The sequence below is a fragment of the Westiellopsis prolifica IICB1 genome, from assembly GCF_004323185.1.
GTDB lineage: Bacteria > Cyanobacteriota > Cyanobacteriia > Cyanobacteriales > Nostocaceae > Pelatocladus > Pelatocladus prolificus_A.
Genome location: NZ_NAPS01000001.1, coordinates 1,590,101 through 1,647,771 on the forward strand (window position 1 = coordinate 1,590,101; position 57,671 = coordinate 1,647,771).

At 39.5% G+C, this 57,671-nt stretch carries 48 protein-coding genes (1 of these 48 cut by a window edge); 22 read left to right on the forward strand and 26 right to left on the reverse strand.

All coding sequences use genetic code 11. From position 1 onward, the window contains the following. The first annotated feature begins 277 nt into the window (after positions 1-277). The 5 genes from B4U84_RS06815 (at position 278) to psbA (ending at position 4,442) form a co-directional block, all read left to right on the forward strand. Positions 278-658, forward strand: coding sequence for a hypothetical protein (locus tag B4U84_RS06815; protein WP_131116361.1), 381 nt, complete (start codon positions 278-280; stop codon positions 656-658). A gap of 266 nt (positions 659-924) precedes the next feature. Next, positions 925-1,176 carry a hypothetical protein gene (locus tag B4U84_RS06820; protein WP_131116364.1) on the forward strand — a complete coding sequence of 84 codons (252 nt, stop codon included), beginning with the start codon at positions 925-927 and terminating at the stop codon, positions 1,174-1,176. Continuing rightward, a complete protein-coding gene (locus tag B4U84_RS06825) occupies positions 1,166-1,393 on the forward strand; it encodes a hypothetical protein (protein ID WP_131116367.1) in 228 nt (75 codons plus the stop codon). Before B4U84_RS06820 ends, B4U84_RS06825 begins: the two co-directional genes overlap by 11 nt. A gap of 120 nt (positions 1,394-1,513) precedes the next feature. After that, on the forward strand, positions 1,514-2,944 hold the full coding sequence (locus B4U84_RS06830) for a deoxyribodipyrimidine photo-lyase, 8-HDF type (RefSeq protein ID WP_131116370.1): 1,431 nt from the start codon (positions 1,514-1,516) through the stop codon (positions 2,942-2,944). 379 nt (positions 2,945-3,323) lie between these two features. Beyond that, the gene (psbA, locus tag B4U84_RS06835; protein ID WP_131116373.1) at positions 3,324-4,442 is read left to right on the forward strand and encodes a photosystem II reaction center subunit D1; all 1,119 of its coding nucleotides are present in this window, start codon (positions 3,324-3,326) and stop codon (positions 4,440-4,442) included. Here the strand turns inward: psbA and B4U84_RS06840 are convergent. From B4U84_RS06840 to B4U84_RS06850, 3 genes are all read right to left on the reverse strand, one after another. After that, the gene (locus B4U84_RS06840) at positions 4,382-5,317 is read right to left on the reverse strand and encodes a DUF5996 family protein (protein ID WP_131116376.1); all 936 of its coding nucleotides are present in this window, start codon (positions 5,315-5,317) and stop codon (positions 4,382-4,384) included. The genes psbA and B4U84_RS06840 overlap by 61 nt on opposite strands. 91 nt (positions 5,318-5,408) lie before the next feature. Next, the gene (locus B4U84_RS06845) at positions 5,409-6,026 is read right to left on the reverse strand and encodes an NUDIX hydrolase (protein ID WP_131116379.1); all 618 of its coding nucleotides are present in this window, start codon (positions 6,024-6,026) and stop codon (positions 5,409-5,411) included. A 142-nt stretch (positions 6,027-6,168) separates the two neighbouring features. Continuing rightward, positions 6,169-7,371, reverse strand: a complete 1,203-nt coding sequence (locus tag B4U84_RS06850) for a phosphoglycerate kinase (protein WP_131116382.1) — start codon at positions 7,369-7,371, stop codon at positions 6,169-6,171. A gap of 215 nt (positions 7,372-7,586) precedes the next feature. Here B4U84_RS06850 and B4U84_RS06855 point away from each other — a divergent pair, with 215 nt between their 5' ends. After that, positions 7,587-7,997, forward strand: a complete 411-nt coding sequence (locus B4U84_RS06855) for a universal stress protein (protein WP_017309093.1) — start codon at positions 7,587-7,589, stop codon at positions 7,995-7,997. Between the two features lie 142 nt (positions 7,998-8,139). Here B4U84_RS06855 and B4U84_RS06860 read toward each other — a convergent pair whose 3' ends face one another. From B4U84_RS06860 to B4U84_RS06905, 10 genes are all read right to left on the reverse strand, one after another. Further along, a complete protein-coding gene (locus B4U84_RS06860; RefSeq protein ID WP_131116385.1) occupies positions 8,140-10,065 on the reverse strand; it encodes an SdrD B-like domain-containing protein in 1,926 nt (641 codons plus the stop codon). A gap of 118 nt (positions 10,066-10,183) precedes the next feature. Further along, positions 10,184-12,376 carry an OmpA family protein gene (locus tag B4U84_RS06865; RefSeq protein WP_131116388.1) on the reverse strand — a complete coding sequence of 731 codons (2,193 nt, stop codon included), beginning with the start codon at positions 12,374-12,376 and terminating at the stop codon, positions 10,184-10,186. 161 nt (positions 12,377-12,537) lie between these two features. After that, positions 12,538-16,182, reverse strand: a complete 3,645-nt coding sequence (locus B4U84_RS06870; RefSeq protein WP_131116390.1) for a T9SS outer membrane translocon Sov/SprA — start codon at positions 16,180-16,182, stop codon at positions 12,538-12,540. After that, entirely contained in the window at positions 16,179-17,117 is a 939-nt protein-coding gene (locus B4U84_RS06875) for a CLIPPER-2 domain-containing protein (protein ID WP_017308832.1), read from the reverse strand. The genes B4U84_RS06870 and B4U84_RS06875 overlap by 4 nt, the downstream gene beginning before the upstream one ends. A gap of 1,678 nt (positions 17,118-18,795) precedes the next feature. Next, entirely contained in the window at positions 18,796-19,434 is a 639-nt protein-coding gene (locus tag B4U84_RS06880; RefSeq protein WP_131116393.1) for a heterocyst differentiation related protein, read from the reverse strand. Between the two features lie 372 nt (positions 19,435-19,806). Then, positions 19,807-20,607, reverse strand: a complete 801-nt coding sequence (gene trpA / locus B4U84_RS06885; RefSeq protein WP_017308835.1) for a tryptophan synthase subunit alpha — start codon at positions 20,605-20,607, stop codon at positions 19,807-19,809. A 117-nt stretch (positions 20,608-20,724) separates the two neighbouring features. After that, positions 20,725-21,036: a DUF3007 family protein gene (locus tag B4U84_RS06890; RefSeq protein WP_017308836.1), complete on the reverse strand. Its 312-nt coding sequence runs from the start codon at positions 21,034-21,036 to the stop codon at positions 20,725-20,727. 24 nt (positions 21,037-21,060) lie between these two features. Next, positions 21,061-21,273 (reverse strand): NAD(P)H-quinone oxidoreductase subunit L, encoded by a 213-nt coding sequence (ndhL, locus tag B4U84_RS06895; RefSeq protein ID WP_026081724.1) that lies wholly within the window; start codon positions 21,271-21,273, stop codon positions 21,061-21,063. A gap of 387 nt (positions 21,274-21,660) precedes the next feature. Continuing rightward, positions 21,661-23,235 carry a mechanosensitive ion channel family protein gene (locus tag B4U84_RS06900; RefSeq protein ID WP_044450696.1) on the reverse strand — a complete coding sequence of 525 codons (1,575 nt, stop codon included), beginning with the start codon at positions 23,233-23,235 and terminating at the stop codon, positions 21,661-21,663. A 658-nt stretch (positions 23,236-23,893) separates the two neighbouring features. After that, the gene (locus B4U84_RS06905) at positions 23,894-25,240 is read right to left on the reverse strand and encodes an NAD(P)/FAD-dependent oxidoreductase (RefSeq protein WP_131116396.1); all 1,347 of its coding nucleotides are present in this window, start codon (positions 25,238-25,240) and stop codon (positions 23,894-23,896) included. Positions 25,241-25,814: 574 nt separating this feature from the next. Here B4U84_RS06905 and B4U84_RS06910 point away from each other — a divergent pair. From B4U84_RS06910 to B4U84_RS06920, 3 genes are all read left to right on the forward strand, one after another. Continuing rightward, the gene (locus tag B4U84_RS06910) at positions 25,815-26,441 is read left to right on the forward strand and encodes a hypothetical protein (protein ID WP_131116399.1); all 627 of its coding nucleotides are present in this window, start codon (positions 25,815-25,817) and stop codon (positions 26,439-26,441) included. A gap of 166 nt (positions 26,442-26,607) precedes the next feature. Next, complete coding sequence (locus B4U84_RS06915) at positions 26,608-28,344, forward strand: hypothetical protein (RefSeq protein ID WP_131116402.1); 1,737 nt, start codon at positions 26,608-26,610, stop codon at positions 28,342-28,344. A gap of 262 nt (positions 28,345-28,606) precedes the next feature. Beyond that, complete coding sequence (locus B4U84_RS06920; protein WP_131116405.1) at positions 28,607-29,605, forward strand: aldo/keto reductase; 999 nt, start codon at positions 28,607-28,609, stop codon at positions 29,603-29,605. Positions 29,606-29,822: 217 nt separating this feature from the next. Here B4U84_RS06920 and B4U84_RS06925 read toward each other — a convergent pair whose 3' ends face one another. From B4U84_RS06925 to B4U84_RS06960, 8 genes are all read right to left on the reverse strand, one after another. Next, positions 29,823-30,755, reverse strand: a complete 933-nt coding sequence (locus B4U84_RS06925) for an Npun_R2821/Npun_R2822 family protein (protein WP_131116408.1) — start codon at positions 30,753-30,755, stop codon at positions 29,823-29,825. A 4-nt stretch (positions 30,756-30,759) separates the two neighbouring features. Next, positions 30,760-31,770: an Npun_R2821/Npun_R2822 family protein gene (locus B4U84_RS06930; protein WP_131116411.1), complete on the reverse strand. Its 1,011-nt coding sequence runs from the start codon at positions 31,768-31,770 to the stop codon at positions 30,760-30,762. A gap of 10 nt (positions 31,771-31,780) precedes the next feature. Continuing rightward, complete coding sequence (locus B4U84_RS06935) at positions 31,781-32,725, reverse strand: glycosyltransferase family 10 domain-containing protein (RefSeq protein ID WP_131116414.1); 945 nt, start codon at positions 32,723-32,725, stop codon at positions 31,781-31,783. 76 nt (positions 32,726-32,801) lie between these two features. Further along, the gene (locus B4U84_RS06940) at positions 32,802-34,019 is read right to left on the reverse strand and encodes a glycosyltransferase family 4 protein (protein ID WP_131116417.1); all 1,218 of its coding nucleotides are present in this window, start codon (positions 34,017-34,019) and stop codon (positions 32,802-32,804) included. A 2-nt stretch (positions 34,020-34,021) separates the two neighbouring features. Continuing rightward, entirely contained in the window at positions 34,022-36,271 is a 2,250-nt protein-coding gene (locus B4U84_RS06945; RefSeq protein WP_131116419.1) for an ABC transporter ATP-binding protein, read from the reverse strand. Positions 36,272-36,464: 193 nt separating this feature from the next. Further along, a complete protein-coding gene (locus B4U84_RS06950; protein WP_131116423.1) occupies positions 36,465-37,631 on the reverse strand; it encodes a glycosyltransferase family 4 protein in 1,167 nt (388 codons plus the stop codon). A gap of 6 nt (positions 37,632-37,637) precedes the next feature. Continuing rightward, positions 37,638-38,480, reverse strand: a complete 843-nt coding sequence (locus tag B4U84_RS06955; RefSeq protein ID WP_131116426.1) for a glycosyltransferase family protein — start codon at positions 38,478-38,480, stop codon at positions 37,638-37,640. A gap of 222 nt (positions 38,481-38,702) precedes the next feature. Next, on the reverse strand, positions 38,703-38,927 hold the full coding sequence (locus B4U84_RS06960; protein ID WP_131116429.1) for a hypothetical protein: 225 nt from the start codon (positions 38,925-38,927) through the stop codon (positions 38,703-38,705). 393 nt (positions 38,928-39,320) lie between these two features. Between B4U84_RS06960 and gloB the strand changes: the two genes are divergently transcribed. From gloB to dnaB, 3 genes are all read left to right on the forward strand, one after another. Continuing rightward, positions 39,321-40,094 carry a hydroxyacylglutathione hydrolase gene (gene gloB / locus B4U84_RS06965; protein WP_131118763.1) on the forward strand — a complete coding sequence of 258 codons (774 nt, stop codon included), beginning with the start codon at positions 39,321-39,323 and terminating at the stop codon, positions 40,092-40,094. 307 nt (positions 40,095-40,401) lie between these two features. Beyond that, positions 40,402-40,860, forward strand: a complete 459-nt coding sequence (gene rplI, locus B4U84_RS06970; RefSeq protein WP_044450784.1) for a 50S ribosomal protein L9 — start codon at positions 40,402-40,404, stop codon at positions 40,858-40,860. 170 nt (positions 40,861-41,030) lie between these two features. Further along, a complete protein-coding gene (gene dnaB / locus B4U84_RS06975) occupies positions 41,031-42,383 on the forward strand; it encodes a replicative DNA helicase (RefSeq protein WP_017308852.1) in 1,353 nt (450 codons plus the stop codon). A gap of 332 nt (positions 42,384-42,715) precedes the next feature. Here dnaB and B4U84_RS06980 read toward each other — a convergent pair whose 3' ends face one another. Both B4U84_RS06980 and B4U84_RS06985 read right to left on the reverse strand, forming a co-directional pair. After that, a complete protein-coding gene (locus B4U84_RS06980) occupies positions 42,716-43,252 on the reverse strand; it encodes an FKBP-type peptidyl-prolyl cis-trans isomerase (RefSeq protein WP_044450715.1) in 537 nt (178 codons plus the stop codon). 317 nt (positions 43,253-43,569) lie between these two features. Further along, positions 43,570-43,893 (reverse strand): phasin family protein, encoded by a 324-nt coding sequence (locus B4U84_RS06985; protein WP_044450716.1) that lies wholly within the window; start codon positions 43,891-43,893, stop codon positions 43,570-43,572. A gap of 136 nt (positions 43,894-44,029) precedes the next feature. Here B4U84_RS06985 and B4U84_RS06990 point away from each other — a divergent pair, with 136 nt between their 5' ends. From B4U84_RS06990 to B4U84_RS07015, 5 genes are all read left to right on the forward strand, one after another. Continuing rightward, the gene (locus B4U84_RS06990) at positions 44,030-44,338 is read left to right on the forward strand and encodes a TIGR03792 family protein (RefSeq protein ID WP_017308855.1); all 309 of its coding nucleotides are present in this window, start codon (positions 44,030-44,032) and stop codon (positions 44,336-44,338) included. Between the two features lie 223 nt (positions 44,339-44,561). Beyond that, positions 44,562-45,485 carry a class I SAM-dependent methyltransferase gene (locus tag B4U84_RS06995; RefSeq protein ID WP_044450719.1) on the forward strand — a complete coding sequence of 308 codons (924 nt, stop codon included), beginning with the start codon at positions 44,562-44,564 and terminating at the stop codon, positions 45,483-45,485. A 118-nt stretch (positions 45,486-45,603) separates the two neighbouring features. Next, on the forward strand, positions 45,604-45,909 hold the full coding sequence (locus B4U84_RS07005) for a type II toxin-antitoxin system Phd/YefM family antitoxin (RefSeq protein ID WP_044450721.1): 306 nt from the start codon (positions 45,604-45,606) through the stop codon (positions 45,907-45,909). Then, entirely contained in the window at positions 45,881-46,198 is a 318-nt protein-coding gene (locus tag B4U84_RS07010) for a Txe/YoeB family addiction module toxin (protein WP_017308858.1), read from the forward strand. Before B4U84_RS07005 ends, B4U84_RS07010 begins: the two co-directional genes overlap by 29 nt. Before the next feature lie 107 nt (positions 46,199-46,305). Next, on the forward strand, positions 46,306-47,298 hold the full coding sequence (locus B4U84_RS07015) for a PrsW family intramembrane metalloprotease (protein ID WP_131116432.1): 993 nt from the start codon (positions 46,306-46,308) through the stop codon (positions 47,296-47,298). 22 nt (positions 47,299-47,320) lie between these two features. On the opposite strand, the gene B4U84_RS07020 is transcribed toward B4U84_RS07015, so the two are convergent. Next, a complete protein-coding gene (locus B4U84_RS07020) occupies positions 47,321-48,193 on the reverse strand; it encodes a 6-carboxytetrahydropterin synthase (RefSeq protein WP_131116435.1) in 873 nt (290 codons plus the stop codon). Positions 48,194-48,468: 275 nt separating this feature from the next. Between B4U84_RS07020 and B4U84_RS07025 the strand changes: the two genes are divergently transcribed. The 3 genes from B4U84_RS07025 to B4U84_RS07035 all read left to right on the forward strand — a co-directional run bounded on the left by B4U84_RS07025 (position 48,469) and on the right by B4U84_RS07035 (position 54,495). Continuing rightward, positions 48,469-51,240 (forward strand): PAS domain S-box protein, encoded by a 2,772-nt coding sequence (locus tag B4U84_RS07025; RefSeq protein WP_131118765.1) that lies wholly within the window; start codon positions 48,469-48,471, stop codon positions 51,238-51,240. Positions 51,241-51,429: 189 nt separating this feature from the next. Beyond that, complete coding sequence (locus tag B4U84_RS07030) at positions 51,430-52,371, forward strand: SPFH domain-containing protein (protein ID WP_131116438.1); 942 nt, start codon at positions 51,430-51,432, stop codon at positions 52,369-52,371. 291 nt (positions 52,372-52,662) lie between these two features. Further along, positions 52,663-54,495, forward strand: coding sequence for a tetratricopeptide repeat protein (locus B4U84_RS07035; RefSeq protein ID WP_131118767.1), 1,833 nt, complete (start codon positions 52,663-52,665; stop codon positions 54,493-54,495). A gap of 180 nt (positions 54,496-54,675) precedes the next feature. Here the strand turns inward: B4U84_RS07035 and B4U84_RS07040 are convergent, their stop codons facing one another. Continuing rightward, a complete protein-coding gene (locus tag B4U84_RS07040; RefSeq protein WP_017308864.1) occupies positions 54,676-54,891 on the reverse strand; it encodes a CAB/ELIP/HLIP family chlorophyll-binding protein in 216 nt (71 codons plus the stop codon). Between the two features lie 156 nt (positions 54,892-55,047). Beyond that, positions 55,048-56,691: an FAD-dependent thymidylate synthase gene (locus B4U84_RS07045; protein WP_131116441.1), complete on the reverse strand. Its 1,644-nt coding sequence runs from the start codon at positions 56,689-56,691 to the stop codon at positions 55,048-55,050. A 255-nt stretch (positions 56,692-56,946) separates the two neighbouring features. Here B4U84_RS07045 and B4U84_RS07050 point away from each other — a divergent pair, with 255 nt between their 5' ends. Both B4U84_RS07050 and dcd read left to right on the forward strand, forming a co-directional pair. Continuing rightward, on the forward strand, positions 56,947-57,648 hold the full coding sequence (locus B4U84_RS07050) for a dCTP deaminase domain-containing protein (RefSeq protein ID WP_131116444.1): 702 nt from the start codon (positions 56,947-56,949) through the stop codon (positions 57,646-57,648). Next, on the forward strand, positions 57,645-57,671 hold the start of the coding sequence (gene dcd, locus B4U84_RS07055; RefSeq protein ID WP_017308867.1) for a dCTP deaminase. 540 nt of this gene lie beyond the right edge of the window; 27 of the gene's 567 nt are visible here — the first part of the coding sequence; the start codon lies at positions 57,645-57,647; its stop codon lies beyond the right edge, outside the window. The genes B4U84_RS07050 and dcd overlap by 4 nt, the downstream gene beginning before the upstream one ends.

The following is a 57,671-nucleotide window of genomic DNA, read 5'->3' on the forward strand; positions in this document are numbered from 1 at the left end:
CGCAAAAATCATTTCGCCGAACCCAGAAATCATTTCGCCGAGCGCAAAAATCATTTCAGCGCATACAAAAATCATTTCGCCGCACGCAAAAATCATTTCGGTGAGCGCTGTTACTTATTATAGTTATACCCAATATGATAAAATCATACAAATAGTTAAATATAAATACTGTTGAATTCTTAATTATTGCGTTGAATCAAAAATCCACATAAATACTGATATCAGGGACAAGAAGATTACATTATCTTGAAAAAAGAATAATTCAATAAATACTCCCATGTCTGTAAAAACTCGTGGTTCTGCTGCTGTTGATAAAGCTCAACGTCGTCTCGCCCTGCTTAAATCTATTGATGAGCATCTGAATTTAGGAAACGGATTAACCATTGAAGCCTACAATCAACTAATTAATACCACTCGTGCCAAGCTGGAAGCCCATAATAAACTGCTGTCCAATCTTGATGAATCTCGTCAGACATTAGACCAGATGGACAAGGCGCTTTCAGAAATGTCTGAACGGATGCTCAGTGGAGTCGCGAGCATGTACGGCAAAAAAAGTATCGAGTATTCAAAGGCAGGCGGTTCTAATCGAAAGCGGAATAAACAATCTACTTTACAAGTTCCTCCAGTTGCCGAGCTTCTTGCCACTCAACCAACTTAAACTGCAATGGCGAACAAGTTAATTGATGGCAACGGCAGCTTGAGCAATCACTCCGTTAGTCATTTGGATAAAATGTGATGTCTGCTTAATTGATCAATGCTAAATTGCGTTCGCTCATCTTGTCCACAGTGCGATCGCCTTTTTCCCAATATCATATTATGATATCATTCGCGATTAATCTTATTGTCGTTAAAGATTGCGCGAATGTTTAATTTCGTATCTATATTTATAACAGAGTTAAATAATCAAAAATTAGAAGTACAAATATGAAAATTAAACGCGAGAGAGAAGAAATTAAAACTATTAACGAAAATCTTAGAGCTATTGCCTACAGTATGGACTTGCTAATACCAGGATTATATTTTTGGTGTCCATATTTCACGATTAGAATTGGTGGTGCAGTACCTGATGATAACCCTTACAGATATCCCGGTAAAATTCACAGTTTTGTAGGTGTCGGAATAGTCCTACCAGGATACAAAATATTTACGACCTACCAGGGCAGCTATGACGCTTGATAAACACACAATACAAGGTTTAGCCGCATTTACTAGTAAAACATTATTGTCAAACGAGTTTGAAAAACTGATGCTTAATGCTGGATATTTTGAAATAGGAACTGCACCTGCTCAAGGTGGAAGAATAAAAATATGGTGGTCACACGATAGTTATCCAAGAGTCGAATCCATCTACAGTCCCGATAAAAGTACTGTATTGACCGCATATCATGTTTAAAAAAACTATGACTTATATTGCGATCGCCACACCCAGAACCTAATAGAATTTTCCAATAGACTGATGCTAATTAGCACTATTAGGTCTAATCTAGTACAGGCGAACTATTTAAATGAGTGAATGTCTGACTTAATTCTGTTTTGGCATCGTCGTGATTTACGTATTTCTGATAATACCGGACTTGCTGGCGCAAGACAACGCAGTGCAAAAGTAGTCGGTGTATTTTGTCTCGACCCGAATATTCTAGAACGGGATGATGTTGCACCTGCGCGGGTGACTTATATGATTGGTTGTTTAGAAGCTCTACAACAGCGATATGCTCAAGCTGGTAGCCAACTATTGATACTCCACGCTCACCCGACACAAGCAATTCCAGCACTGGCGGCAACATTAGGTGCAAAAGCAGTATTCTGGAATTGGGATGTGGAACCCTACTCTCAAGAACGCGATCGCACTATAATATCTGCACTCAAAGAAAAAGGAATCGAGTTTCTCGATCAAAACTGGGATCAGATTCTGCACGCACCAGATGAGATCCGCACTGGTTCCAATCAACCTTATACTGTTTACACTCCCTTCTGGAAGAATTGGGTTAGCAAACCAAAAGCAAAACCAGTAGAAACCCTGCAAAATGCTGAGGGTTTAACAGAATCAGAAAAAGAAACTGCCAAGAATGCTGGAGTTATTGCATTACCTTCAGCCAAAGATTTAGGATTTGTCTGGGATAATGAATTAATTATTGCCCCAGGGGAAGAAGCAGCTCAAGAAAGATTAGAAGAATTTGGCGATCGCTCTATTAACGAATATCAAGAACAGCGAAATTTCCCAGCCATTGACGGTACATCTCGGTTGAGTGCAGCTTTAAAATTTGGTGCGATCGGTATTCGCACTGTCTGGGAAGCTACACAAAATGCTCTGGAAAATAGCCGTAGCGAAGAAACCCAAACCAATATCCGCACTTGGCAACAAGAATTAGCATGGCGGGAATTCTACCAACATGCCATGTATAATTTTCCTGAATTAGCCGTAGGTGCATACCGCGAAGCCTTCAAAAGTTTTCCCTGGGAAACCAACCAAGAACACTTTCAAGCTTGGTGTGAGGGTAGAACTGGTTATCCGATAGTTGATGCAGCTATGCGTCAGTTGAACGAAATTGGATGGATGCATAACCGTTGTCGGATGATTGTCGCCAGTTTCTTGACTAAAGATTTGCTCATTAATCCCCAGTTAGGAGAAAAATATTTTATGCAGAAACTGATTGATGGGGATTTATCTGCAAATAATGGTGGTTGGCAATGGAGTGCTTCTAGTGGGATGGACCCTAAGCCTTTAAGGATTTTTAACCCCGCTAGCCAAGCGCAAAAATTCGATCCAGATGGTGAATATATTCGTCAATGGGTTCCAGAGTTGCGTTCATTTGATACTCAGTATTTACTTACTGGTAATATTACACCTTTAGAACGCCAAGCTGTTGATTATCCGACTCCAATTGTGGATCACAAACAACAGCAAAAAATGTTTAAAGAACGTTATCAACAGCAAAAAGTTTAGAGATTGGGGGGATGAGGGGGATTGGGGGGACAAGGAGAACAAGGGAAGGGACTGTTTGATTTTATGAAGTCGTCTTCAGACGATTTGCGCTATTAGCGAAGGGTTTAAACCCTTTGCTGCCAAAGCTAAGTAAACATCCACAAAGGATTGCAAAGATATTTAACTCATTCGTAAGTATTACTAACACTTTTTCTAGAATATTATAGAGAATATTTGAGAGATTTAATAACTCTGAATCTCAGCAATTAAAACACTAACCGCTACTAGAATTTGCAACTACGAAATATACAGATTTAACTGCACAAAAAACTGAAATATTGCTTCTTTCACTCATTTTCAACAATTAATGTACATTCTCTTTTCCGAGGAGGCAGAAACGATGACAACTATCATTCAACGTCGAAAAGAATTTGATTTTTTTAATCTATGGGATCGATTTTGTGCGTGGATCACCAGCACTAAGAATCGAATTTATATCGGCTGGTTTGGGGTGCTGATGATTCCGACTTTGCTCGCTGCTACTATTTGTTTCATTCTCGCTTTTATTTTGGCCCCTGGCGTAGATATGGAAGGTATTAGAGAGCCAATAAAAGGTTCTTTAATGGATGGTAACAATTTGATTACCGCTGCTGTTGTGCCAACTTCTGCTGCGATTGGCTTGCATTTTTATCCTATTTGGGAAGCTGCTTCCTTAGATGAATGGCTTTACAACGGCGGTCCCTATCAGTTGATTGTGCTGCACTTTTTAATTGGTATTTGGTGCTATTTGGGAAGACTTTGGGAACTTAGCTATCGCCTTGGTATGCGTCCTTGGATTGCCGTTGCTTTTTCTGCACCAGCCGCCGCCGCAACAGCTGTCTTGCTAGTTTACCCCATTGGTCAAGGTAGCTTTGCTGACGGTTTACCTTTGGGAATTGCAGGGACATTCCACTTTATGATGGCCGTGCAAGCAAATCATAATATCCTGATGCATCCATTCCATATGTTGGGGGTTGCTGGAGTCTTTGGTGGCGCATTTTTAAGTGCCTTGCATGGTTCGTTAGTCACCTCAACGCTGATTCGCAATACCGACGAAAATGAATCTATCAACGCTGGGTATCGACTTGGTCAACAGGAAAGGACTTACAGCTACTTGGCAGGACATTATGGTTTTTTCGGTCGCCTGCTGATTCCCCCTGTTGCTAGTCGAAATCACCGCACTTTCTATTTCCTGCTTGCTTGTATGCCAACAATAGGTATCTGGTTTGCTGCATTAGGTGTTTGTTCTGTTGCCTTCAACCTGAATGGATTTAACTTCAATCACTCTATCTTAGATAGTCGGGGAGCAGTGATTCCCACAGATGCTGACATCCTCAATCGAGCTAATCTTGGTATACAAGCAATGCACGCTCCTAATACCCATCATTTCCCACTGATTTTGTCTAGCGGTATACTAAATCATGAGGTAGATTCCAACGCTGCTCGATCCCAATTTCCTAAATTTGCAGCTGCATCATAGGTACTCTGCAAAAAGGCAAGGAGTACTGCATCCGGATCATCAGCTTGCCGTAATGCTTCATATGGCAAAATGAACTCTTGCATCTGGGGACTGTAAAATGCTTCCTTTGGTTGGATGGGGTAGTCTTTAAATCCCTCTGGTTCGGGATAAGCATAGGAGTAAAAAACAGGTTCGGCCACTGCTCCACCACCAGGCCAAAACCCAAAGCTACTCACTTCATGGGAATAAGCCTCTTTTGTTACCCAATCTGCCATGTTGGGAACCCCACCTGGATGTTCTGGAGCGCGACGCCCAGAGAAACGGGTAAAAGCCAAGTCAAAGCTACCCCAGAAAAAGTGTACAGGGCTACATTTACCAATAAAACGTGAGCGAAATACTTTCAACACCCTATCTGCTTGTACCAGAATACGCCAAAACCTTTGGGCGTACTCCGGATCATAAGCTGCATGTACGTGATCTTGATCAAAGGGAATTGGCTGGTTTACTTCTTGTGGACTTGTCCAAATCCGAACGGAAATGCCAATTGCGCTCAGTGTACCCATAACATCTTGGTAGAAGTCAGCTACCGAGCGAGGAGCAAGGGCGATTATTCTGGTGATCCCGTCGCTAGTCTCGATTTTTAACTGATGCTCAAGAAAGTCAAAGCTAATCTCTAAGGTGCGTGTTTCGTAAGGAATTGAAGAGGTCGTTAGTCCACGTGGGGTTACATACAGGGTAGAGTGCCACCAGTGGTTAATTTTGGGAGCCAGCGCCAGCCGAATTTTACCAATGATTTGAGTCCACAAATGCAGCGTTGCATATGTATCTTGCCATGCTGCAACAGGCAGACTGGGCCAGGTGGTATCAGTGAGTGTACTATCAACAGGTTCTACCATAACGGAAACCTCCATGTAGGGATATTGGTAAATTACTATACTGAGTAGATTAGACGAGCTTGTGGACGCGATCGCAGTTTACTTAATTACACTAATCAAAGTCTGCTGGTAAATCTGGGTTGCGGTAATGTTGAAAAAGTCGAGTGATTTGTGCTGGTGTGACACGCCCAATAGATAATTCGGGAATTTCATTTTCCGGGAAAAATCCTACTGCTTCTGTCTCAATGCTGGGTGTGGGGGAACCACCAATAAGTTCGCACAGAAAAAACAATTTATATATGTAATGGGGATGGGGTGAGTGTCCTTGTCTGTTTCTGTCGTATGCTGCTAAGAGTTTGACAGCGCGAGTCAGATATCCTGATTCTTCAAATATTTCTTTAACGACGACTTCACTGGGTGAAAAACCAATATCAGCCCAGCCACCAGGTAATGTCCAACCACCATCCACTCGTTCTTTTACCATTAATATACAATCATCGCGAAATACTGCACCACGCACATCAACTTTGGGAGTCGCATATCCGACATCACGATCAAACAGATCCAAGATATAACTCAGTTCAGCGTTGGTGTGAGTTGCGAAAATTTCCGCAGCGATCGCTTGTATTGCTTGAAATCGTTCTAGATCATACGGGTTTTCGGAAAAAGTTAGTCCAGTTTGAGCGATCGCTTGTAATTTTTGCGCCCATTCTAACCATTTTGATTCCATATTTTTTGGGATAGGGGATAGGGGATTAGGGATAGGGGATTAGGGATCAGGAATAGACAAGGTGGAGGCGGAAAAAAAATTGCTTTTTACTCCTCCCTTGTCCTCCTTGTCCTCCTTGTCTCCCTTGTCCCCTAGTCACTAATTACGCTTCGTCTAAAGCAGCAATTCCAGGTAATACCTTACCTTCTAGCAACTCTAAGCTAGCACCACCACCAGTGGAAATATGGCTCATTTGATCGGCTAAACCAACTTTTTCGACTGCGGCTACAGAGTCACCACCACCGATAATGGTGGTTGCACCGTTTTTGCCGATGTCAGCCAAAGTATGTGCGATCGCTTCTGTACCAACAGCGAATTTATCAAATTCAAATACGCCCATCGGCCCGTTCCAAACTACTGACTTACAATCAGCCAAAGCGTCTTGGAATAATTTCACAGAATCAGGGCCAATATCCAAGCCCATCCAACCATCGGGGATGTTCTCAATACTAACGGTTTGAGAATTAGCATCAGCAGCAAACTTATCAGCTACTACTACATCTGTAGGTAACAATAAGGTAACGCCTTTTTCTTTGGCTTTCGCTTCTAAAGATTTTGCTAACTCTAGCTTGTCTTCTTCCACCAAAGACTTACCAACACTCAAACCACGAGCTTTGTAGAAAGTAAAAATCATCCCACCGCCGATGATTAACTTGTCGCATTTTTCTAGCAGTGTTTCAATGACACCAATTTTGCTAGAAACCTTGGAACCACCGATGATTGCTGCTAAAGGACGTTGTGGACTTTCAATGGCGCTTTGCAAATATTGCAATTCTTTTTCCACCAAATATCCAGCCACAGAAGGACTCAAAAATTGTGTTACACCCTCAGTAGAAGCATGGGCGCGGTGTGCTGTACCAAAAGCGTCGTTGACATACAAATCAGCATTAGCTGCTAATTTCTTTGCAAATTCGGGATCGTTTTTTTCTTCTTCTTTGTAAAAACGAACATTTTCTAATAACAGTACTTGTCCATTTTGTAAAGACCCGACTTTAGCTGCAACATCATCACCGATGCAGTCATCAGCTTTAACAACTTCTTGTCCCAACAACTCAGAAAGACGTTTAGCAACCGGAGTCAGACGCAATTTTTCATCTACACCCTTGGGACGCCCGAAATGGCTTGCTAGAATCACCTTAGCTCCCTTCTGCACCAAATCTTGGATAGTTGGTAGAGCTGCGCGGATGCGAGTATCATCTGTAATATTACCTGCATCATCTACAGGTACATTAAAATCAACCCGTACAAACGCACGTTTTCCAGATAAGTCAGTTGCAGATAAATTTGCTAAAGTTTTCTTTGACACGTCACAAACCTCCTGATTGCCTTTTTGTTATGTTTTACATTTATTAGATCCTTTCTGTGATTGTACAGGAGTACGTGGTGCAAAGAATTGTTAAGTGATTAGTTTCTTGTTAATTGTCTGCGGTGACAATACCAAAACATGTGGAGAAATAGCCACTCTCATGCTCTACCAACAGGAAGCAGACAGTAAATTCTATCAACTAACAGGTGAATGTAATGTTCAAAAAAGTTCTGTTTCCAATTGACCAAAGTCGGGAAACTCAGGAAGCAATCAATGTCGTGATAGATGTTGTACAAAAATACAGCAGTCGTTTGGTGCTTTTGAGTGTGGTGGAAGAACCAGATACAGATGCACCAAAAGAGGATGTTGTCATGTCCTCACCTGAAAATGTTGCCAAACTGCTAGAGACTGCTAAAATTGCCTTTTCCCAACAAGGAATTCAAACAGAAACAATTGAAAGACAGGGGAAACCCGCATTTGTAATTTGTGATGTAGCTGATGAGATAGAAGCAAATCTAATTGTCATGGGCTGTCGCGGACTTGGTTTAACTGACGAAGGCGCCCATGAGAGTGTTACAAACCGTGTGATTAATTTGTCTCCTTGTCCGGTGTTGATTGTAACGTGAGCGGGGAGCGGGGATCGGGCATGAATCAGTTAACAGTTAACAGTTAACAGTGAGCAGTTTAATTTGATAACTGATAACTGATAACTGATAACTGATAAGTCTCCCTTGTCCCCGATCCCCGATCCCCGATCCCTTTTCCCCTCTAATCAACCGTCACCCGGAAGCGGATGAAACCAGTCTGTCCGCCGGGAATGTTGGCGGGTCCAACAACTACTGCACCTTGATTGTTGCTACTACCACAAATATTGGCAAACTCTTGTAGTGGTGCTAGAGGTGATAAGACTTGTCCTTGGTTGCTAATTCCAATCACGGAAAGACTGTTAGAAACATAGCTGGTACCTGCTGGAATCAGATCGCAGAACCTTGCATTTTGTAGCTGCTGAGTACCATCAGCAAGAAAATAAACTGTATACTCAACTTGATCACCACTGCTTAAGGGTGGTTGGAGATTAATTTGACCAACAGGCGATCGCCCAGCTTGCTGTAATCTGTCATCATCATTATTATTGGGGTCATTGATAAAAGTGTTGAAGCTGACACCACTGATGGGCTGATTGTTTCTCAAAGCATTGGTGATGCGCTTGACTATCCGCAGATTCGTTTCTCCAGATGCTCCCGCCTGACCTGGACGGAAACCAAAGTCTATGTTGAGATTTTCGGAGTTTGCGTCAGTGATACTAGCTGTTAAAGTCGTGTTGGTTGTGGCTGTGAAATCGCTTGGTTGTGTTACCTCTACAGTGTAATTACCTGGCTGCAAACCAGTAAACAAATAATTACCGTTGTTATCAGTACGAGTTGTACTCACGACTTGACCAGTACTATTCCGTAGGGTTACAGTAACATTTGCTATTCCTGTATCACCATTATCAACACTGCCATTGCCATTTCGATCTGTGAAAACAAAGTCCCCAATCGCACCACCAGGCGGTCGGCGCAAGCCAAAATCAACAGTATCTAAAGACTGACCAGGATTCAGTGTCACGTCAACTTGCCTACCACCACCAGTTGTGACATCTGGTAAATTAAAAGGAGGAGTGACACTTACTCTGTAAGGGCCTGCTGGCAAATTGGTGAAAGAATAATTACCGCTAGCATTAGTATTTGTTGTCTGGGTAGTGTCGTCAGGAGTACCTAGTTGTCCGTCGGGACCTGGTAAAGTTAGGGTAAGGGGAATATTACCAACTCCTGGTTCACCTGGGTCTTGTTGACCGTTACCGTTAGTATCATTAAAGACAGTATCACCAATGGAACCTGGTGCTGAAGGCGCACAGATAGTTAGATCAGCAAGACCAATAGTTTCATCTTGTCCAGGTCGTTGATTTTCGACGTATGATAATGGTCCACTCTGGTAAACGATGCGAATTTGGGTGACAGGTTGGGCAAATGTCGCAAAAACATTACCTAAACTCTGATCATTAGGTGAATTTCCTGGTCCCACACGCGGATCGGCTCCCCGTGCCACATTAGCGCTAACTATTTGAGCAACCGCACCAGCTCCAATATTAGTCAGGGTAACTGGTACACTTTGACCTTGATTGAATGCAGTAACTGTAACTTGATCCTGATAGGGAAGTTCGTCTTGGCGATCGCGATCCACGTCCAATAATGTCAGGGGAACAGGGAAAGTTACTGGTTGGGCAAAAGTGATAGTAAGTGTTGCAGTACCTTCCCGATAGTTTACGGTTGAACTTTGTTGTGAAGCATCTATTCCCCAGCGCAAATATGGACTATTAATGCCACCATAAGGGCCAGGGACAACCCCGTAGGGAACCGGGCCAATAACTTGAGGTGGTTGATCTCGGATAAATCCCGCTGGACTTTCCGTCATCTGAAAATTAGTGCTGACGCCCCCAATGTTGAAAGTTTGATTAAAGTTTGCCGTTTGGAAGTTACTCGTTCCCCAGCTGAGAGTTTCTTGTGTAGTACCCGCTGGACAACTTGTCTGTTGTGCAACAGCTTTTTGATTGAAAATACTTCCTTGTAGAGGAATTTGGGGAATAGCCAATAGTGCTGCTAGCAGCGTACCCCCACAAGGATGAAAATTTAAATGTTTAAATAGAGCTTTCATTTTCTAGTTCCTAAATATTTCATTTGAAAATAGGGATCGGGGAAAGGGGATCGGGAATTAAGGATTGGTTATTCTCCCCACACTCCCCACACTCCCCACACTCTCTTATCCCCGATCCCTACCTCGGAGCTTCTATTTGCAAGTCTTGTTCTTGTGGTTCTACGATGAGTTCGATACCTCGCACGTCTTTGTAGATGATTTCTGTACGGCGATCGCGTGCGTAATCAACACGTGTACTACCTTGGGTTTTCCGTTGGGTTTCACCGAAGGAACGAATGGTCATCCGTTCGGGACTAATACCTTTACGCAGCAGGTAATTTCTTACAGATAAGGCCCGACGTCTACCCAGTGCCAAGTTATACGCATTGCTGGCACGAGGATCGGTGTGACCTTCTAACTCGACCACAATGAAAGGATATTTTTGCAATACTGCTACTACCCGATCCAAAACAGCAGCACTTTCAGCACTAATAAAGGATTTATCTAAGGCAAAGTGGACATTATTTGGTGCTTGGATGCGGATGATTTCTGGGGGTTCTGGTGGTGGCGGTGGTGCTGGTGGTTCTGGTGGTGGTGGCGGTACTGGTCGAGAAGTACACTGTGGAGGCTGGGTTGGTTGAGAACTAGGCTTTAAATTCGGTTTTGTGCCATCAGTGCCAATAATTGCTGCCAGAGCTGGTTCCGATGTCCCATATTCCGGATCAGTGGCGATCGCACTGACTACATCTCCGGTTTGCAAGTTCTCGACTGTGGTGCTAAACTTACCACTCTGATCTACAGGTACGGTTGCTAATACTTCACTTAATGCGCCGTAACCCCGTTGATAATCACCTAAGCGGTAAATTGTCACTTGCGAACCGCGATCGGCTTTACCTTGTAAAGTGACGCTGTTACTTGTCGGCAAAAATGCCCTTTGTTTAAACTCTGGAGCATTAATCGCTCCATTCCCAGTTTCCAGGCGACGATTAGGGGAATCCCGGCGCGGATTGGGGCCATCTCCGATTTGAAAGTCGCTGACATCCAAATTTTGCTGAGTATTCAGGTCAATGCTCAAACCTTCTAACGTCGCAAATTTATTATTTTGAATAATATTCTTCACGCCTGGTTTTCTTTGACTAACATCATTCCTGGGAAAAGCCGACACCACGACCCCCGGCCCGGTTTGATAGTCAATTTCATTACCAACTACCTGGTGATTACTACCCATGAGGTAAACTGCTGCTCGGCGCAAGCGTCTACCGTTGTAAGTGATTTTGTTATTCTGGATTGCTACACTACCTTGAGGTTTGAATAAATACACACCAGCCCCATCATTACCACAAATCAAATTGCCTAAAATTTGCGACTGGTTGACCAAACCTTCAAATCTCAAAGCATCGGGCATCCCTGCAATACCGTTAGCAACGAGAATATTTTCTTGTACTACCGTATTTTCACCACGTACAGATGTAATTACAGCACTGCCATCATGATAATAAATCCGGTTACGCCGGATTGTTGCTCCTTGGGAGTTAAAAACATAAACCCCAAATGCTGAGGTTTGTTCTGGCATTTGTTCATTAGTTGTTAATCCCAGCCAGTTGTTTTCAATCACAACATTTTTGGGTGGCACATCGGAGGCGCGGAAGGGAAAACTACTGTTGGGTGGTTTTTGACGACTGATATCTGGAGGTGGGAAAGGGTGAGCTATGACAATATCCCCCGGTGGTGTAGTGAGAGTTACTGGCTTGGGATCAGTGTCAAAAGCGATATTTCCCAAAATCTGTTTTATCGGTTTACCCGTAAAACCGTAAATACTCAAGCCACGAATTGTTACACCATCAGCAACCACAGTCAATCCGCGCAAAATCTCTTTATTAGCTGCGGGGGTGATTGCTACTACTGGTACAGGAATGGCAATTTCCGCGGTTGCTGAACCTTTTGGATCGTATCCTGGTTGAGTTGAGCCATCGATAACTAATCCGGGAGTAGCTAAATCTGGTAGTTGGGTTTGTAACTCAATGGTAGTTGTACCAGCAGGTAAATTAAACTCAATTCGAGAAGCACCAGTTGTGGTTGGTGTCACCTGTGCTTTCTCAGCTGCACTGAGTTGTGCTGTTGGTAGCGTACCATTAACGATCGCGATCGCTTCTCGCAAAGTTACGGCATTATCAGGGGTAGGACTCCCGTCTTGATTGCTATTTACCACCACTCGCACACCGGGAGTGGGGGTTTGAGCGAAAGCAATTTCTGGAGGTAAAAGGTACACAGTTAAAGGTAAAAGGTAAATTATTCCTTTTGCCTTCTTTTTTTTTAATTTCAATTTGGACATTACTCACTCCTATGGCACCACGTTTGAAAACAATGAAGTATGAATTATGAACAGGATTTACGCAAAAATTGCCACAAAGTTTAATTTATTGAACCGCCAAGACGCCAAGACGCCAAGGATTTTTTGAGTGTGCGTAAGTCCTAATGAAGAATGCCAAAATATCATCCTTCTTTCTGGCCTCTAATTTCTGCTTTCAGCTTTTGTTTAAGGGCCTGTGTCTGTTTCAAACGCTGAATCAATTTACTTTGGGATGTCTGTTTTCCTGGTTCTGTTTGCGCCGTTGGGATTTCTGACTCTTGTTCTTGCTTGGGTACTGGTTTTTGTAAACCAAAGCCGCCTAAAAGTTCGTTTAATTTCAGGCTGATATTCACATAGAAACCACCTTCGGAACGATAACCGGTAAAGTCGCGGTCATCCACACTACCAAAGCTGTAACCGAGGCCCAAACGCAAATCAGGAGTGACGTAATATCCAGTTTCCACTGCAAAACCGAATTCGTCGTAGTCAGTGCCGCTATTAGAGTTTTGTCCAATCCATCGTCCTTCAACAGCTAAGTCGTTGCGATAACCCAGTCGAAAAGCTGCTCGCAACTGTGCCAAGTTTGTACTACCGTCATATCTTTCGTCGTCGAAGTAGGTGACGCCATTACGCAAAGCATATTTACCGTAGAATTCCCAGCGCCAATTGGGGGCATAAATACCCTCTGCGGAAAAGATATGACCTGTGGCTGTACTACCTGTAAGTTGAGTTTCGGGAATCGAATCAAAGTTTTGCCGCCATTCGTATTTCAGTAGCCCGTTGAATTTGTCGTTGGTGGGGTCGCGGTATGCCAAACCGATTTTGAGATTTGCTGTGTCTCCCAGTTCTTGGAATCTGATCCCGTTTGTATCGATACTGTTGACGGTGCTAGGAAGGTAGACGTTAGCTTCTCCTGCTTGTTGGAAGCGGACTAAGGCTGTTAAAGCTGGAGAGATTTTTCCGGCGGCGGCGGCAGAAATTACTAGGTTATTACTTTGATCACCATCACGATATTCAAAATCGGCGCGGGCTTTAAAATCAGGATTATCGGTGTATTCAAATCCCAAGCTGTAGACGGAACCAGAAAACAGTCCTAAAGTCGAAGCAGTTTGACCAACTGCGTAGTATTGCGGATATCTATCTCCGGCTGCTGTACCATTAAAGATATTTTTGAACACGTATTGATAACCCAGGTTGACTTTTAATCCGGGTGCAACTTTCAAACCCTGAGCCACGCCGAGAGCGCCTTGTCCCTGCAAGCCACCAAAGCCAGAGAGTACAGAATAACGACCCAGTAGGGAAGTATCATCTGATAATTTTTGATCGACAATTGTGTCTAAGGTGGTGAGGGAATTCCCTGGCAGTAATTCGCTGTCATCATAAAATTGGTGTGCTAGTCGGAATGTCACTCCCTCAGCAGCTTTCCAGTCTAAACCTAAAGTAGTCCGGTTGGGATACAAGGGGTCAGAGTCACCCAAATTTAGTTCGTTTTGGGCTTGGAAAGTCAAGGTATCTGTCAATGGGAACTTCAAACGGGAGACAATTTGACTCGCATCACCATCTAAGTCATCACCAATACGATCATCACGGGAACGGTTGACGTATTCCAAGCTGAGATCACTATTACCGAGCTTTTGCAAAATTCCTGCCCGGAAGGTTCTCAGTTCGTTACTGACTCGTTCACCAGGACGGTTTTGTGGCTGTGGGTCGAATAAATCAAAGAAGTTAGTAATGGAGGTGGGTGTAGTACCATAGTTTTCTTCGACGTCGTAGGCAACTCTAAAGCTAGTCAGGTCACTCAGTTTGGTGAGTAAAGATGCTCCGTAGCGGGTTTGTCCGGGTGCAAAGCTAAAGGTTGCGTTGTTGGAGAAGTTCGGCTCGACGGCACGATAGTAAGCTTGACCGAAAAGATTTTGTGTGATATTTCCAAAAGCTTCTAAGCGGTAAGCGTTTCCACTGGCTTCTTCCCCTGTAATCAGATTGTTATTGGAGTGGGCAAATTCCCCGACTATCTTGCCTGCATTTCCTAAAGAGATTAAGAAATCTCCACCGAATAGTTCAAAATCTTGGTCGCCTTGGTCTTCCCGCAGATAACTAACAGCGCCGAAGGTTTTATTGGTGAAATCGTTGGAGAAGTTATATTGCAAGCGTCCCCCCAGGAGGTTGGAGTCTTCGCCGCCTTCATTCTGGTAAGTAACGACAATACGTCTAACTAAAGTTGAACCAAAGGGGTTGAGTTCTGTGGCAAAAACCGGACGATTAAACCGCACTGTGCCGCGATCATAATCAATCTCGTAGTCGGCACCACGCACCATTTGTTTGCGTTCTACCACCGTACCAGGGCGGTTAATTTCCTCTGCTTCGAGATAAACAATTTCACTGCCAGGAACTAATAGACGTTTGGAAAGGAAGTAGTAACCACCAGTACCATCAGGAACGATGGTATCCCGTTGGAAACCTTCTATATTGTTGGCGTATAAGCCTGTGATTTGCAGGTTGCCCAGGTTGTAGTTGGCTTTGAAACCGTGGAGTTGGCGGGAGGTAGCTGTATACAGTTGGGAGGCGCGAGCAAATTCATTGGTGGTGTAGTCGCCCCACATGAAGTAATCTGGTTCTGCTCCCACAATCGACGGAGTACGTTCTAAGCGAGCGTAGAAACTATCAATCGAAGGGGTGGTGGGGGTAGCGGTGGAACTATCGCCGTAAACTGGATAGGGTTGTTCGCAGAACTGGACACCACCAAACAGGCGATTGTTACCCTCACAGTCTTGATTGATGGCGCGATCGCTATTGAATGCTCCTGTAAATAACCAATCTCCGATTTTTCCTGTAGCAAAGGCAGCTCCATAAAAATCTACGGTTGTGCCTTTGTCTATCTCGTCAGGATTGAGAAATTCTTGGAAGCTTCCCCAATAATTAGTTCCTCCTGGTCCAATCCGCAAATTCAGTACCCCTGTTACTAGGGAAGGTCGCAGATAGGTACTGAATTCTATTTGGGTGTAGGCTTCTATGGGTACTTGGGCAAATTCCTCTAGCCAGGAATTATCTGTCTGTTGGGGAAAGGTGGGATTTTTGATATCACCCAATTCTCTGGGAACATTGAGCGATGGTTTTTTGATTTTATCGATCGCGGCTCGAATCCGGACTTGTTGGGGTTTGATGTCTGATTGTAAGGTGGCGATGAATTCTCCATCAATCACACGCACCTGAAACCCGCCCTGGTCTTTGTCTTGGTCGGCGCCAACGAATTTACCGGCACTGGTGGTGAGGGTTGCGATCGCATCTTTGCGAATAATCTCACCTTTTTCATCAATAATTCTTCCTTGCAGTTTAATTGTGGAACGTCCATCGGCTTGCACACGCGGATCGCCGATAGGTGTGATTTCCAGCGTGATTTTTGATTTACCTGGAATCGTAGCAGGGGTAGTTATTGGTGAATTCTCTATTGATGGTGTTGTCTCTGGTGTTGGCGAAGTGGGTTGTTGTTGGATTGGCGAGTTAGGGTTTTGTTGAAATTCAATTGTCGGATCTTGTTGAAATACCGAGTTAGGATCACCGGAAGATGGGGAATTCTGGGCAATCAGGACAGGGGAAGACGCGGAGATTTGTTTCACCTTGTTTCCTTGTCCCCTTGTCCCCGTGTCACCGTGTCCCCGTGTCACCGTGTCCCCCTGTTTTCCAGAGACCACACTGGCAAAAACTGCGTTGGGAGAAACAAATAGTAAGGAAAGACCAAAAAGGTAAAAGAAAGAATTTTGATTTTGGTAAAGCTTTTTGATTTTTTTCATCGTTTCCCCCCTGAGAACGCAGGCGTAACCCCAAAATTGACTCTTGCCATGCCACTGGGTGCTAATTTGACCAAGCGAGATTGGCTGTTGCTTTCGATAAAGTATTTATTCGGTGCCAGTGCATAGCCAGGTAAGCTTGTCAAATCTAGGGCTGCTGTCCGATAACCTGCAACGACATTGGCTAAGGAGAATAAACCATTCGCATCGGTAATGATCCGGTTGCCATCATCTAGATAAATCACAGCATTCGGTATACCTGGCTCGTTCGGCTGCTGTTCACCGTCAAAGTTTTTATCAACAAATACACGTCCAATTAAGGTGCCACAATCAGACAAAATACCTGGTCGAATTCGTAAGACATAGCTGGCTTGGTTACTGGTAAGATTACCTGCTCTAGCTTGGGCTGTGTTTCTACCATCGCCCCGAATTGCATCTGGTGTCACCTCAGCAGCATAGTTGACTATCAAGCTTTGATTGGGTTGGAGTCCTTCATTGGAGGTGATGGTTACTGTCCGACTCGAACCGGTGGTTGCACTCAAGTTTACAGGTCTATTTCCTATCGAACCTTTGAGCGACTTGGAAATAAAGCGCATTCCCAAGGGTAATCTATCTGTAATTGATATCTGGTTGGTTGGGGAGTTACCAGTATTGCGAATCGTCAGAGTATAGATGACTGTATCACCCGGTTCGGCAGCTGCTCTGTCTGCTGTTTTGATGATTTGTAGTGCTGCTTGACTAGCACTCAAAGTCACCTCATTGGAGTTAACTACCCTTCCTGTCGGACTGTCAGGAAGATTATCTGCACTCCCACGAGCAGTATTTGTGATCACGCTTGTTTGAGAAAAAGCTGATGAAATCCCGAAAGTAAAAATACTAAAAATGTAAAAAGGACAAAAGAGGCTCCAATGCCTCAACCATGAAATTTTAGAAGTCATTGGAAGGCATTAATTAATAACAGCAGTTTTTCCAATATTTAGGGTTTTTAACCAAAAAACCAGTAATTATTGTGATTTTCAAACAATTTCAACTACATTTGTTAAATAACAGATGTATGACAGCGTTGGAGAATTATTCAGTTAAATCACAAATTATTTTGAAGTCACAGAAGCTTGCTAGTGGCTTGGACTTTCTTCTGTTGTTGGTTTGCAAAATCAATCTTGCGAGTAAGATGGAAAGACAACAGACTGAATTGTTTACTTGATGATAAAATCGCAATTTCACCGCCCTTGAGTAAGATTATTTTTTTGTGATGGGAGTCTAATTATCTCAGATTTGTGACTGTAAATAATGCAGATGTTTAAATAACATGACAAATACTGTCTGTAATCTTGTATTGTCATGAGGTAAGACCACTGATAACCCTACTCTGATTAAATAACATAGCTATTACAGCACTATCGTTGCAGCGAAGATATGCCAGCAACGAAAGAATAAAACAATAATTAGCTCTATTGAATAAAGCACAAACTTATTTAAGTTTTGTCTTTAGAGCATTGAACTCTTACGGAGTCACTACTAGGGAGAACTTTAATTAAAGTATTGCCAAACAGAGAGTCATGAATTAGATGATAGGGGAATTCCGTTATCAACCTAATTGATGGTCACATAGTAACGACAGTTATTTAACCTGGCTCTTAAGTTAATACGTTTCTGATGCAAAACCTCAAAAACGCTGTTCTCAATCAGCTAGGTTAAATTTTATTTTTAAAATCGCACTTCAGTAATATTACCCACAAATGAATTATAAGCAATCAGGGTTATAAAAATTTATTCAGTATTTTTTATTATCTTTACAAAAGGGAACCTATGCGTATCAGAATATTTCCTGAGAAATATAAAATTAGGTTAAATAAAATACTATTGTTTCCAATAATTTAATATTAAACACAGATGATGACTAACTTGCCAAATACTTGTTATGCCTTAATTTAAAAAAAAATAATCTAATTTGAGAAAAATCAGAGTATCAATTATTTTAAAATGTGAGTGCTTTAATTTACAATTATTTGATTTTTGATAAATTTCTATCTTCGTTTTTTTCTTTGGAGAGAATGTAAAAAAATATAATAATAATAATGTTCGGTACTGAATTATCCCTAACTAAGTTAGAGCAGACAATTATGAAACTGTCCACTTATATATACAAAGATTTTTGTGTATTTCTCTGAATAAAGAAATACATCTGCAAAAATTTATGCTTTTTGGTAATCAAAAATAACTAATAAATATTTACAAAAAAATATCTATAAGAATTATTTTGTGAGTAAAAACAAACTCATCCTCGACAGGCTTGGGTTTTCGATTTCAAAGCCTATTCATAAAATAACTATTAAGTTAGAGTGTGATTATACCAAAAAATATTGTCATTCACAAAAACAATACTTATATCATGTTGGCTTGAACAGTTGTATTATTCGTAGATGTCGGTAATCGGTAATGACAAAAACCTATTAAATAAACTTAATGACTAAGCTTTTGATCATAAGCAATTAGCCGAGCTTTATATAACTTAGAAGCGCAAGCGGATTTTTGCAATGTACACCGATGCACACCGATGAGATTGTAGTTTATATAAACTACAAGAACTGTAATTTATTCTTTTAGACGACTAATTTAATAGGTGTCGTCATATTCTGGTGCATCAACTCGTCTTGCTTCAGTCCGGGGTGGTAGGAATTCCGCTCGACGTACAGGAGCTAAGGGTGGTGTAGGGCCATTGTAGGGATGAATCACCTGAACAGTACGACTAGAACGTTGTTTAGGAGAAAATAAAGATAATACTCCAGCTACGACAATACCCCCACCAATGGTGAGAGACATACCTCCCACAGCCCAAACTATAGGTGAAGACCACCAGCGATTTTGAGATTGTTCTTGTTGCTGCAACTGTGCTGTACTATTTTGGCTTTGTAATTGCTGTTGATAATAAGCAGCAGCGTTTTGAGCATTTGCGGCTTGAACTTGAAGCTGCTGAAGCTGGATTTTGAGTTGGTCATTTTCCCGCTTGAGCATGTCGCTTTCCATCTTTGCTCGTTCAACGGCGACACTCTGATCAGGATTGGGGCTTACGGGTGGGCTTTGGGGGGGTGCTTGGTAGGGGGGGGGGTAGTAAGGTTGTTGCGGCACTAAATTTGGTATTTGAGGAATTGCAATGTTTGGTTGTTGCAGAGATGTTCCTGTCCCTTTCAGCAAAAGGATAGCTGCTAGCCCAGCAACAGCAACGCCGCCGATAAATGCCATACTTTCACTCATCGCCTTTACCCCTATATAGCGACGTCACTACGGTTTCTTGGAATCTAGACACTCTCACACTCATATAAATCTACATTACAGAACTATACATTACACCCGATACTAAACTATTGCATAATAGTCTATATTTTAATGCCGCGTATCTGCTTTATATATTCAAGACTATATTTGTTAAATTGTCTACCAAGGTTAGGGGAAAAACTTGATAAATAGAGACAGAAGAAAAAAGTAAACAGAAGAACGCAGAAAAGAAAAGTAGTTCTGGGTGAGAGTTTTACTGGTTGATGGCTGAAGTTTCAGTATCTACCTATACTTATTACTTTTTTTTAACTAACTTCTCAGTAATACTTCTGTATCTGTCCCTAAATTAATTTATTCACTAGCGATCGCCTGCTTCAAACTTTGACAAAACAAGGCGATTTCATTTAATCCTTCTTGGGGTGTACCTTGGCTGAGTCGTTTGACAAACGCACTACCAACAATAACTGCATCTGCACCCCAGTCTTTAACTTGTCTTGCTTGTTCTGTTTGGGAAATACCAAAACCAACACCGATGGGTTTATCTGTCACACTACGAATTTGCTTGAGTAAATCTGACGCTCGCGATTCTATTTGCGATCGCATTCCTGTGACACCTGTGACACTAACTAAATATATAAATCCTTGGGAGGCGCGAGCAATTGCTGCAATACGTTCAGCAGAACTGGTGGGAGCAACAAGTAAAATTACATCAATACCAATTTTTGCTGCTGGTTCGAGTAAATTAGCGGCTTCTTCTAAGGGTAAATCTGGAACGACTAAACCAGCTACACCAGCAGTGGCGATTTGTTGGAGAAAATTTTCTATACCCCGATTGAGAATCGGATTGTAGTAGGTGAAAAGAATAATTGGCGATCGCAAACTCGCACTAGTTGCTTTCACCATTTCTAGCACTTTATCTAAAGTTATTCCTCGTTCTAAAGCACGGGTAGCTGCGGCTTGAATTACTGGTCCATCCGCCAGAGGATCAGAGTAGGGAACACCCAACTCTATTATGTCCGCGCCACTGCTATCTAGAGTTCGCAAAGCTGCTGCGGTTGTTTCTAAATCTGGATCGCCAGCAGTAATAAAAGGAATTAAGGCGCACTTGCGATTTTGTCTGAGGGTTTCAAAGCAGTCAGAAATTAGTGTCATTGGTCATTAGAGACTCGAGGAATATCGCGTCTGTAAAATGGTCATTGGTCATGAGTCATTGGTCATGAGTCATTAACTTGAGGACAAATGACAAACAACAAATGACAAATGACAATTTTACACCTGAGAATCCTTTTCTTGTTCGATCTCGGCTTGAATTTTTGCGAGTTCTTCGGGTGAGAGTTCGTCTAAGCGCTTTTGGAAATAAGCTTGTTCGTATCGATCGCGCTGTTGATGGTAGGTCATTTTGTGGTTAACAGCGCGGAAAATATAAGTCATCAACCAGCCTATTAACCCACCGACTAGGAAGACTTGACTCCAGATACCTGCTTCTAAATTATCCAGACCAGCCAATTGCAGCACTAGATAAGCCAAACCACCTGTAATAAAAACGCCAAAAACAATTCCTAAAGCGTCAAGACGTCGCATAAGTATATGACCTACCAACTTAAATTACGCTTCAATTTGTCGCCGTTTTGGTCGTATATTTACAAACGGTGACAGAACTAATAAACCTGGAAAGAAGAAGAACACCAGAAAATACATGAATGCGCGTTCTATAGAACTGGCTACGTACCAACGCTGATTCAGATAGAACAGTACAGCTACGGGTATGACTAACAAATAAGCTCCAGCCAAAACCAAATAGAGCAATGGTACTATAATTCCTTCTTCAATCATTAGTTTTCCTCTTTCCGCAAAAATGGCCTAATGGTGCATCTGCTTTCCATCATAGTACTTCTTTGCAGCAACTACTTTACAATAGACCTCTTGCAAAAATATTTTTACCCCACCCTAACCCTAAGCGTAAACGCTTAGGGAACTAAATCTTCCCCTCGTTCACGGGGGGATTGAGGGGGGTTAATTCGACTTTTGCAAGAGGTCTAATATTGATTTTGATGATCTGCGAAATCCCTCATCCGCTCATGTAAAGGTAGGGGTTCTCACCCTCCCAGATTATTTTTGATAGAACAGACCACTAGTCAATACTGCAAGGAATAGAATTTTCCGTCATAATTTTGAATATGTACCAGACGCGATATATCGCGTCTATCAATTCTTGGAAAAACCGCAAATTTCAATTTCTTCTTGACTAAAATTATCCTTCAATATCTTGCGGAGAACACGCTGAATATGCAGGTGTTTTCCCGGTTTGACTTTTGTCAGTGTTAGCAGTAATAGGTTATTCTCTCCAAAATGTTCTATGCCAGCTACACGGGTGGGTTCTAGAACATCCTGTTCATCCGCCTTTAATTGTTGTCCTACTTTCTCAACCACTCTATATACATGATCTAAATTGGAGTCATAGGAAACGCTAAGTTCCACTCTTGCATATATATACTGTTTGGAGAAATTGATAATTGATCCAATGTCTCCATTACGAATAATCTGCAATTGACCATCAGGATGACGGACGTGAGTAGTTCGCAATTCAATCGCTTCTACAATTCCCTCAATATTTCTTTCTTCTACTTTCCCGACTTCAACATAATCACCCACCAAGTAATAGTTTTCAAACAAAATCAAAAATCCACAAACAACATCATTAATCAGGTTTTGCGCCCCAAGACCAACTGCAATACCCACAATTCCTGCACCTGCTAAGATGGGCGCCGGATCAATTCCAATTAGCTTGAGTATAGTAACTCCGGCAGTGAAGTAGATAAAATATTTGGCAAAACTCCGCATTAAAGGAATCAGCGTCAACCGTTTCTGTCGCTGTGAATCGTTTGCCTCTGTGGCTTTGAGGTAGAATTCATCAAGGATAAAGTAAGCGATTTCAATCAAAACATTGCTAATAAAATAAACCCCAATAATCTGCACAATTTTAGGGGTATAAGCACTTACCCAAGCTATTGGTTCTATTTCTGGAACAACAAGGTTTACTATGCCAACATAGAGGATGTATTCTAAACATTTTTTGAACAGGGGAATTAAGTGGCGTAAACGCTCGTATAAACGCAGTAAATTGTTAGAACTGGAGTATTTAAGACTTAGCGCGTCGAGAGTGTCAACTATAGTAGCAACAGCTTTGACAATGAGTAAGCCAACTGTGACAATAATGTATATTTTTAAGGCAATGTAAAGATATTTGGGAACTACTTCTGGAAGGTAGCAAAATTTAGCACTCAGGATAGCTGATGATATCCAAAGAGTATGATTGATAATTCTTTTTAAGACCTGAAAAAAAGCTTGAGTACTCTCATCATTAGCCTTTATTTGGTCGGCTTTCTTGGCGTAATTACAAACCCAGTCTATACCTTTGTTTAAAGGTGGTATGCTAAGTTTAACTAGCATTAGCAAACTCACAGTTTTAAAAATCGCTGTGAAGAGATTGATCCAAAATTGAGTAGGAAGACTGCGAATCAGATTAAGTTGAAATTCTTGAATGTTTCCACCTCGATAAATCACCATCCCATTCACACCAATCAGCACAAGACACAAAATCACAGAAATGAAAATTAAAAGTCTGCTGATATTCCGGCGTAAGAAGGTGATATTTGCAATTCTTCCTTGCAGCCAAGAAACTTTAGCAACCTGCTGGAAGATTATGCCAATCAGCCAGTTCAACAGAGAGAAAATGAGTATTAAAAATACTACTTCAATCAGGATTATTAGTATATTCATCTTTTGATGAGAAATTAAGCTGTCACGTCTTTATTTTTATAAAGTATTTTTGATATATCAAGGATCATCAGATTTTTGATTTTGGATTAAAAATCTTTACCAGAATAATTTCACTTTTAATATCTCTGATTTTTCAGAAAAATGCAAGGATAGTTAAGACAGTTAAGACAGTTAAGACAGTTAAGACAGTGAACTGACATCTCGCGACAGTTGCAATCAGCCGTAAAAAAGTTTTTCGGATCAAAGCTTAAACCCATTAAAATAAGTTAAAATCTGAGCCAGTCGGTTTTGAACCGATTTAAGCTTTCAGCGCAAATTTTAATTTATGGCTAGGTGTAAGATATAGGTTAACTCATATCTTGCATCAGGTTTTCATCCCGCCAATAAATAAATTTATTGGCTAATAGCTAAAGTCAGATTTATCTGACTAGGACGATGTTTGAGTCCGTTTTAACGGACTTATGCTATTAGCCTCAAAATTAATTCTGAGGCGGGATACGGAGTTGGTGCAAGATATAAGTTAAGACTGTTAATCATCAATATAAATTTGACTTACTGAATACTAAATGATTTGTGACAGACTCGAATATAACTTTTGTTATTTATTTAAAATTAATTTTAGGAGCGTAGACGTCAAAGTGCATCTACGCCCCTAAAATTACACGTTCACTATCTCTCTTGTATCTGTTGTTTTTTCGGTTGTGTAATTATTTATTTGTTGTTTTCCTGTAATTAATCTGGCGCCACGATGACGAGTGAAGTAATTCCATCCCCACTGAATCATGACTATGAGTTTGTTATCAAATTCAATTAAGAAGTAAATATGAACTAATAACCAAAATAGCCAAGCTACGAAACCTGTAAATTTGATAAAACCTAAATCTACAACGGCTGAGTTTTGCCCAATGACTGCTAAACTACCTTTGTCGATATAATAAAATCTTGGTAATGATGTTTGAAAGTGAAGTTTTTGTTTAATGAGTGAAGCAACGTACTCTCCTTGTTGCATTGCGACGGGTGCGACACCAGGTAAGGGTTTACCGTTTTGATGAGCAAAATGAGCTAAGTCACCAATTACAAAGATATTCGGATAGTTGTTAAGACTCAAATCTGGTTCAACTATAACTCGTCCGGCGCGATCGCATTCTACTCCTGTTCTTTGTGCCAATACTTTTCCTAGTGGCGAAGCTTTGACACCTGCTGCCCATAATACTGTTTTGGCATGAATTTGTGATACTTCTTCACCTTGTTTAATGGTAACGAGATCATTGTCGATATTTGTCACTAAGGTTTTTGTCTGTACTTTCACACCCAAGCGCTGAAGAGATGTTTCTGCTTGTGCTGATAATTCTGGGGCGAATGGTGGCAAAATTCGATCTAAACCTTCAAGTAAAATAACTTGGGCTTCGGTGGTGTCGATGTTGCGGAAGTCTTCTTTCATTGTGTGGTACGCTAATTCTGCGATCGCACCAGCTAATTCCACACCTGTAGGTCCACCACCAACAATTACAAATGTTAACCAAGCACGGCGCAGTTGCGGATCAGTTTCTTTTTCCGCAGCTTCAAACGCCATAAATATCCGATGACGCATTTCTATTGCATCTTCCACTGTTTTTAAACCAGGAGCAAATGATTCCCATTCATCTTTCCCAAAATAGGAATGTTTAGCACCTGTAGCCACAATTAATGTATCGTAGGGTATGACTTCATCACCCATGACAACTTTTTGCGCTTCGGGATCAATATCATTCACTTCTCCCAACAGCACTTTTGTATTCTTACTTTTGCTGAGAACTGAACGCAGGGGTGAAGAAATATCAGCAGGCGATATTGCACCTGTCGCAACTTGATACAAAAGCGGTTGAAAAAGGTGAAAATTGCGTCTGTCTATGAGTGTAACATCTACATTCGCATGATTAAGTGATTTTGCGGCATAAAGTCCGCCAAAACCGCCACCAATAATTACTACCTGATGGGGTGGTTGAGTCTCTGTCGTGTTCGTCATAAGTTTTGCTTCCTTTTGTTGATAATCATGCCACTATTCTTAACAAATTTTTACAAATTTGTTCACCTGATTCTGTTTATTTTTTACATTTTAATTTTTGTAAATGTAGTTAATAATACAAACAAAAAGTAATCCAAACTACATTTTAACTTTGTCTTGGGCTTAGGATAAGTGTGAAATTAATCATAAAAAAAGGCTTTAGTAATAACTAAATTTTATTTGTTGAGTTCAGGACTTACGCAAGATGTGACCGAAAACCTTATTCTTGCGTAGCGGTAATTCATGAATTACCGCTACCTTCGTTATGTTTTGCGTAAGTCCTGGAGTTGTTTCATAAAGTTATGGAACTTACGTAAAAACTCAGTCTTTAAGTGATTTTGTGGACAATTTTTCTAATTTACTTTTTCGTCAAAAATGCATAAGTTAGTTTTATGCTACCCAAATAAATAAATAGAAGAGAAGCTAAGTTTTAAGAACTTAGCTTTCATTTAGTTTATGAAATAGGACTTCACGCACTTGAGTCAATGCGTAATTCCTAACTCATAAAGATATATCATTTACCATGAGTTTTTTTATGCAGATTCATCGTGATAAATTTCAAGATTTTCATCACAGTCCAGATTGTCAAGTTTATGGGAAAAAAGTTGATACAAAGAATGGAAGAGAAGAATATTTGTTGATTGCTCCTCTTGAGCTTGTGAAGATAAAACAGTCTGATAATAGTGCTATATTTCTTCCAAATTTCAAAATTCCTCAGAACCAAGTCTCCGTTTTAACTACTGGTGGTGGGAATGTCGGTGTGATTCATAAATTTGACTGGTCATTGATCAATTCTAATGGCAAACCAGTTGTATATATTCAACCCCATAAGAATTTTCCTCTTCATAAAATATCTGATGTTACTAAAGACCAAGATTCTCAGCCAAATGTTAGTGTAGACGAATCTGTCATATTAGAATTTGATGGTTCACAGATTAAAGGAACTGTTAAAACAGCCCAGCCACAGAAACAAGCTTTTGGTGATTTTTCTTCTATGGTTGAAGTTTTTCAAGTAAAATTCGAGCAGAATTTATATACTTCGCATCATGGTTCACGAGTAATTATTAGTAGTAGCAAAAAATCACTTGGGATGCTGATTGCTACTCAAATTCAAGGTGATGGAACATCTCTTGCTTATGTGTTTCCTGCTCATCTTATTTAAAATAGTTAAAAACATAGTTTAGTTTGTATTTCCTAATTTTTTAATTTGGGGTCTTCCGAAAATGAATATACAAGTAATCTGAATTTAGGATTTTTGGTAAAAATTGAAAATACCCAAATTCAATAAATATCAATTGCATAAATTTTAAGGTATGAGTCGATATTTTATGATGCGTCGTATTGTTTTTGTATTTATCTCTTTTTTACTAAACGTTGTAGAAACTCCATTTGTACAAGCACAGACACAAACTAATCAACAAACGCAAACACAAAATTCACAAACACAAAATTCACAAACTCCAAATAAAAAACCTGGACTAGAGTCTGAACCAGACTTACTTCCAAGAGCTATCAGATTATCAATCGTAAATGGCGTAATTGAATATCTGCAAAATAGTAAACAAGTTACTATCGGATTGGAATGGTCTTTATTACCGATTGATGAAAATTTACTAGAATCAGCAAGAGAATTCTATGAAAAAGATGAACCAGTAACTTGTTCAATTCGTAATGAGAATCTTGGTAAGTCAAATAAGTGGATTGAGGATTTATCTGAAAAATGTCAACAACGTTTGCGTGAAGCATTCATGGTATCAGACCTAAAAACTTTAAATTCTGATCCAAATTCTCAGATAAAATTTCAAAAATATTGGAATCCTGAAGAAAATGGAGATGGAGTCCAGCTTGTTAAACAAGGATCTGTCACAGCATCGGAGTATTTTGGTCTTCTGCGAGATAATATCCAAATTACAAATTTATTGAAGAGTAAGGGTATTTCCTATTCTTTTGATGTTAGTGGAGCAACACCCCAAGGACAATTTCCCCGCATTAGTGATCAAGATATTACTTGGGATATGAAAATTTATAGGTTTGCTGTTGCGCGTCCACAGAATCAACCTATATATATTTATCGCTTTGTTGTCAAAGCTGTTATAGAACCATTTAATCTCACTTTTGCGAAAGCGGACAATACAAAAGCTGATTTGAACGTTGCTATCAGCTTTAAGAGAGGGGAAGAAACAGTAGGATTAAGTAATCTAAAGCTTATTGCTTCACCCATTCCAATAGAAATACAAATGAAAAAAGGTCAGCAGACGAATTTAAAAAAATTAGAAGACGCCAAAGCTTTTACACAATTAAATACTGCTTTAAGTTTTTTCGGTAGTCCTGATTTAAGTCAAATAGTCAGTAATAACTTTTTGGGAGGGACTAGTAATACTAGCATTATTACAGGTGGCTTGATTAACGATAAAGTAGCACAACCAATTATTGGACTTAATCTGGATCTACTAGATTTAGGTAGTTCTAAAGTTGGTGGTTTACTCGGAATTGGATTAACTGATAATAATTCTCTTTATATTGGACCTAGTTTTCAGTATTCTATTCTTACCTTGTCCGCTGGTGGGAGAATTTTTGAAAAAAAAGACTTTACGAGAATAGAACCAGCAGGTGTTATATCTTTTGATTTATCTCAAGTAATTGGTGGTAAACAACAAAATCGCAAGATTGAGCTTGATGAAAGTAAAGTTGGTGGAGACTGGGGAAAAGCCAGTGAAGAAATTGTTAAGGATTTGACACTTGTAGATTGGGGAGTCACTCAAAATCCTAATATTCAGCAATCTTTGACACTCGTTAGAGAAAAAGATTGTACAGGAAATCAAATTCAACCCACTGAATATGCTGAACTTCCAATTAATATTAGTACAGGTGAAAAATCAAGCTTGAAGTTTATACCTCAAGGTATATACAAATATCAAGGACTAGATAAATTACCAATCATATATGCATTACATGATGATGGTGTCCCTGTAGAAAAAAATTTCGATATTAATTTCTGTCCGACTGGAGAAAAACAAACAGTAAAAAGGATTCGTTTGAGTGTAGAAATGGTTAATCCAAGTTAAAAGTTAAAAGACAAAAGAAAGAAAAATAAAATATATATTTAGGTTTAGTGTCCCTAAGTTGATTTATGGGGATTATCTTTTGACTGACCATTCCGAGCAGGGTACAAGAAAGCGGACTCGTCCGTGGAATAAATCGAAAATCGAAAATCCAAAATCGGATGACTTTTATCTTTTTACTTTTTAACTGATTTGCTGTAAGCTAAACTTGATTTTTGCCATTTTCTTACCGCCTTAATCTCATGACAGCAGTGGAGAAATAACCATGTTAACGCGTCAGTTGGGAAAGAACGGGCCGACTATATCAGCAATCGGCCTTGGATGTATGGGTATGTCGGATTTCTATGGACCAGCAGACCGAGAGGAGAGCATCGCAACTATTCATGCTGCTCTCGATGCAGGTATAACATTACTAGATACTGGTGATTTTTATGGAATGGGTCACAACGAACTGTTATTGCATGAAGCACTGACAGGACGACGACGGGAAGATGTGTTTATTGCAGTCAAATTTGGAGCGTTGCGATCGCCTGATGGTAATTTTATCGGTTTTGATGCTCGTCCTCAAGCTGTGAAAACTGCACTTGCCTATACATTACAACGATTAGGAACCGATTATATAGACCTGTATCAACCAGCTCGGCTCGATCCAGCAGTGCCAATTGAAGATACAATCGGAGCGATCGCCGAAATGATCCAAGCTGGATATATTAGATATGTCGGATTGTCTGAAGCAAGTGCAGACACGCTGCGACGCGCACATGCGATTCATCCGCTTACCTGGTTGCAAATCGAATACTCACTTCTCAGTCGTGGAATTGAAAATGAAATTCTCCCGACTGTGCGGGAATTGGGTATTGGGGTCACCGCTTACGGTGTACTTTCGCGGGGTTTGTTGAGTGGTCATTGGTCAAAAGACCGTTCCCAAACAGCGCAGGATTTCCGCAGTCATTTACCCCGCTTTTCTGGAGAAAATCTGGAGCGGAATTTGTCGCTAGTCGAAGCACTCCGCAGTATTGCAGAAGAACAGAATGCGACTGTTGCACAAGTGGCGATCGCTTGGGTTTTGTCACGAGGTAATGATATCATTCCGTTGATTGGAGCGCGACGTCGCAATCGGTTAGAAGAAGCACTCGCTGCTATCAATCTACACCTTACAGATAATCAACTAGCTCAAATTGAAACAGCAATTCCACCTGACGCTGTCGCTGGCGATCGTTATGATTCAGATCAGATGGCGATTTTGGATAGCGAAAAGAGTTGAAAAGGGATTAGAGATTGGGGAATGGGGAAGAGATTTTCTGGCGTTGCTGAATCAAGATATGAAAGCCAATACGCTTGGTGTTAAGAATTTTTCGTCATAATTTTAAGCATGTAGAAACATTGCACTGCAACGTCTCTAGACATCGAAAAACCACGCCAATAATCTTAACCGAACTGTATTGAGATATAAGGTAACTTACCTAACTTCCAATTTCTTGCTATAAATTAGCCTTAAGTTGTCGCAATTGCTTTTTCAAATTCTCCAATCTACTTTCCCACTGATTTTTATTAACAGGTACGGGGATATCTACTGCTGGTAAAGCTGAATTGAGATTGCGGTAGTATTCCCAAATTTCCCAGTAGGGACAACCTGGTTGAATGCGAATACCTGCCCAATGTAAATATTGTAGGGGTTGATTGACTGCGGGATCAAATAGTACATGATCCTGAGTTTGAAAATTTGGAGTTCCCGCCCAATTTCCTGGTGCTTTCCCCTCACGACGGACTATATTAAAACGACGAGGAATGCGCTTGAGAAGCATATAGTTGATAATTGGTTGGTCAGATGTTTTTTGAGAAAAATCAAAATATTCAGGATGAGCAGCACATTCAGCGAAAGTTTCATACAAATCCTGTTCCGAAATTAGGTTTTTCTTAGAACCCCAAAAACCACCATTAAAAATATCTGAAATTTGATTTTCACTAAATATTTTGTTTTCTAAAATTCTGGATGTAAAAACATTATCAATACCACCCAAATGTTGATAGTCGCAACAGATAAAATCTACTGTTTTGAGATAATTGAGATTATCGATAATTCTTTCAAAAACAACAATATCTGTGTCAATGTAAAGAAATTCATCAAAAGGGCCAAACCAACAAGCTTGTTTGCGGAATTGATTTGGTCGTGCGAAAAATTTACCGCCGAAACTGTCATGTAATTTATGAGATAGTCGGTTGATGAACTCTAAATCTTCATAAATTCCGACTTGATAATGTTTGCTGAGGATGTTGGCAATGTTGTGATAATTGTCATCATAAGGAATCATGACAATTGGCGTTTCTTGGTCATACAATCTGATACTATTGAGGAGTGCGATCGCATGATCAGTTACCTTGTCATTAGCAATAATATAAATTCCCCGATTCATGAGATTATACCTCAACTTTTATGCCTAATTTTCTAAAAATCCGTGTCGTTAAACTTGGTGGCGCGTTGTAAGCTTTGGCTTTAGTGTTAAACTTCGGTTGTTGTTCTGGCTGATGCAAATAGCGATAGTGTAAGAATAGATTACGATAGGGAAAATCAATATTTTCACCATCACAAACTCGATTAAAAAGCTTGGAAGATAAACCAATATAATGCAAATAAGTTAATCTATTACCCTGATCATAGAGAACATGATTTCGGTTTTCAAAATGCGGAGAAGTCACACAACAGCCAGTAGCTTTGTTTGCAGGTAAATTCAGGGCAAAATTATAGAATGAAACGTTTGCTCTCATTCTCATATAGTTGAGAACAGATTGATTGGGAGCAGACATATATAAAACATCTGATTCTCCTGCATTTAATTTAGACAGTAACCAATCTCTTTGTTCTAGAGGAAATATACCTCGTTTAGAAGCATAAAAACCAGAACAGAAAATTTCTGAATTAATTTGTTGTTGATTAAATATTTCTAAAAGCTGAGGAGATTGCAAGTTATAGATATGAGCAGGATCTTTATACTGAAAGTCATAGACAACAAAATCATGATCTTCTAACTGCTCAAAAATAAAATCTAAAGGCTGCATCACTAAGGTATCAGCATCTAAATAAATAAAATTTTCAAAGAGACTATCAGAATCAAATGCACAGTAACGGCGATTTTCACCTACTCTGTAAAACTTTTTAATTCCTCTTTCTTCCCAAGTTTGAATAGCATTTGGATGAGATTGCCATACTTTCAAAGAAAACTCTTCCCAACGAGTAAAAATATCATTATTTTCTAGTAGAGTGACATTATTTCGCGATGCAACTTCGGCACGAACTTTTTCTATTTGGTCATTATAGGCAATCACACATACAGGTAAATTATTGCCAGCATTAACTTCTATACTATTCAGTAACGCTACTAATTGATTATAAACTAAATCATTGGCTAAAGTATAGATTCCATTTTTCATATTTTTATCCTTACTTGTTCACAAAATTTGATAACCAGTTGAGCAAATTTAATTCATGTAAAATAATTTGACGAGCTTCAGCTATAGCATCTTTAGCTTCATACCAAGCATCAGGAGTTTTAGTCATTTCTCGAATGTAATTAATACCTTTTTCATCCAAACTAGGTAAGCGTAAAAAACTACCGGGTGGTAATAACTTATCAGCTGCTGAACCTCCATAGTAAATTGGTAAACACCATGCTAAAAGTGCATCCCATAATTTTTCACTAACATACCAATTATTGCCGCTATAATTTTCAATTGCTAGATTGTAATAGTACGGAGCCATGCCATACCATTTGTTACTTAATTCACCTGAAGATTGTACCCAGTTTGGTAAATCTCGTCCGTAAAAATCAACTATAATTCTACTAGTTTGTAAAGCCTGCAAAAAATCTAAACGCTGGCGATGGTTAGCAGTACGACTAATTCCAGAAGTAATCCAACTACAATTGGAAATCTTTGCTGGCGGTGACATTTCATCCAAATCTCGAAAGGAATTAGCATGATACCAGATTGCAGGCATATAATCAGGATTTGGAGCAAAATCATCAGGACCCGAAACATAACCGCAATATTTTTGAGCTTCTTGATAAGCTAGTTTATGTTTTTCAACAACTTCATCTAGAGGTGGTTCACGTAGTAAATAAATAATTTTTTCTTGGGGAACATTACGTAGAAAATTTTTAATCTTAATTTCAGAATTTTGTGGTTTCAGGAAGTTATCTAACCAAGATGTTTTTTGATTAGGTTTAGGGAAATTAAACTGATACATTAATAGAAAATCTGGCTTGGATGCTAGTGATTGCATTTGTATATTTCCCCAAATACCAAACGGTTGGGGTGTTTGTTGCCATAGCCAATCAGCTTGTTTTTCTAATGCGTGATAGCTGCTAATCATGCCAATTTTTGTCATAATAATTAGTGGTTATTTTTTAATAATTCAACTTTGTGTCTTAGTGTCTTGGTGGTTCAATAAATATTTATAATCATCAGCCTGATATAATTAATTCAGGATGGAGATATTCATCAACGTAACTAAGGATTTTGGCAGCACGATTTTCCCAGGAAAATTGTTTGACAAATTCGATGATCTCTGGGTATCCTTCTTCTCTACGAGGATATGTTTCTAGTACCTGCTTTAATGCTGCGGCAAATTTCCTGGGATTATCTGGTTCACACCAAGCAGCGATCGCGTTAGTTTTTTTAAACTCCATTAATGAGGGAATTTCTGTTGCGACAATTGGATTACCAGAGGCTAAGTAATCAAATAATTTCATTGGTGATGTAAATGTTGCAGCTGCACCGGAACAGTGAGGATGAGCTAAAACATCAGCTGCTTGTAATAAAGATGCTAAATCTTCATGCAATATATAACCTAAAAAACTGATGTTATTCGCCTGTTGTTGTTGCGCTAATTGTTGATAGTAAGCAATTTCTTTTGCATCGCCACCTGCACAAACAAATTCGATATTTGCTAATTGTTTGGCAACCTCAATTAAAATATCAATTCCTTTAAATTGTCTTAAGGCTCCTGAATAAATTACTAGTTGTTTACGTCCATTCTTAAGTAGTTTTTGCCGCCATTTTCTTGCTTTCTCTGGTTGTCTTTCTATAAAAAAGCGATTATAGCCATTATGCAATTTTATTACTTTTTCGGCTGGCATTCCTTTAGCAATCATCCCATCTCGGACGGTATCAGCAACTGTAACAGCTACTTGAAATAAGGGATGATTAACGATTTCTGGCTCGAATTTTTTGTCTTCATGGTGATGATGTTCGTAAATAGCGGGAACGCCATGTTTGATAGCAGCTTTGATAAAATTCCAGTTCCAAGCATGAACAAGTTTGGTTTGAGAAAGAATATGAAATGGTAAATAATACTTTGTGGCGATGGTATTAGAATTAGTGAATTTTCTTTTGATATGATCAATAGGCCAGGGCATTGGTAAGGGTGCGATTTTTAATTTATCTTGCAGATTGTAGTATTTCACAAGTTCTGCTGATACTTTTATTGGTTGAAAAGGACGCGCTAAATTTAAAGGATTGAGTGCAGATAATCCTTTCGAGGGATAAGCTAAAACAGTTGAATAACCTAAATTAGCTGCTCCATTAGCTGCGTTGGTAGATTGAACTAAACTCGCTCCCGGTTTTGGGATTTCGTCTATCAAAAAAAATACGTAATGTTTGTGAGCAAAAGAATTTTTCATATTCAATTTAGTTTAATACTATCTTCAAAAGTTTCTAAATAATTAAGTAAGCGGATGGCAGATTGTAGCGCTTTTTGAAGAAATTCATTTTCTTGCTGAGGATTCTTTATTGATTGATTTAAAAGTAAACGCAAATAGTTAATGATTTCGTTAATATCTGTGTAAAATTTCTTTACGGTATTTTTGAGGTTTAAGTGTCGGAAGTTTATGTTGTTTTTTTCTGGGTTAGGAGATAGATTTTGCCATGTCATTTCTATGTTGATGATATCTTCCACAACATCAACAATATTGAGAATTTTCAAAGCAGATTTGTAAGCGTCTGCGATTAAATTCTGTCTTTCTTGAGGATTGTCTGCTAAGTTATCAACTAATAACAGTAGCAAACCAATCATTGAGTTTAACCGTATGCGAAATTCATGATAAATCCGCATTAAACCTTCTTGATATTTGCTGGTAGATGTTTTCTGTTCGTCAAATTGCATTGAGTACAAACGGGAATAATGACCATTTTTTTGTAAGAGTTCTTGATGAGTTCCTACTTCTACTACACGGCCTTGATCTAAGACGGCGATTTGATCAGCTTTCTGCACGGTAGATAAGCGGTGTGCAATTACCAAGGTGGTACGATCGCGACTGAGATCATCTATGGCTTGTTGTACTAAGCGTTCAGAAACTGTATCTAAGGCGCTGGTAGCTTCATCTAATATGAGGATGTCTGGATTTTGTAACAAAGCCCGTGCGATCGCCAGACGCTGTTTTTGTCCACCTGATAACATGACACCGCGATCGCCAATCAATGTATCAAATCCTTGGGGTAATTTACTGATAAATTCGTAAGCATTAGCCTGCTGAGTTGCAGTAATAATTTCATCATCGCTAGCATCAGTACGTCCGTAAGCAATGTTGTTTCGCACTGAATCATTAAACAAAAACGTGTCTTGACTAACTATTCCCATCCCTTTACGTAGAGATGTAATTTCAAACTCCCGTATGTCAATTCCATCAATGGTAATAGAACCGGAAACCGGGTCATAAAATCTTGGTAAAAGGTCTGCAATAGTTGATTTTCCCGCGCCAGAAGTACCTACCAAAGCTAAAGTTGTACCATGTGGTAGAGATAAATCCACATCTTTGAGTACCATTTTTTCATGACCGGGGTAAGCAAAAGATATATGATTAAAATTAATACTATTTTTTATTCTAATGTAAGTAATACTACCGTTTTTCATTAAAGGCTTGTCATCCCGGCGCAGAAAGTCAGCAGTTACTTCTACACTGGTGGTTGCATTTGCAAAGCTATTGCGGAGAGTATTTAACTGAGCAATTAACGGTAATAATCTCAGTAAAATTAATAAATACGTGAGTAAGACTGTTGAAAGTGAAGTAATTTCTTTTTGAAAAAACGTGCGGCTTAAGATGACTATTAATAATAGAGAAATAACTCCCATCACCTCACTGATTGGTGCGATCGCTTCCGAATTCATTTGAGAGCGAAAATCGGCTTTTTCACGTTCTCGAATAAATTTTTGAATACGTTGATATTCTCTTGCTTCGTTACCTGTTGCTTTAACTAACCGAATACCACTGAGAATTTCTAAAATCGCGACTGAATATGCTTTTGACATTTCACTCAGCAGTTTTCCAAAAGTGCGAGAGCGAGCAATTATATACTGATTAATTAGTGTCACGAAAGATAGCAAAATAGTAGCAGCAATTGTTAACTGCCAAGAAATCGATATTAGTAGACCGACAAAAACTAAGATCGTAATTCCTAGAATTACTAATTTTACGCTATTGCTAATCGTAGTTGCAGCCCTACCAATTTCCCCACCCAAGCGATTGATTAAATCCCCAACTTTCATCTTGGCATAATAGTCTATATCTATTTCTAGTAATAGCTGTACACCTACTTCTCGCATGTCAGAAGTCAAGCGACGTGATAAATAGCTAGATGTTAAAGCACTAGCATAATTCGCTATATTTTTTAAAAAAATTATTAATATAATTGCTCCAGACATTAGCCATAAACGGTTATTATCCGACATTTTATCAAACGGAGATATAATCGCTTTCAGAATAGGAGGAGCGTTACTTAAGTCTACTTCTTGTCCCACAATTTTTAAAATTATAGGCACAATTAAAGTTGTACCTACTCCGTTAAATAAAGCTCCAGAAAATCCTAATACTATTGTGAGAAAAATTAGACCTGGATAGGGTTTAGCAAATCTGAGTAGTAGTTTCTGAGTAGACATTGGGAAGTGAAATCAAAATATACTCATTCTTAACATGATTATTGACTAAATGTTTGAAATAGCTCAAAAGTGATGTTGAGAAAGTTAAATAATTAGAATATTGGTATTCAGTGTTTTTACGGTTGCATCTTGATTTATGTAAAGGTTAGTCAATCCAAATATAATCAGATTTTAGAATGCATATTATCAAAACTTACAACCGAGTAATTACTGATTTTAAACTAGATGCCATCGCCTCTAGACTATATTTTTCTATGCACCTTTCCCTAGCTCTTTTTCCACGTTCATTTGCTGCATCCAAATCTTTAAATATCAATTGAATTTGCTCGGCGATTTCTTCAGGAGAATCTGGTTTTGCTAAATATCCTGTATCCCCTAAAATATCAGGAATATCTCCTACCTTTGTTGATAATACAGGTTTAGCCATCGCCATTCCATCTGTTAGTTTCAGAGGGAATTGAGCGCGAGTTTCTGGGGTGTCTCGTTGGGGAACAACAACAATATGAGCAGCAGCTACTACATCCGCTATTAAATCAGCTGAAAAGTTGGGTAATTTAATTATCCAATGTCCCCATTTTTCTTGAAGTTGACGATCATAATCATCGTAAGGACTACCACCAACAATAACTAGTCTGAAATTTGGCTGATTAATTTTTTCTAGTGCGATGAAAATATCTTCTAAACCTTTATAAGGTCTTGGCGCACCGGGAAACATCAAGATTTTATATTCCGATAAACCATAACGCATTCTACTAGCATTACTGTCATATCGAGATGGATCAAATAAATAGGTATCTTTGCCATTGGGAACAAATATACCTCCAAAGCGTTGCTGTAAAAATTGATTATGTACAGTCACAGCATCAGCCTGATGAATCAAACTTTCCATCCATTTCAAATACAAAGGATGATATGGTGATCTTAAAGCACCATTTGATTGAATTACATCTCTAGCTAATTGTTTGAAGCTGGGACGATAACGCCAATCATCGCCACCGTACCAACTCATTTCCCAATCATCAATATCTACAATTACAGGACGATGAGTATATAGTTTTTTTATTAGCGCAACTCCAAAACTCGCTGGTTGAGGTTTAATTGCATAAATAATATCTCCATCAATACGTTTTAATATTTGACCTATTGATTTAAAAAAATCTGGATAATTTTTACCTTCTACAGTATAGACTTTGGTATCAGCAGGAATAGCTGCATATAACTCTTTGCCAAATAGAAAACCTAAAATTTCTACTTCAAATCCTAATTGAAGTAATGATTTTTGTAGTAATGATGCTCGAATATAACCATCATTGGTTGATAAATTCCAAACTAGTATTGATATTTTTGATTTTTTTTTCATAAATATTCATTTTCCACGCCAAGGATTAGTAACTTGATTAGGAATAACAAATTGAGCAAATTTATCAAATACTTTTGTATATACTGAACTAGTAAGATTTTTAGCGTACTGAGGTCTATAGGCGTATGTACAGTGAAGTACTTTAATATCTTCTTCAATTTGATAGCAGTCTTTCCACTTACTTAAATAGTTGTACGTAGGTGGTAATACCTTAATTTTAGGACGCACAGTTTCAATAGCAGCTGCAAAAGCTCCCTGATCTCTTAATAAAAGCTGATCTTGATGATTTTGAATAATTTCAAAATACTTTCTAAATTCCGCAAAAAAGTTTTGGACTATTTCATTTTTACGAAAAGCGATCAAACCACTATTGTACTGAACACTATTTTCTTGCAGTGGTAGACCTATAGATTGTAATATTTGCAAAACCTTGGGTAAATTTTCTTGCTGATTACCTCTGAGTAAATTTGTAGCTTTGGCAATAGCAGGTTGAACATCTTCTGTTAACAACAAATCAAATTGTTCCAAATATTCAAATACATCATTAATATTAGTCAGCAAACAAATATCTGAATCTAAGAAAATAGTTTGATCAAATTCAGATAATGAATATAAAGAAATTTTTGCTAGTCGCGATGCTAAAACGGGATTTTTATTGCTTGGAGCTGCCTTTAAAATTACATTTTTAAAAGCTGTGAGTAAAGGATAGAAAATTTGCGGGACGCGGTCAACAAGAATAATTATTGGTTCTTGATGAAATTTTCTAATAGCAGCTAAAAAATGAATGCAGTCTTGTAATGAGTATAGACCTGTTAAAATCGTAATAAATCCTCTTGTTTTATTTACCATTATTTTATTAATACAGTATCTTGATTCAGGGTTAATTATGCCCAAGGTTATTCAATACTTCTTGGGTAAGACAAATCTATTGATATTGAAACCCTGTAGAGACGCGATATATCGCGTCTCTACATGCCCAAAATTATGACGAAAAATCCTTAAACAATCACAATTGCATGGTTATTTAATTCTTGTCTAGTCAGCAAAGAATGAAATAATCTTACGTATTAGCTACCAATGAACTAATTTCAAACGCCCTGTTTGTATATAGTCAAAAATACGATTTATTTGGCGGCGTCCTCTTTCATCGATTTTACCGTTTGTAAATACATGAGATGTGAGTAATGCATGATCTTGAGGACTCATCTCTCCTGTTGTAATAATCCGATTGACAATTGCTTCCACTGTTAATTCAGATTTATTTTGAAGAGTTTGGTAGATGGAATTGTGATTCATTTTTTTGTGGCAGATGCAAAATTATTTAAATTTTTGCTCTATTTTTAATCAATTGAAGACAGTCATTAATCTCATAGCAAACTATGAATATTAATAGATAAAAGCAAATATTGATTCTGCTTGAGCAAAAATATTTTTATGTTTTGACTACGCAAAACAACCAAGATAAATTTAACTTTTTCTTTGGTTTTCTACCCTGAGAAATTCTACTGATAAATTGATCTATTGTTTCTATTGAAAAAACTAAATACCGTAAAATTACGGTTGTTGATTTCCGTTTTTTAAAGATTATTCGGGCTATAATGACAGAAATCTTAATACTTTATATAGCTTGTGCTGTTCGCCTCAAGCTTTTGTTAGGTATAGGATCGAAGCGTGAAGGAAGCAAAGTTAATGGAAGTAATCCGGGTAGAAGCACTTTCAGATAATTACATCTTTCTGTTGTGCGATCGCCAACAAAATATCGCCGCTGTTGTCGATCCCGCCGAAGCAAAACCAGTTTTAACAAAACTTCATGAACTACAAGTAGAACTCGTAGCAATTTTTAATACACACCATCATTTAGATCACATCGGTGGTAATCAAGAATTGCTACAAAAATTTCCACAAATAAAAATATATGGTGGAATAGAGGACCGGGGTAGAATTCCTGGTCAACAAATATTTTTGCACCCAGGCGATCGCGTCCAGTTTGCAGACAGAATCGGCGAAGTGATCTTTGTACCCGGACATACCCGCGCTCACATCGCCTATTATTTTCCTCCCCAGAATGCAGACGAAATCGGAGAATTATTTTGTGGCGATACTCTATTTGCGGGTGGATGTGGTCGCTTATTTGAAGGTACACCCACACAGATGGTAGACTCGCTGAGTCAATTACGTTCTTTACCTAATTCTACGCGGGTGTGGTGCGCCCACGAATACACCTTAAAAAATTTACAATTTGCTCTGACTGTAGACAGTAATAACCCTGATTTACAAACTCGTTACGAACAAGTGAAAACCTACCGCAGCAGAGGAGAACCAACAGTTCCTTCACTCTTAGGAGTTGAAAAGCTGACAAATCCCTTTTTGCGTTGGGAACAGCCAGCATTACAATCAGCAGTTAACAGCCATGATCCGATACAAACCTTTGCACGTCTACGGGGAATGAAAGATAGATTTTAGTACAGATGCGATAAATCGCGTCTGTACAATGGTCATTAGTCAGGGAAGAGGTCAAACGAGAACTTGTCAAACTCGCGTTTAATTAATACTGAATGACAAACGACAAATGACAAACGACCAATGACAAATGACAAATGACTTTTTCACAGTTATGGGTTGCGATCGCACCCTGCATTTCGCTAGGATCTGTAGGCTTATTGGCTATAAGCAAAAGCTTATTGGGGATCAAGCTACACATTTGTGAACTATCTTGCTCAAACCCCAAGAGATTGAGATTTTAAAGGCAACAACAGAAAAAAGAAAAACAATGGCGAAACGCGTACAGTTAGTTTTAACTCAAGATGTCAGCAAGTTGGGTAAATCCGGCGATTTAGTAGAGGTAGCTCCCGGCTATGCTCGTAATTATTTACTTCCTAAAAGTATGGCAACTTTTGCCACTCCTGGTATTCTCAAACAAGTAGAACGCCGTCGGGAAGTGGAACGCCAACGACAATTAGAACTGAAGCAACAAGCACAAGAGCAAAAAGCAACATTAGAAAACGCTGGTAGCTTCAGTATCGCCAAACAAGCTGGTGAAAAAGAAGCTATTTTTGGTACTGTCACCAGCCAAGATGTAGCTGATGTTATCCAACAAACCACCGGCTTAGAAGTGGATCGCCGTGGTATTTCTATACCTGATATTAGCAGGTTGGGTACTTACGAAGCAGAAATTAAGCTACACACTGAAGTCACAGCAAAAGTTAACATTCAAGTTGTAGCTAACTAACATCAGTGGACAATTATCAGTTATCAGTTATCAGTTATCGCTGGTAACTGCGAAATATATTTTTTGCTGTGAAGACGTTGCATTGCAACGTCTTTGTGCATTCAACAGGTCAAAAATTTTTGGACTATAAGAGAATATAGTCACATTAATCTAATATCTAAAAATTTTATATGTCTGAAGAACTAAATTTTCAAGCAATAGGTAGCGATCGCTTACCTCCGCAAAATATTGAGGTAGAAGAAGCGATATTGGGAGGAATTTTGCTCGACCCGGAAGCAATTAGTCGGGTGAGCGATCGCTTAGTTGCAGATTCTTTTTATATTAACGCCCATAAAGATATCTATAAAGCTGCTGTCGTTCTGCATAGTCAAGGTAAACCAACAGATTTATTGTCAGTAACCAGTTGGTTAGCTGATAATGACTTATTGCATCGTGTGGGTGGTAGAAATAAATTAGCTTCCTTAGTTGATCGTACAGTTTCAGCTATTAATATTGACGCCTTAGCCTCATTGGTGATGGAAAAATATATGCGGCGTCAATTAATCAAAGCTGGTAATGAAATTGTGCAATTAGGTTATCAAACAGAAAGCGAATTACCAGTAATTCTCGATCAAGCAGAACAAAAAATATTCGCCGTTACTCAAGAACGTCCCCAGTCTGGTTTAGTTCACATTTCTGATAGTTTGGTTAATGCTTTTGAAGAAATAGAAACTCGTCATCAAGGTGTTTCATTACCAGGTATTCCCTGTGGATTTTATGATTTAGACGCCATGACTAGCGGCTTTCAGCGTTCTGATTTAATCATTGTTGCTGGGAGACCGTCAATGGGAAAAACGGCCTTCTGCTTGAACCTTGGTTATAATGTCGCTGCTTTATATAAACTACCAGTTGCGATTTTTAGTTTAGAAATGTCTAAAGAACAATTGGTACAGCGATTAATCGCGAGTGAAGCAGAAATAGAATCTGGTTATTTGCGGAGTGGACGCATCAGTCAAGCTCAATGGGAACCTTTAAGTCGTGCAATTGGCCTGCTTTCAGAAATGCCAATTTTTATTGATGATACGCCGAATATTACAGTTACAGAAATGCGTTCTCAAGCGCGACGTTTGCAAGCCGAAGTTGGTTCAGATTTAGGATTAATTATTATAGATTACTTGCAATTAATGGAAGGAGGAGGTGACAATCGTGTGCAAGAATTATCGAGAATTACTCGTAGTATTAAAGGTTTAGCTCGTGAGTTATCAGTTCCAGTCATCGCTTTATCTCAGTTGAGTCGAGGAGTAGAAGCGCGGACAAATAAACGCCCCATGATGTCTGATTTGAGAGAAAGCGGATCGATTGAACAAGACGCAGATTTAGTAATCATGTTGTACAGAGATGAATATTATAACCCCGACACTCCTGATCGAGGTATTGCAGAAGTTAATATTACCAAACATCGAAATGGCCCAACTGGAACGATCAAACTTTTATTTGATCCACAATTTACGAAGTTCAAAAATTTAGCTAAACCAAATTATTAATTGTTAGTGGTTAATTTAATAAAGATCGAATACGTATAGTTCTTTGAGTGCTTTGATTAAGTTCAAGCGTAGACCATGTTATGAAATCACTAAGTACAAACTGTAAAGCTTCACAAACTCTAGTTTCTATAAAGGCTGGTAGTTCTTGACAATCAGAAATTACATAGAAAATCAAAGCAGTACTACAGTATGTAATGTACTCTGTACTGAGGAAATAGTGCTACTTTGATAGAAATAGCGGGCAAGGTAAATAGCGTTGATATTTCTCAAATCTTATTGGTGGTTAGTGGTTAGTTGTTCGGTACTTAAAACCAACAACCAACCACCAACAATTAACTAACTTTCAATAATTCCACATCAAAAATCAGGGTAGCGTTAGGAGGAATGACACCGCCAGCACCACGAGCGCCATAACCTAATTCAGGGGGAATGATTAACTGACGACGACCACCGACTTTCATAGTACTGAGTCCTTCATCCCAACCTTTGATCACTTGTCCTTGACCAATTTTAAATTTGAAAGGTTGGTTGCGATCGCGTGAACTATCAAATTTTTTACCGTTTTCCAGGGTACCAGTGTAGTGAACTGTAACTGTTTGTCCTGGTTGAGGAGTCGCTCCACTCCCCTCTTCTAACTCAATGTACTTCAACCCAGAAGGGGTAGTAACGACGTTAGCATCAGAGTTAGCATCAGCCATAAAATCGCTCGCAATCAAAGTATTGTTCTCAATCATTGTAGTGGGTGCTGGTGTGTCGTCTTTGAGTTGGACAGCGATCGCAGACTCTTGTTTCCCACCGCCAATTTGCGCTAGTACCAAAACCACGACACAGACCAGCATGAAACCCACGCTGAGTAAAATTGCTTTCAAAATCAGCCCTCCCTACTTAGCCTGTTTGAAAATTTAGCATAATCAGTAGGATAAAACTCAATTTAAACCAGAAAGCATACCGAGAGGAAATTTTAGATTTTAGATTTTGAAATTTAGATAAGTAGAACGATTTGAAAAAAACAAACTATGTGAATTAATGTAAAATTACTGGAATCTAGTTCGTAGTAAGGACTTTAGTCCTTATTTGAGGACTAAAGTCCTCACTACAAACCTTTAATTATTTACGCTGTTCTACTTAGCCTATTTGCTAAATTCTTAATTTTTAATTGCACCATTAACCATTAGCAATTCAGCCTTTAGCGCCAGAGTTTATTTTCTAAATCTCGTATCTGACGCTCCAATCGGTCAATTCTACCTCGTAATTCATCCACTTCTGATTGACGCGCAACGCCCAAATCTTGCATCATATTTCGCATTTGCCGTTGCATGTTAACTTCCCAGTTACCTTGTTCAGATTTTAACTGGTCTACCATATCATCCATTACTGCTTTAGCTTGATCAGGATCGAGTTTACCATCCTTGACTAACTGATCGCTGACTTGTTTCATTTTCTCTGCGACCAAGGATGTTGTACCAATACCAAGCATTAATAACTGCTGCATCCAGTTGTTGCTGTCCATACCTCATTCCTATTAATCTTTAATCTCACTAGAAACAAGAACCTTACTTTTGCATCTAGCCATTAACCAATGCTGCAAGGATAATTACTCTAGACTATAGCTCTATTCTGACAAACGTACATAGGGATTCAAAGGAGTGATTATCGAACTACTGCGGGTGAAAGTACCACCTGAACACCGAGAACAATACATCCAAAAGGACGCCGAAATTTGGACAGCAGCACTTGCTGGTTATCCTGGTTTCCTGGGGAAAGAAGTTTGGATTAATCCCCATGACACAAGTGAGGTTATTTTAATAGTGCAATGGGCAACAAGGGAACAATGGAAAGCAATCTCTCAAGCTGAAATAGATGCTATTGATCAAAAATTTAATCAAGAATTAGGATTTCAGTCTCAAATAGTAGAGTTATCTGAGTATCAAGTGCGAAAATTCCCGCAGAATTAAAGTTTTTTGCAATTGAGAGTTTGCAACGCTTTGGGGTTTATGATCCACAAATAAACTTATATCTTGCACCTAGCCCGAAATTAAAATTTGGGCTGAAAGCTAAAGTCGGTTTTTAACCGACTGGCTGAGGTTTTAACCCAGTTTAATGGGTTTAAGCTTTGAACTGGAAATTTATTTTTCGGCTGATTGCAACACAAAGCAGACTATTTGAGCAACTTTACTGATGAACACGGCTGTAAATAATACTCCAAACTTTGCTTCGCACTTGGTAAATGGAATACTGGCAATTAAACCAGTGTACAACCTTGCCAAACACCAAGCCCGTCAAATGATGATTAAACGGGCAGAGAAAATTGGAGTACCTTGGAGAAAACAAGTACAGGTACTGCGATCGCACAATTGGGAAAGCGAACTAGCAAAAGTACAAAATCCCCAACTCAAATACCCAGAATACTACGTCACTTCATTTCACGCCTACGACAAAGGTAATCTCAGCTGGGATGCAGCTCTAGAAGTTGAAGTTGCTGCTTACGCAGTTCACGCTACCATCTGGGCTGGTGCAGGAGTACAAGGTGATAGCCAGCTACGTCAAAGTTACCATGATATCCTCAAGCAGCAAATTCTCACCCCACCACAAGATATTCTCGACTTGGGGTGCAGTGTGGGTATGAGTACTTTTGCCTTACAAGACATGTACCCCCAAGCTCAAATCACTGGTGTAGACTTATCTCCTTACTTCTTAGCAGTTGCCAACTATCGATCGCAACAGCAGCAACGCCAAATCAATTGGGTTCACGCAGCTGCTGAATCAACAGGTTTTCCAGACTCTTGTTTTGATTTAATCTCCATTTTTTTGATGTGTCACGAATTACCCCAGTCACCAACTCGGCAAATTTTTGCTGAAGCAAGACGTTTGCTGCGCCCTGGTGGACATTTGACAATCATGGATATGAATCCCAAAGCTGAAGCTTATCAAAAAATGCCTCCCTATATTTTGACGCTGCTCAAAAGTACCGAGCCATATTTAGATGAATACTTCAGTTTGGATATTGAGCAAGCAATAGTAGAGGCGGGTTTCCAAACTCCTACGATTACTCGCAACAGTCCCCGTCATCGCACTATTATTGCTCAGTTCCTTGGGGAGTAGGGGTATACCACTACACGAGTCAAGATTGTTTTACTTGTGGGACACGAGTTAAAAAGTCGTTGTCTACTCGTACCCACAAAGTTTTATAATAAATGTACAGAAACACGTACATAAACTAATGTTTTCTTACGAAATCACATCCCCAACTGATGCGAGAAATGACTTTTTCAAGTTGTTAGACCTAGTTGTACAAAATCATCAGGTGTATATCATCAATCGTCGTGATAGTGAGAATGTAGCCTTGATTGCTGAGTCAGATTTGGTAAGTTTGGTGGAAACAGTTTATCTTTTGCGCTCTCCTGCGAATGCACGTCGGTTATTAGATGCTATGGAAGAATCGAAAACGGGAAAGATTCAACCTCAAACTATCGCAGAACTTCAGCAGGAATTGGGAATTGAGCAAGAAGAAGAAAAAGAAAGCTGAAAGCGAGGAAATTAAGCCAGTTGTAGTTAATCGCAGTCCTGGTTTTAGTTCTAGGTTTAAAGAAGATTTGGCTTGGTGGTTCAAGCAAGATTTTCAGAAAGCATCAAAAATTTTGGATTTGGTGACGACTGTGATGCAAAATCCCTTTGAGGGGATCGGTAAACCAGAACCATTAAAGTATTTGGATGCAGATATCTGGTCACGGCGAATCGACTTAGAACATCGGCTTATATATCGGGTGGGAAATACTCAAATTGATTTTCTCGCTTGCCGTTATCATTACGAATAAGGGCTTTAATTTGTTTTATAATTCATCTTTATCGAGAACATTCATTGCCAAGATAAATTTTCCGGCTCGTCGAACTTCAACATTGGCACCAGCCACGATACCAGTAAATGGCTGATCTATCTTTATTTCTCTGGGCAGTCGCACCCCCTTTGTTGCTTCTGGTTTTCTATTATTGGCGCTTTTCTAATAGCCCATCTTTACTGCGACTGTTGTTATTTTTTGTCTTTGGGGGAATATCTGGTTTCATAGCATTGAGTTTAGAGTGGCTTGTGGAAACACAACTCAACTCCTTTGCAGCTTGGCGACAAATTAGTCATACTCTTACAGGTGTCGCCCTACGACAATTACTAGAAGTAGGGCCGATAGAAGAAGGTTGTAAGTTAGCAATAGTTGTGGCTCTAGGTTGGTATTTTCAGCGTCGTCAATATCGCTTACGCCCCAGTACAATCTTTATCTCTACCATAACTGTTGCTCTGGGATTTACCGCCGAAGAAAACTGGATTTATTTTGTTAACGATACAGCATCGACTTTAGAACGAGCGATCGCAACACCAGTTCACGCTATGTTCTCTGCACCCTGGGGTTATGCCATAGCATTATCTTTAAAAAATAAGACTAGCTTACGCCAATTTCACCCAAATATTACCCAAGCTTGGCTCAATTCTGTAATTTGTCATGCCATAGTCAATGTTCTATCTACTGCTTGGCGTTATCCCCAACCGTTGTCTTTCCTCAGCTATGGTTTGTTTCCCTTTTTGTTGTGGATGTTTTGGCGACTCGAATATTTACTGCGAAAAGTACAAGGAATACCAACCATGACTTTAATTAGTGGTTACACACCACAGCAGCGTTTTTGGCAGAGGGGTTTGGTATTATTTGCTCTAATGTTGGGTGGTAATGCACTTTTTGGGTTATTTCTGTTGATCAGAATTCTCAATTCTTTGAGTTACACACAGTTTTTTGAACTTCATATCCTGTGGTTTATACTTAGTCGCCTCTGGTTTAATCTCGTTTTCGGACTAATCGCCTGGAAAATTTATCACTATTTGCGTACTCAAGTTCGTAGTAAGCACTTTAGTGCTTATATATTCAAGGACTAAAGTCCTTACTACGAACTTTTAATTAAATACGTGCTAAAACTGGCTGAGTTTCGGCAATATTTACAGAATTGGATTCTGTATCAGTGCAGTAAATTTCACAAGAATTATTTGGACTTTCAATTAATTTGACTTTATAAAGTTTGGCTCCCAATTTCTCAATAGGCGATCGCAACAAATTACTGATGTGAAGTGCAATATTTTCAGCAGTAGGTACAACTTCTGAAAAATAGGGAATATCTTTGTTCAAGAAAGTGTGATCAAATGGCTCAACCACATAGTCTTCTATGACTTGATTTAATGCACCTAAATCCACAATCATGCCAGTACGTGGATCTATTTCGCCTTTCACTGTTACTTCTAAATGATAGTTGTGTCCGTGACCGTTGGGACGCGCACACTTACCATAAATCTCGAAGTTATCTTGATCGCTAAGATCTGGATGCGCTAGCCTGTGAGCAGCGCTAAAGTGAGTACTGACACTGAGATAAGCTTCCATTCCGTTTCCCATATAGTCTGCCCAAAGTTCAGGATTTTCAAATAGCTGCACACGGACTAGAGGTAAATGGGGTGCTAGCTTTTGCCAAATCACCCTTGCAATATTTTCTGTCGTAGGCAAAATTTGTTGAAATTCTGCCCACACATCGTTGAGATAGGAAAAGTCTAGTTGGCTAGTTACTTCTTGCTTAATCACATGTTTGACATCAGACAAGTTCAGCACCATGCCATATTTATCTAATTCCCCAATTAGGGAGACAAATAAGACATAATTGTGTCCATGTCCTGGAAAGCGAGAGCAAACACCAAATTTCTCTAAATTCTCAGCTTCACTCAATTCTGGCAACCAATAGCGATGGCTGGCCGAAAACTGAGCGCGGCGATTCACAACGCATTGCATGAGTATAGTGGGAGCATTATTTAATATTTCTTAATATTTTAACGCTTCTAGGGTCAATTATTTTGTGGTTAAAAGCGATTATTGACCAATCTCTTTGTCAGAAATTAGATTTATAACCTGCCATGACTGCTTGAAGCTAAATAAACTTATGTAAATCATCTTAAAGTATGTAAACTCTAAGTGCAGTTTTCCAGGTAATTTATAAAAGGCAAAAAATTATCTCAAAGCGAAGTCAACGACTACCGAGTATTTTTGTGAATATATTGTTGAAGTCTGTGACTGAATTGACAAGAAAAATTTTGCTTGTTGACGACTGTCTAGAAGACCGAGCAATCTACCGTCGCTACCTATTGCAAGACAAGCAACACACATACAATATTTTAGAAGCGGATACTGGGGAAGAGGGACTTCAATTATGTCAGCAGCAACTTCCTGATGTGATTTTACTGGATTATTTGCTGCCAGACATGGATGGACTGGAATTTTTAACACACCTGAACACTCAGTTAGGTGAAAAAAATCTTCCAGTTATTATGTTAACGGGTCAGGGAAATGAACAAATAGCAGTACAAGCGATGAAAAAAGGTGCTGCTGATTATTTAGTTAAAAGCCATACAACAACAGTCGGTCTCAGTATCACTATTCAAAATGTCTTAGAAAAAACTAGCCTAGCGGGACAACTAGAGGAGAGTGAAGGATTATTCCGGGCTACATTCAACCAAGCAGCAGTTGGTATCGCTCACGTTGGACTAGATGGACAGTGGTTACTAGTAAACCAGAAGCTTTGTAAGATTGTGGGTTATAGCCATGAAGAACTAAATCGGCTAACTTTTCAAGACTTAACACACCCCGATGATCTCAATATTGATTTGGAGTATATTTGTCTTTTGTTGACTGGGGAAATTCCAACCTACTCAATCGAAAAGCGTTATGTCCGTAAAGATAAAACCCTGATTTGGATTAATTTGACTGTTTCCCTTGTTCGCAAAGCCTCTGGTGAGCCAAAATATTTTATTTGCGTTGTTCAAGATATCAGCGATCGCAAACAAATAGAACAGCGATTGCAAGCTGCTCATGATCAATTAGAAAGACGAGTATCGGAACGAACTGCTGAACTTGAGCAAGCACAAGCCAAACTAAGCGATATCATTAACAGTGCGATCGCTGCCATTATCAGTTTTCGAGTTTTTGCCAATCGAGATTGGGAGTATGAATATTTTTCTACAGGCTGTGAAACCATCTACGGCTACACTCCTCAAGAATTCATGGCAGATAAACATCTCTGGCTGTCGCGAGTACTACCAGAAGACCGAAAAACAGTAATATTACCACTTTTTGAGTATTTCTTTGCTGAAGGAGCAACGAAGATAGAGTATCGATTTTGTCATCGGGATGGTTCTATACGCTGGATTGCTAGCACTTATACCTCTCGTCGTGATCAAGTAAGAGATTGCTGGATCATTACAGCTGTGAACACTGATATTAGCGATCGCAAACAAGCAGAACAGAAAATCTGTGAACAAGCTGCATTACTTGATATTGCATCGGACGCCATTTTTGTTCGCGATTTACAACACAACATTTTCTTCTGGAACCAAGGTGCTGAACGCCTTTACGGTTGGCAAAGTTCAGAAGTACTGGGCAAAAAAGCGAATGAAATTTTTTTTGAGGAGACTTTACCTCAAATTGAATCAGCCATGAAGACTTTGGTGGATCAGGGTAAATGGCAAGGTGAACTGGAACATACTACAAAAGATGGTAAAAAAGTCATTGTCCAAAGCCGTTGGACACTAGTACGAGATTACACAGGACAACCAAAATTTATTCTCACTGTTAACTCTGACATTACTGAGAAAAAGCAACTCGAAGTCCAATTTTATCAGGCGCAACGGCTAGAGAGCCTCGGCACCCTAGCAAGTGGTATAGCCCATGACATGAATAATATTCTGTCGCCAATTCTGACAGTTGCTCAACTGCTACCACTGAAACTTCCCAATTTAGATGATAAAAATCGCCAACTATTCAAAGTATTAGAAGATAACTCCAAACGTGGTGCAGAACTAGTCAAGCAAATTCTGTCTTTTGCACGGGGAGCAGAAGGTAAGCGGATTCCTCTACAAATAAAACACCTGATCAACGAACTTGAGCGGATTGTCAAAAGCACATTTCCCAAGTCAATTGAAATCTACACCGAAGTATCACAACCCCTTTCTACAGTTTTCGCAGATTCCACCCAAATACATCAGGTGTTGATGAATTTATGTGTAAATGCTCGTGATGCCATGCCCCAAGGAGGTACTCTCAGTATTGCGGCTGAAAACTTCTTCGTTGATGAAAACTATGCGAAGATGAATCTGGAAGCCAAAATAGGTAACTACGTGGTGATTACCGTCTCAGATACAGGATGCGGTATCCCAAAAGAGTTATCGGAGCGAATTTTTGAACCCTTTTTCACAACCAAAGAACCAGGTAAAGGGACGGGATTAGGACTTTCCACAGTTATTGGTATCATTAAAAACCACGATGGTTTTGTAAACTTGTATAGCCAAGTGGGCAAAGGGAGCCAATTTAAGGTATTTTTGCCAACGAGTGAACAAGCCGCAACACAGGGAGATGATCACTCGCAAATACCAAAAGGTAATGGCGAATTAATTTTGGTTGTGGATGATGAAGCATCAATTCGAGAGATTACCAAAACCTCGCTCGAAGAGTACAACTATACAACTCTAATTGCTCGTGATGGCGTTGAGGCATTTTCACTCTACGCCCAACACCAAAATGAAATTCGCCTTGTGTTGATGGATATCCAAATGCCATGGATAGATGGGTTAAACGCTATTCGCGTTCTACAACAAATGAATTCTTCTGTTAAGGTGATTGCCATCAGTGGACTTGCATCCAACCGTCAAATTTTAGAAGCTAATGGTATCAACGTCGGGGCATTTTTATTGAAGCCCTACACTCTTGAGGAATTATTAAACACAATTAAATATGTATTAAGTAATACTCTCAATAGAGAAATTAATGCCAGTGACAAGATTATCTAACTGATGTCTGTATTGGCATACATAAGAGGCACAGAGCCATTTTCGATCCATATTTAAAAGCTTTGAACTTCGCTCCAATAATTTAAAATTATACAAAAATAATATGATTTTTACTGATATAATGAGCATCTTGGTATTTTTGATACTATAGTGATATCATTTTGATATAAGTTTTGGTTTATAAAAACTATGGAAGAGAAAATCAAGGAATTTCCAGCGTTTAAGGTCAACGGCTTCATCATGTTGGCTGTGGTAGTCGCGCTCACGCTGGTGGGAGGGTGGTATCTTTGGTCTCGTGTACAGGGGCTAGAAGCTTTACTAGCAAGAGGTTTGAAGGTTACTGATTTTATCGGTGGTGAGGATAGCGTTGCAGAGCTTGTTGCTTGGTTAGTTGCCACACTCCTCATTGTTGTCATCCCCTCACTGTCGGGCTTCTTTAGTGTTGAGCCGAATCAAGCGGTGGTGTTGGTGCTGTTTGGGAAATACATAGGAACAGTTCGCTCATCTGGCTTTTGGTGGACAAATCCCTTTGCTCGCAAGCAAAAAATTTCGCTGCGGGTTCGCAACTTTAACAGCAAAATCATCAAAGTTAATGATGCTGAAGGAAGTCCCATCGAAATTGCGGCGGTTGTCGTCTGGCAGGTTTTTGATTCAGCTAAATCAAAGTTTGCAGTGGATGATTATGAAGAATTTGTCGCTATTCAAAGTGAAACCGCCATTCGCTCTTTAGCCATTCGCTATCCCTACGACAGTCCAGATGAAACAGAAACTCCTTCGCTGCGAGGAATTCCTGATGAAATTGCTCACGCTCTGCAAAAAGAACTCCAAGCCCGTTTGGAAGTAACGGGTGTAGAAGTGATTGAAGCACGGCTCTCACATCTTGCTTATGCACCAGAAATTGCTCAAATGATGCTGCGACGACAGCAAGCAAAAGCCTTAATTGATGCACGACGGCAGATTGTTGAGGGTGCAGTGGGAATGGTGAATGAAGCGTTGAATCGTCTCAGTCAAGAACAAATGGTTGATTTGGATGACGAGCGCAAAGCTTCTATGATTAATAACTTGTTGGTTGTTCTCACCTCTGAGCAAACCGCCCAACCTGTTATCAATGCTGGAACGCTTTATAACTAAGAAATGGGACAAAAAAAACGATTTTTGTTACGTCTAGATGAGAGACTTTACGAGATGCTAGAGAAATGGTCGGCAGATGAACTAAGAAGCGTAAATGCACAGATCGAGTATCTGTTGGCTGAAGCTGTGAAGAAGGCGGGACGTTGGAAGGAAGACAAGGGTCAATCAGAGCAAGATTGACTGTGAACCGAGAATCCCCGCCAGGGCTGGGGAATGTCAAATTCTGCACTCAGGCTCAGGCAACAATTAGAATTGACATAGTGTGTCTTGGTTGGGAAAGTGTCTGATTCTATGTCTCTTCGCGATCGCTACCTCGCTTTAGTTGATGAAATTGTGGAAACTACCCTCAAGGGCAAGATCAGTTCTGTTGAGCAAGTATATCAAATGTTGCTCAAAGGTGTAACGGCTGGAACGGGGGAAATTTTTGAATTGGCGTTGAGCGATCGCCTCAATAACATTCAGCAGCAAGTGGACAATGAAAAAGACGAACTCAAAAAAGCCAAAGCTACCCGCAGTTTAAGGGCAATCAAGACAATTCAAACTCAATGGCAACGGGTTGAAGAACAAAACAAAGCCACAGAAACTACAGCAACCGCAGTTAAAGAAATTACCACAGCATCGCCCGGAGAACAATTAGCTACTTTTTTACGTGTCACTGATCCCAATAGTCAGTATCGCCTGAACTTACAACAGCTTCAACAATTGTCAAAAACTTTACAACAGTTTGCTCAACCAGATTCTGATTTACAGCAAATTTCAGAAGGTATTACCCGTGGAATTGCATCTTGGCAGCGACTACAAGACCATTTAGTTAGCTGGATGTATGAGCAAAATCGTGAATCCTTGGGTTTTGGGGGTATCCCAGGCGAAAGCGGCCCTTGGGCTACTTGGGCTAAACAACTACAAAGCGAGTTACCCCATGCACTGTTTCGCGCCTTTGCAAAAGAGGAATCTGCCATTGATTTTGCCAGACAGTACCGTCAGATTAGCCTCAGAGATTGGGTAGAAATTACAATCATTTTCCAATACTTACAACGGGGATTAGTCTACTGGTTTGACCAACAGCCTTACAATGTCAAAGCTGGATCAAAGCTTTCTATTTCTACACATTTGACCTTTGCAGTCATCTGGAGTCAACTGGCTAGTGGTTTTAGTGAAAATATCACCTACAGTAATGCAGCCTCGCAGGTGATGTTACAAATTTTGCGGACATTGGCTCAGGCTCAGTATTTTCCCTTCTATGGTGGCATCTTTGCTTCTTTTTCTGGTAGTTACTTGCGCGATACCTTGAACTATCTGGATGAACCATTGCGGAGAGTCGAAGGTACGCAAGAAAAAGCCAGGATATTAACAATTTTGGGTTATTCACAACGAGCTTTGGGACAATATGACAGATCAATTAACTTTCATCAACAAGCTTTAGAGATTGCTCGTCATGCAGGCGATCGCCCCTGTGAAATCGCGAATCTCAACCATCTTAGCCGTACTTATGTGCAAGAGCAAAGATATGCAGAAGCAATAGATTACAGTCAAAGAGCATTAATCATGAGTCGGCAAACAGGGGACAGAACAGGAGAAGCCTATGCTCTAGTAAACTTGGGTTACAGCGAAGTCATGCAAGCTCAACAACAAGAGCAAATAGAACCTGAAACCTATGAAATGCCAATTAACTATTTGCAGCAAGGTTTAAAACTATCAGAACAATTAGGCGATGTGCAAAGTAAAGCTTTGTGTTTAAGTAGTTTAGGAATTGCTTATTTAGTAATTGGAGATTCACAAAACGCTATTAAAAATTTAGAAGAAGGCTTTCAAACCGCACAGATATCTGGTGATTTATATCTCCAAGGATTAAATTTAGCTAATTTAGGTGAAGCAAATTATAACTTGGCAAATTTTGCCAGAGCGATTTACACAGGTTCTTTGGGAATGTATTTGTTAAACCAAATTGCTTCCCAAGAGTGGCTAAAAGTAGCGAAATTATTAACAAGATTACAAGAGCAACTTGGAGTAGAAGCTTTTCAAAATGCATTGCAGCAAAATCGCTCGAAAATAATTTCTGTAATTGGTGTGGATGGGTACGATTATATTCCGCAGTTGTTAGAAGAATATAGACGCCAGATGTAACGCGATCGCTTGTATTCACCTAAATCAAAAATTGCGATCGCTTTTTTTATGGGTGTAAATAGACATCTGGTGAAATTAATTGTGCTTTACCCAAAATCTTTGTAGAGACGCGAAATTTCGCGTCTCTACGTTTTTTTCTCAGAGGTCTAATGTATAGACACGCAGTGACGACTTGATTGTTTAGAAGTTGGCAAAAATATCAAACACACCGTGTCCTGTGAACACTTCAAATGCAATCAGAGACACAAAGCCAATCATTGCTAGACGACTATTGAGGACTTCAGCGTAAGGAGTGAACCCAGTGCGATCGCCTTGTTCATCTACATAAACCTTTGGTTCGATCGCAAAGTTGTTCATTTTTCCTTGGTCATCAACGATTGCACCGTTTGTACGCATAAGTATTTCCTGAATGAATAAAGGGGATAATTGCATTTATATTAAGAATAGTAACAATAAAGTTAAAAAATGTAAAGAAAATAAATTCTCTAATTGAAGTGCGATCGCGCCCAGAATGCGCGATCGTTACAGATAATCATGAGAAAAACGGGTAAGCTAGTTACTCGAAGCTTGGTTTTGATTTAGTTGCTGCAATTTTGTATCAATTCTCTGCTCCGCCGCTAATCGCTCTAAAGCATAGTCATTTAGATCTACGAAATACATGTTAGCCAATAATGTTGGGTGAACAACATTAATAAGTCGATATATTTCTTGAGCAACTATGCGGTAGGAAGGATGTCCTTGTCGCGAACTGCGTAATTCAACAAGGTGATAAACTTCACGTAGATTCAACTTTATTCGCCAACGTACTCGATAGGCAAAGGGTACAACATATTGTGCTGCATCTGGTAAATATGAGCTAATCAACTCAGTTGTTTCGGCTGCATATTCCAAAGCTTTACAGTAACTTTGGCTTAGGTTCGCTTCTTCTAGTTCTGGTGGAACTACATACCCATGACGAACACAGTAGTGTTGACGTTCTTGTGTGAGAACACGATGTCGATGCAGATCACGATACGCACCAAGATCAGCCAGCACATCAAAGGTGTAATAAGTTTCTTCAAAAGCGCGTCCAGGACGATGGAAGCGTGAGGAGCGATCGCCTACATAGGTATTGATAATCTCAACTCGCTCTTGAGTTGATAAAGCAGTGACGTATGCTTTGATTTGCTCAAATGTCAAATCAGTGTGAGGATAAAGAATCGCTGCAACAACCTTGACTTCTGCATCTGGATCATACTCAACTAATTGAACAGTAGAGCTTGATCCTGGCTCAATTTGTCCTAAATGTTTTTGTGTAAGTAATTCTGTGTGTTCCCAATTTCTTGATAAATAACGGGCAAATTGAGCGCCCCGTTCAGTTTTGGCACGCTTGACAAATGAAGGTATGATTTGATCTAGTTCTTGTTGCATAGAAACTCCAAGAGTACGCACTTCTTGGTGAGGTGAAGCAGCAAGTTTGACTAGCAAATACTCAAATGCTCGTCCATTGCCAAACAACCCAACATTAGTTAGAGTTGCCATTGGCAGTAAACCACGCAACAAGTCAAAAGTTTTAGCCCTTGTGGCACTGTTATATGCCCGCTCAGAAGTAGTAGTATCTCTGGGAGTACGAGCTTGTACCCAAATTAAAAGAGGCTCAATTAACTCAGTATACGTATCGAATAAATGATCTAATGTTGCCTCATAACGCTCTGCATGGCTTGATACCATAATCGACGGTTCGCGATAGTAGCGGTAGCGTCCGTTGATTTTGCGATTAAATGGAACGTATCTGGTTGACTTTTCTAGCGGGGAAATTCCTAAGCGACTGTCCTCTAGAACTTTAGCTGCAATATTACTAATTCCTTCACAAGCAAGGTGTGCGCCTCCTAATTCTGCGACTGAGTCATCACCATAACCAATCAAGACGCGATCATAAAAAGCCTCTGCTTGTTGAATCGCCACTAATTGATCAGCGTTATTTTCAGATCCTCCACCAACGATACGAGTAAAACTAGCTTCCGGTGCTTTGATAAACTCATCTAGTAAGATACGGCGTAAACTTTTATCACTACGGCTGTAGCGCGAGAACAATGCACCCTTAACAACTTCCGGCAAATTCCGCAAACCAAAAACAGCACGATCTGAATTTGTGATAAAAGGCTCTAACAATAAGCTCTCCTGTTCGGTCAGCAACTCTTCCAAAAATTCTTCCATATCTACCACCTCAGTTTAGTGCTGCGATCGCTCCTTGCTTATTTTGCCTTAGCTATCAGTCGCTTAACTTTTGCAAGCAGGCGACTTTGAGAACTCATGTATTTCTAACCAGAATATTCAAGTCACCTATCCTACCATTTAGATAGCTTTAGACTACTAATTTTTCGTTGTGGGTGATAGACAAATACTGAATACAGTATAAATAGTATCCAGTAGGATATAATTGCCCAACAATGTTTTAAAAGCAACATAGCTATGAGTGTTATCCCTTTTATATTAGGTACTACCAATAGAACAATTGTGCAAACAAGAAAAGAATATGAAGATGCTGGTGGTTTGGATGGAGACGTAATATTTATACAAAATCTTGATCGTGATCAAATGCTTGATACAAAATCCAGCAATGCAAGTTATGACTTAAGGGTTGGTGACGAATACAGAGATCATAGAGACTCTGGTAAAACTGATTTATTAGATAACGGTAAAATATGTCTTCAACCAGGATCTGCAATCATCATTGAGACAGCTGAATCAGTTCAGTTTCCAAAATCTAGATTTGGTCATATAGTTCCAAAAGTGTCTCTTCTACAGGATGGTTTATCAAATACTTCATCAAAGATAGACCCTGGATACGAAGGAAAACTTCTTATCACAGTTTTTAACTTGGGAAAAAGAACAATTTGCCTTAAAAAAGGACAAACTTTTTGTACACTTTATGTGCTTAGTATCCAAGGTGATGTTATACCTTATAAAAAAGGAAACCAGAGAATTTATGGAAACTCTAGAAGGGGTTTTATTGGTAAAGCTAGAGATTTTATTGAGACAAATCAAACATTTATTACAGGCTTGCTGCTTGTTATCAGCACAGTTACAGCACTAATCCAACTTGGAGAACTTGTAAATAAACAACAAGTAAAAATGCCCCAAGAAATAAATAGAGAACATATAATAAAATGATTCTTTCTGATCAAGATATAATT

Bases quoted from the DNA above. Each gene is read 5' to 3' on its own strand.
- B4U84_RS06815 (WP_131116361.1), top strand. From the start codon at position 278: ATGTCTGTAAAAACTCGTGGTTCTGCTGCTGTTGATAAAGCTCAACGT.
- B4U84_RS06820 (WP_131116364.1), top strand. From the start codon at position 925: ATGAAAATTAAACGCGAGAGAGAAGAAATTAAAACTATTAACGAAAAT.
- B4U84_RS06825 (WP_131116367.1), top strand. From the start codon at position 1,166: ATGACGCTTGATAAACACACAATACAAGGTTTAGCCGCATTTACTAGT.
- B4U84_RS06830 (WP_131116370.1), top strand. From the start codon at position 1,514: ATGTCTGACTTAATTCTGTTTTGGCATCGTCGTGATTTACGTATTTCT.
- psbA (WP_131116373.1), top strand. From the start codon at position 3,324: ATGACAACTATCATTCAACGTCGAAAAGAATTTGATTTTTTTAATCTA.
- B4U84_RS06840 (WP_131116376.1), bottom strand. From the start codon at position 5,317: ATGGTAGAACCTGTTGATAGTACACTCACTGATACCACCTGGCCCAGT.
- B4U84_RS06845 (WP_131116379.1), bottom strand. From the start codon at position 6,026: ATGGAATCAAAATGGTTAGAATGGGCGCAAAAATTACAAGCGATCGCT.
- B4U84_RS06855 (WP_017309093.1), top strand. From the start codon at position 7,587: ATGTTCAAAAAAGTTCTGTTTCCAATTGACCAAAGTCGGGAAACTCAG.
- B4U84_RS06860 (WP_131116385.1), bottom strand. From the start codon at position 10,065: ATGAAAGCTCTATTTAAACATTTAAATTTTCATCCTTGTGGGGGTACG.
- B4U84_RS06865 (WP_131116388.1), bottom strand. From the start codon at position 12,376: ATGTCCAAATTGAAATTAAAAAAAAAGAAGGCAAAAGGAATAATTTAC.
- B4U84_RS06870 (WP_131116390.1), bottom strand. From the start codon at position 16,182: ATGAAAAAAATCAAAAAGCTTTACCAAAATCAAAATTCTTTCTTTTAC.
- B4U84_RS06875 (WP_017308832.1), bottom strand. From the start codon at position 17,117: ATGACTTCTAAAATTTCATGGTTGAGGCATTGGAGCCTCTTTTGTCCT.
- B4U84_RS06880 (WP_131116393.1), bottom strand. From the start codon at position 19,434: ATGAGTGAAAGTATGGCATTTATCGGCGGCGTTGCTGTTGCTGGGCTA.
- trpA (WP_017308835.1), bottom strand. From the start codon at position 20,607: ATGACACTAATTTCTGACTGCTTTGAAACCCTCAGACAAAATCGCAAG.
- B4U84_RS06890 (WP_017308836.1), bottom strand. From the start codon at position 21,036: ATGCGACGTCTTGACGCTTTAGGAATTGTTTTTGGCGTTTTTATTACA.
- B4U84_RS06900 (WP_044450696.1), bottom strand. From the start codon at position 23,235: ATGAATATACTAATAATCCTGATTGAAGTAGTATTTTTAATACTCATT.
- B4U84_RS06905 (WP_131116396.1), bottom strand. From the start codon at position 25,240: ATGACGAACACGACAGAGACTCAACCACCCCATCAGGTAGTAATTATT.
- B4U84_RS06910 (WP_131116399.1), top strand. From the start codon at position 25,815: ATGCAGATTCATCGTGATAAATTTCAAGATTTTCATCACAGTCCAGAT.
- B4U84_RS06915 (WP_131116402.1), top strand. From the start codon at position 26,608: ATGATGCGTCGTATTGTTTTTGTATTTATCTCTTTTTTACTAAACGTT.
- B4U84_RS06920 (WP_131116405.1), top strand. From the start codon at position 28,607: ATGTTAACGCGTCAGTTGGGAAAGAACGGGCCGACTATATCAGCAATC.
- B4U84_RS06925 (WP_131116408.1), bottom strand. From the start codon at position 30,755: ATGAATCGGGGAATTTATATTATTGCTAATGACAAGGTAACTGATCAT.
- B4U84_RS06930 (WP_131116411.1), bottom strand. From the start codon at position 31,770: ATGAAAAATGGAATCTATACTTTAGCCAATGATTTAGTTTATAATCAA.
- B4U84_RS06935 (WP_131116414.1), bottom strand. From the start codon at position 32,725: ATGACAAAAATTGGCATGATTAGCAGCTATCACGCATTAGAAAAACAA.
- B4U84_RS06940 (WP_131116417.1), bottom strand. From the start codon at position 34,019: ATGAAAAATTCTTTTGCTCACAAACATTACGTATTTTTTTTGATAGAC.
- B4U84_RS06945 (WP_131116419.1), bottom strand. From the start codon at position 36,271: ATGTCTACTCAGAAACTACTACTCAGATTTGCTAAACCCTATCCAGGT.
- B4U84_RS06950 (WP_131116423.1), bottom strand. From the start codon at position 37,631: ATGAAAAAAAAATCAAAAATATCAATACTAGTTTGGAATTTATCAACC.
- B4U84_RS06955 (WP_131116426.1), bottom strand. From the start codon at position 38,480: ATGGTAAATAAAACAAGAGGATTTATTACGATTTTAACAGGTCTATAC.
- B4U84_RS06960 (WP_131116429.1), bottom strand. From the start codon at position 38,927: ATGAATCACAATTCCATCTACCAAACTCTTCAAAATAAATCTGAATTA.
- gloB (WP_131118763.1), top strand. From the start codon at position 39,321: ATGGAAGTAATCCGGGTAGAAGCACTTTCAGATAATTACATCTTTCTG.
- rplI (WP_044450784.1), top strand. From the start codon at position 40,402: ATGGCGAAACGCGTACAGTTAGTTTTAACTCAAGATGTCAGCAAGTTG.
- dnaB (WP_017308852.1), top strand. From the start codon at position 41,031: ATGTCTGAAGAACTAAATTTTCAAGCAATAGGTAGCGATCGCTTACCT.
- B4U84_RS06985 (WP_044450716.1), bottom strand. From the start codon at position 43,893: ATGGACAGCAACAACTGGATGCAGCAGTTATTAATGCTTGGTATTGGT.
- B4U84_RS06995 (WP_044450719.1), top strand. From the start codon at position 44,562: ATGAACACGGCTGTAAATAATACTCCAAACTTTGCTTCGCACTTGGTA.
- B4U84_RS07005 (WP_044450721.1), top strand. From the start codon at position 45,604: ATGTTTTCTTACGAAATCACATCCCCAACTGATGCGAGAAATGACTTT.
- B4U84_RS07015 (WP_131116432.1), top strand. From the start codon at position 46,306: ATGGCTGATCTATCTTTATTTCTCTGGGCAGTCGCACCCCCTTTGTTG.
- B4U84_RS07020 (WP_131116435.1), bottom strand. From the start codon at position 48,193: ATGCAATGCGTTGTGAATCGCCGCGCTCAGTTTTCGGCCAGCCATCGC.
- B4U84_RS07030 (WP_131116438.1), top strand. From the start codon at position 51,430: ATGGAAGAGAAAATCAAGGAATTTCCAGCGTTTAAGGTCAACGGCTTC.
- B4U84_RS07035 (WP_131118767.1), top strand. From the start codon at position 52,663: ATGTCTCTTCGCGATCGCTACCTCGCTTTAGTTGATGAAATTGTGGAA.
- B4U84_RS07040 (WP_017308864.1), bottom strand. From the start codon at position 54,891: ATGCGTACAAACGGTGCAATCGTTGATGACCAAGGAAAAATGAACAAC.
- B4U84_RS07045 (WP_131116441.1), bottom strand. From the start codon at position 56,691: ATGGAAGAATTTTTGGAAGAGTTGCTGACCGAACAGGAGAGCTTATTG.
- B4U84_RS07050 (WP_131116444.1), top strand. From the start codon at position 56,947: ATGAGTGTTATCCCTTTTATATTAGGTACTACCAATAGAACAATTGTG.